58 protein-coding genes and 2 pseudogenes (1 of these 60 cut by a window edge) are annotated in these 53,695 nt (G+C 71.7%); 32 read left to right on the forward strand and 28 right to left on the reverse strand.

The window, feature by feature from the left end:
* Positions 1 to 72 precede the first annotated feature (72 nt).
* A protein-coding gene (locus tag CUT83_RS00380; RefSeq protein ID WP_101253822.1) for an IS3 family transposase occupies positions 73 to 1,265 on the forward strand; the annotation gives its coding sequence in 2 pieces (ribosomal slippage) (positions 73 to 337 and positions 337 to 1,265; 1,194 coding nt in all).
* 141 nt (positions 1,266 to 1,406) lie between these two features.
* Positions 1,407 to 1,664, forward strand: coding sequence for a hypothetical protein (locus CUT83_RS00385; protein ID WP_101253876.1), 258 nt, complete (start codon positions 1,407 to 1,409; stop codon positions 1,662 to 1,664).
* Between the two features lie 112 nt (positions 1,665 to 1,776).
* Here CUT83_RS00385 and CUT83_RS00390 read toward each other — a convergent pair whose 3' ends face one another.
* The 3 genes from CUT83_RS00390 to CUT83_RS29950 all read right to left on the reverse strand — a co-directional run bounded on the left by CUT83_RS00390 (position 1,777) and on the right by CUT83_RS29950 (position 3,927).
* Positions 1,777 to 2,943 carry an MFS transporter gene (locus CUT83_RS00390; RefSeq protein WP_101253877.1) on the reverse strand — a complete coding sequence of 389 codons (1,167 nt, stop codon included), beginning with the start codon at positions 2,941 to 2,943 and terminating at the stop codon, positions 1,777 to 1,779.
* Positions 2,944 to 3,104: 161 nt separating this feature from the next.
* Entirely contained in the window at positions 3,105 to 3,776 is a 672-nt protein-coding gene (locus CUT83_RS00395; protein WP_101253878.1) for an HD domain-containing protein, read from the reverse strand.
* Position 3,777: 1 nt separating this feature from the next.
* The gene (locus CUT83_RS29950; protein WP_158238945.1) at positions 3,778 to 3,927 is read right to left on the reverse strand and encodes a hypothetical protein; all 150 of its coding nucleotides are present in this window, start codon (positions 3,925 to 3,927) and stop codon (positions 3,778 to 3,780) included.
* 83 nt (positions 3,928 to 4,010) lie between these two features.
* Here CUT83_RS29950 and CUT83_RS00400 point away from each other — a divergent pair, with 83 nt between their 5' ends.
* The 3 genes from CUT83_RS00400 to CUT83_RS00410 all read left to right on the forward strand — a co-directional run bounded on the left by CUT83_RS00400 (position 4,011) and on the right by CUT83_RS00410 (position 5,567).
* Positions 4,011 to 4,352, forward strand: a complete 342-nt coding sequence (locus CUT83_RS00400) for a PadR family transcriptional regulator (RefSeq protein WP_101253879.1) — start codon at positions 4,011 to 4,013, stop codon at positions 4,350 to 4,352.
* On the forward strand, positions 4,349 to 5,029 hold the full coding sequence (locus CUT83_RS00405) for a permease prefix domain 1-containing protein (RefSeq protein WP_101253880.1): 681 nt from the start codon (positions 4,349 to 4,351) through the stop codon (positions 5,027 to 5,029). The genes CUT83_RS00400 and CUT83_RS00405 overlap by 4 nt, the downstream gene beginning before the upstream one ends.
* A gap of 172 nt (positions 5,030 to 5,201) precedes the next feature.
* The gene (locus CUT83_RS00410; RefSeq protein WP_143688450.1) at positions 5,202 to 5,567 is read left to right on the forward strand and encodes a hypothetical protein; all 366 of its coding nucleotides are present in this window, start codon (positions 5,202 to 5,204) and stop codon (positions 5,565 to 5,567) included.
* 79 nt (positions 5,568 to 5,646) lie between these two features.
* Here the strand turns inward: CUT83_RS00410 and CUT83_RS00415 are convergent, their stop codons facing one another.
* From CUT83_RS00415 to CUT83_RS00425, 4 genes are all read right to left on the reverse strand, one after another.
* Entirely contained in the window at positions 5,647 to 6,177 is a 531-nt protein-coding gene (locus tag CUT83_RS00415; protein WP_101253882.1) for a nucleoside deaminase, read from the reverse strand.
* Complete coding sequence (locus CUT83_RS00420; protein WP_241524756.1) at positions 6,174 to 6,980, reverse strand: radical SAM protein; 807 nt, start codon at positions 6,978 to 6,980, stop codon at positions 6,174 to 6,176. The genes CUT83_RS00415 and CUT83_RS00420 overlap by 4 nt, the downstream gene beginning before the upstream one ends.
* Entirely contained in the window at positions 6,952 to 7,776 is an 825-nt protein-coding gene (locus tag CUT83_RS29955) for a hypothetical protein (protein WP_158238947.1), read from the reverse strand. The genes CUT83_RS00420 and CUT83_RS29955 overlap by 29 nt, the downstream gene beginning before the upstream one ends.
* Before the next feature lie 176 nt (positions 7,777 to 7,952).
* A complete protein-coding gene (locus CUT83_RS00425) occupies positions 7,953 to 8,957 on the reverse strand; it encodes a GlxA family transcriptional regulator (RefSeq protein ID WP_101253884.1) in 1,005 nt (334 codons plus the stop codon).
* A gap of 71 nt (positions 8,958 to 9,028) precedes the next feature.
* On the opposite strand from CUT83_RS00425, the gene CUT83_RS00430 reads away from it, so the two are divergent.
* Positions 9,029 to 9,766: an MFS transporter gene (locus tag CUT83_RS00430; RefSeq protein WP_101253885.1), complete on the forward strand. Its 738-nt coding sequence runs from the start codon at positions 9,029 to 9,031 to the stop codon at positions 9,764 to 9,766.
* 92 nt (positions 9,767 to 9,858) lie between these two features.
* Here the strand turns inward: CUT83_RS00430 and CUT83_RS00435 are convergent, their stop codons facing one another.
* The 3 genes from CUT83_RS00435 to CUT83_RS00445 all read right to left on the reverse strand — a co-directional run bounded on the left by CUT83_RS00435 (position 9,859) and on the right by CUT83_RS00445 (position 11,763).
* Positions 9,859 to 10,461, reverse strand: coding sequence for a hypothetical protein (locus CUT83_RS00435; protein WP_101253886.1), 603 nt, complete (start codon positions 10,459 to 10,461; stop codon positions 9,859 to 9,861).
* Positions 10,462 to 10,637: 176 nt separating this feature from the next.
* Positions 10,638 to 11,219, reverse strand: a complete 582-nt coding sequence (locus tag CUT83_RS00440; RefSeq protein ID WP_101253887.1) for a hypothetical protein — start codon at positions 11,217 to 11,219, stop codon at positions 10,638 to 10,640.
* Positions 11,212 to 11,763 carry a SigE family RNA polymerase sigma factor gene (locus tag CUT83_RS00445; RefSeq protein ID WP_101253888.1) on the reverse strand — a complete coding sequence of 184 codons (552 nt, stop codon included), beginning with the start codon at positions 11,761 to 11,763 and terminating at the stop codon, positions 11,212 to 11,214. Before CUT83_RS00445 ends, CUT83_RS00440 begins: the two co-directional genes overlap by 8 nt.
* Positions 11,764 to 11,922: 159 nt before the next feature.
* Between CUT83_RS00445 and lepB the strand changes: the two genes are divergently transcribed.
* From lepB to CUT83_RS00460, 3 genes are all read left to right on the forward strand, one after another.
* The gene (gene lepB, locus CUT83_RS00450) at positions 11,923 to 12,597 is read left to right on the forward strand and encodes a signal peptidase I (RefSeq protein WP_240958114.1); all 675 of its coding nucleotides are present in this window, start codon (positions 11,923 to 11,925) and stop codon (positions 12,595 to 12,597) included.
* Positions 12,598 to 12,729: 132 nt separating this feature from the next.
* Positions 12,730 to 13,467 (forward strand): hypothetical protein, encoded by a 738-nt coding sequence (locus tag CUT83_RS00455; RefSeq protein WP_101253889.1) that lies wholly within the window; start codon positions 12,730 to 12,732, stop codon positions 13,465 to 13,467.
* A gap of 243 nt (positions 13,468 to 13,710) precedes the next feature.
* Positions 13,711 to 13,959, forward strand: a complete 249-nt coding sequence (locus CUT83_RS00460; RefSeq protein ID WP_240958113.1) for a hypothetical protein — start codon at positions 13,711 to 13,713, stop codon at positions 13,957 to 13,959.
* 287 nt (positions 13,960 to 14,246) lie between these two features.
* Here CUT83_RS00460 and CUT83_RS00465 read toward each other — a convergent pair whose 3' ends face one another.
* Both CUT83_RS00465 and CUT83_RS00470 read right to left on the reverse strand, forming a co-directional pair.
* Positions 14,247 to 14,510 carry a GlsB/YeaQ/YmgE family stress response membrane protein gene (locus tag CUT83_RS00465; protein ID WP_101253891.1) on the reverse strand — a complete coding sequence of 88 codons (264 nt, stop codon included), beginning with the start codon at positions 14,508 to 14,510 and terminating at the stop codon, positions 14,247 to 14,249.
* 150 nt (positions 14,511 to 14,660) lie between these two features.
* Entirely contained in the window at positions 14,661 to 16,748 is a 2,088-nt protein-coding gene (locus CUT83_RS00470; protein ID WP_101253892.1) for a PhoX family protein, read from the reverse strand.
* A gap of 305 nt (positions 16,749 to 17,053) precedes the next feature.
* On the opposite strand from CUT83_RS00470, the gene metG reads away from it, so the two are divergent.
* Positions 17,054 to 18,670: a methionine--tRNA ligase gene (gene metG, locus CUT83_RS00475; protein ID WP_101253893.1), complete on the forward strand. Its 1,617-nt coding sequence runs from the start codon at positions 17,054 to 17,056 to the stop codon at positions 18,668 to 18,670.
* A 102-nt stretch (positions 18,671 to 18,772) separates the two neighbouring features.
* On the opposite strand, the gene CUT83_RS00480 is transcribed toward metG, so the two are convergent.
* Genes CUT83_RS00480 through CUT83_RS00490 form a run of 3 tightly spaced genes read right to left on the reverse strand, consistent with a single transcriptional unit; the run spans position 18,773 to position 21,351 of the window.
* Positions 18,773 to 19,966: a methyltransferase domain-containing protein gene (locus tag CUT83_RS00480; protein WP_241524757.1), complete on the reverse strand. Its 1,194-nt coding sequence runs from the start codon at positions 19,964 to 19,966 to the stop codon at positions 18,773 to 18,775.
* Positions 19,963 to 21,003: an ATP-grasp ribosomal peptide maturase gene (tgmB, locus tag CUT83_RS00485; protein WP_101253894.1), complete on the reverse strand. Its 1,041-nt coding sequence runs from the start codon at positions 21,001 to 21,003 to the stop codon at positions 19,963 to 19,965. Before tgmB ends, CUT83_RS00480 begins: the two co-directional genes overlap by 4 nt.
* 6 nt (positions 21,004 to 21,009) lie before the next feature.
* Positions 21,010 to 21,351, reverse strand: coding sequence for a hypothetical protein (locus CUT83_RS00490; protein WP_240958109.1), 342 nt, complete (start codon positions 21,349 to 21,351; stop codon positions 21,010 to 21,012).
* 273 nt (positions 21,352 to 21,624) lie between these two features.
* Here CUT83_RS00490 and CUT83_RS00495 point away from each other — a divergent pair, with 273 nt between their 5' ends.
* The gene (locus CUT83_RS00495) at positions 21,625 to 22,548 is read left to right on the forward strand and encodes an MBL fold metallo-hydrolase (RefSeq protein ID WP_101253895.1); all 924 of its coding nucleotides are present in this window, start codon (positions 21,625 to 21,627) and stop codon (positions 22,546 to 22,548) included.
* Between the two features lie 75 nt (positions 22,549 to 22,623).
* Here CUT83_RS00495 and CUT83_RS00500 read toward each other — a convergent pair whose 3' ends face one another.
* A complete protein-coding gene (locus tag CUT83_RS00500) occupies positions 22,624 to 23,211 on the reverse strand; it encodes a TetR/AcrR family transcriptional regulator (RefSeq protein ID WP_101253896.1) in 588 nt (195 codons plus the stop codon).
* A gap of 91 nt (positions 23,212 to 23,302) precedes the next feature.
* Here CUT83_RS00500 and CUT83_RS00505 point away from each other — a divergent pair, with 91 nt between their 5' ends.
* Entirely contained in the window at positions 23,303 to 24,145 is an 843-nt protein-coding gene (locus tag CUT83_RS00505; RefSeq protein ID WP_101253897.1) for an alpha/beta fold hydrolase, read from the forward strand.
* 100 nt (positions 24,146 to 24,245) lie between these two features.
* Here the strand turns inward: CUT83_RS00505 and CUT83_RS00510 are convergent, their stop codons facing one another.
* On the reverse strand, positions 24,246 to 24,725 hold the full coding sequence (locus CUT83_RS00510) for a hypothetical protein (protein ID WP_143688451.1): 480 nt from the start codon (positions 24,723 to 24,725) through the stop codon (positions 24,246 to 24,248).
* Positions 24,722 to 25,153 carry an ATP-binding protein gene (locus CUT83_RS00515; protein WP_101253899.1) on the reverse strand — a complete coding sequence of 144 codons (432 nt, stop codon included), beginning with the start codon at positions 25,151 to 25,153 and terminating at the stop codon, positions 24,722 to 24,724. Before CUT83_RS00515 ends, CUT83_RS00510 begins: the two co-directional genes overlap by 4 nt.
* A 252-nt stretch (positions 25,154 to 25,405) precedes the next feature.
* Between CUT83_RS00515 and CUT83_RS00520 the strand changes: the two genes are divergently transcribed.
* From CUT83_RS00520 to CUT83_RS00530, 3 genes are read left to right on the forward strand one after another with little or no spacing between them, the layout of a single operon-like run.
* Entirely contained in the window at positions 25,406 to 26,260 is an 855-nt protein-coding gene (locus CUT83_RS00520; RefSeq protein ID WP_101253900.1) for a helix-turn-helix domain-containing protein, read from the forward strand.
* An 11-nt stretch (positions 26,261 to 26,271) separates the two neighbouring features.
* Positions 26,272 to 26,472 (forward strand): DUF397 domain-containing protein, encoded by a 201-nt coding sequence (locus CUT83_RS00525; RefSeq protein ID WP_101253901.1) that lies wholly within the window; start codon positions 26,272 to 26,274, stop codon positions 26,470 to 26,472.
* A 23-nt stretch (positions 26,473 to 26,495) separates the two neighbouring features.
* Entirely contained in the window at positions 26,496 to 26,696 is a 201-nt protein-coding gene (locus CUT83_RS00530; RefSeq protein WP_101253902.1) for a DUF397 domain-containing protein, read from the forward strand.
* Positions 26,697 to 26,928: 232 nt separating this feature from the next.
* On the opposite strand, the pseudogene CUT83_RS00535 reads toward CUT83_RS00530, so the two are convergent.
* Positions 26,929 to 27,474, reverse strand: a pseudogene (locus CUT83_RS00535) (IS3 family transposase); the annotation flags it as partial.
* A gap of 337 nt (positions 27,475 to 27,811) precedes the next feature.
* Between CUT83_RS00535 and CUT83_RS00540 the strand changes: the two are divergent.
* On the forward strand, positions 27,812 to 29,431 hold the full coding sequence (locus tag CUT83_RS00540; RefSeq protein ID WP_101253904.1) for an endonuclease NucS domain-containing protein: 1,620 nt from the start codon (positions 27,812 to 27,814) through the stop codon (positions 29,429 to 29,431).
* A 149-nt stretch (positions 29,432 to 29,580) separates the two neighbouring features.
* Positions 29,581 to 29,805 carry a DUF397 domain-containing protein gene (locus CUT83_RS00545; protein WP_101253905.1) on the forward strand — a complete coding sequence of 75 codons (225 nt, stop codon included), beginning with the start codon at positions 29,581 to 29,583 and terminating at the stop codon, positions 29,803 to 29,805.
* A gap of 72 nt (positions 29,806 to 29,877) precedes the next feature.
* Here CUT83_RS00545 and CUT83_RS00550 read toward each other — a convergent pair whose 3' ends face one another.
* Both CUT83_RS00550 and CUT83_RS00555 read right to left on the reverse strand, forming a co-directional pair.
* The gene (locus CUT83_RS00550; RefSeq protein WP_143688452.1) at positions 29,878 to 30,522 is read right to left on the reverse strand and encodes a hypothetical protein; all 645 of its coding nucleotides are present in this window, start codon (positions 30,520 to 30,522) and stop codon (positions 29,878 to 29,880) included.
* 166 nt (positions 30,523 to 30,688) lie between these two features.
* Entirely contained in the window at positions 30,689 to 31,069 is a 381-nt protein-coding gene (locus CUT83_RS00555; protein ID WP_101253907.1) for a winged helix-turn-helix transcriptional regulator, read from the reverse strand.
* Positions 31,070 to 31,190: 121 nt separating this feature from the next.
* Here CUT83_RS00555 and CUT83_RS00560 point away from each other — a divergent pair, with 121 nt between their 5' ends.
* Positions 31,191 to 31,598, forward strand: coding sequence for a RidA family protein (locus CUT83_RS00560; protein WP_101253908.1), 408 nt, complete (start codon positions 31,191 to 31,193; stop codon positions 31,596 to 31,598).
* Positions 31,599 to 31,704: 106 nt separating this feature from the next.
* Positions 31,705 to 32,169 (forward strand): macro domain-containing protein, encoded by a 465-nt coding sequence (locus CUT83_RS00565; RefSeq protein WP_206282654.1) that lies wholly within the window; start codon positions 31,705 to 31,707, stop codon positions 32,167 to 32,169.
* Positions 32,170 to 32,271: 102 nt separating this feature from the next.
* Here CUT83_RS00565 and CUT83_RS00570 read toward each other — a convergent pair whose 3' ends face one another.
* Positions 32,272 to 32,739: an NUDIX hydrolase gene (locus CUT83_RS00570; RefSeq protein ID WP_101253909.1), complete on the reverse strand. Its 468-nt coding sequence runs from the start codon at positions 32,737 to 32,739 to the stop codon at positions 32,272 to 32,274.
* Between the two features lie 149 nt (positions 32,740 to 32,888).
* Positions 32,889 to 33,461 carry a TetR/AcrR family transcriptional regulator gene (locus CUT83_RS00575; RefSeq protein WP_101253910.1) on the reverse strand — a complete coding sequence of 191 codons (573 nt, stop codon included), beginning with the start codon at positions 33,459 to 33,461 and terminating at the stop codon, positions 32,889 to 32,891.
* A 109-nt stretch (positions 33,462 to 33,570) separates the two neighbouring features.
* Here CUT83_RS00575 and CUT83_RS00580 point away from each other — a divergent pair, with 109 nt between their 5' ends.
* The 6 genes from CUT83_RS00580 to CUT83_RS00605 all read left to right on the forward strand — a co-directional run bounded on the left by CUT83_RS00580 (position 33,571) and on the right by CUT83_RS00605 (position 39,685).
* On the forward strand, positions 33,571 to 34,455 hold the full coding sequence (locus CUT83_RS00580) for an NAD(P)-dependent oxidoreductase (RefSeq protein ID WP_101253911.1): 885 nt from the start codon (positions 33,571 to 33,573) through the stop codon (positions 34,453 to 34,455).
* 227 nt (positions 34,456 to 34,682) lie between these two features.
* The gene (locus CUT83_RS00585) at positions 34,683 to 34,880 is read left to right on the forward strand and encodes a hypothetical protein (protein ID WP_101253912.1); all 198 of its coding nucleotides are present in this window, start codon (positions 34,683 to 34,685) and stop codon (positions 34,878 to 34,880) included.
* Entirely contained in the window at positions 34,850 to 35,632 is a 783-nt protein-coding gene (locus tag CUT83_RS00590) for a hypothetical protein (protein WP_240958105.1), read from the forward strand. Before CUT83_RS00585 ends, CUT83_RS00590 begins: the two co-directional genes overlap by 31 nt.
* Before the next feature lie 438 nt (positions 35,633 to 36,070).
* On the forward strand, positions 36,071 to 36,628 hold the full coding sequence (locus CUT83_RS00595) for a hypothetical protein (RefSeq protein ID WP_101253913.1): 558 nt from the start codon (positions 36,071 to 36,073) through the stop codon (positions 36,626 to 36,628).
* A gap of 122 nt (positions 36,629 to 36,750) precedes the next feature.
* Complete coding sequence (locus CUT83_RS00600; protein WP_101253914.1) at positions 36,751 to 37,350, forward strand: TetR/AcrR family transcriptional regulator; 600 nt, start codon at positions 36,751 to 36,753, stop codon at positions 37,348 to 37,350.
* Positions 37,351 to 37,429: 79 nt separating this feature from the next.
* The gene (locus CUT83_RS00605) at positions 37,430 to 39,685 is read left to right on the forward strand and encodes an MMPL family transporter (RefSeq protein ID WP_101253915.1); all 2,256 of its coding nucleotides are present in this window, start codon (positions 37,430 to 37,432) and stop codon (positions 39,683 to 39,685) included.
* Between the two features lie 219 nt (positions 39,686 to 39,904).
* Here the strand turns inward: CUT83_RS00605 and CUT83_RS29960 are convergent, their stop codons facing one another.
* Both CUT83_RS29960 and CUT83_RS00610 read right to left on the reverse strand, forming a co-directional pair.
* A complete protein-coding gene (locus tag CUT83_RS29960; protein ID WP_158238948.1) occupies positions 39,905 to 40,063 on the reverse strand; it encodes a hypothetical protein in 159 nt (52 codons plus the stop codon).
* A 76-nt stretch (positions 40,064 to 40,139) separates the two neighbouring features.
* Positions 40,140 to 40,382 (reverse strand): DUF6411 family protein, encoded by a 243-nt coding sequence (locus tag CUT83_RS00610; protein WP_101253916.1) that lies wholly within the window; start codon positions 40,380 to 40,382, stop codon positions 40,140 to 40,142.
* Positions 40,383 to 40,569: 187 nt separating this feature from the next.
* On the opposite strand from CUT83_RS00610, the gene CUT83_RS00615 reads away from it, so the two are divergent.
* The gene (locus CUT83_RS00615) at positions 40,570 to 41,748 is read left to right on the forward strand and encodes a phospholipase D-like domain-containing protein (protein WP_101253917.1); all 1,179 of its coding nucleotides are present in this window, start codon (positions 40,570 to 40,572) and stop codon (positions 41,746 to 41,748) included.
* A 96-nt stretch (positions 41,749 to 41,844) separates the two neighbouring features.
* Here the strand turns inward: CUT83_RS00615 and aspS are convergent, their stop codons facing one another.
* Entirely contained in the window at positions 41,845 to 43,620 is a 1,776-nt protein-coding gene (gene aspS, locus CUT83_RS00620) for an aspartate--tRNA ligase (RefSeq protein WP_101254060.1), read from the reverse strand.
* A 140-nt stretch (positions 43,621 to 43,760) separates the two neighbouring features.
* Between aspS and CUT83_RS00625 the strand changes: the two genes are divergently transcribed.
* Positions 43,761 to 46,025, forward strand: coding sequence for a SpoIIE family protein phosphatase (locus CUT83_RS00625; protein WP_101253918.1), 2,265 nt, complete (start codon positions 43,761 to 43,763; stop codon positions 46,023 to 46,025).
* An 81-nt stretch (positions 46,026 to 46,106) separates the two neighbouring features.
* Here CUT83_RS00625 and CUT83_RS00630 read toward each other — a convergent pair whose 3' ends face one another.
* Positions 46,107 to 47,060, reverse strand: coding sequence for a pirin family protein (locus CUT83_RS00630; RefSeq protein ID WP_101253919.1), 954 nt, complete (start codon positions 47,058 to 47,060; stop codon positions 46,107 to 46,109).
* Positions 47,061 to 47,221: 161 nt separating this feature from the next.
* Positions 47,222 to 47,785, reverse strand: a complete 564-nt coding sequence (locus tag CUT83_RS00635) for an SseB family protein (protein WP_101253920.1) — start codon at positions 47,783 to 47,785, stop codon at positions 47,222 to 47,224.
* A gap of 198 nt (positions 47,786 to 47,983) precedes the next feature.
* Between CUT83_RS00635 and CUT83_RS00640 the strand changes: the two genes are divergently transcribed.
* From CUT83_RS00640 to CUT83_RS00660, 5 genes and pseudogenes are all read left to right on the forward strand, one after another.
* Positions 47,984 to 49,810 carry an acyl-CoA dehydrogenase gene (locus CUT83_RS00640; RefSeq protein ID WP_101253921.1) on the forward strand — a complete coding sequence of 609 codons (1,827 nt, stop codon included), beginning with the start codon at positions 47,984 to 47,986 and terminating at the stop codon, positions 49,808 to 49,810.
* A 208-nt stretch (positions 49,811 to 50,018) separates the two neighbouring features.
* A complete protein-coding gene (locus CUT83_RS00645) occupies positions 50,019 to 51,308 on the forward strand; it encodes a M18 family aminopeptidase (protein ID WP_101253922.1) in 1,290 nt (429 codons plus the stop codon).
* 166 nt (positions 51,309 to 51,474) lie between these two features.
* On the forward strand, positions 51,475 to 51,705 hold the full coding sequence (locus CUT83_RS00650; RefSeq protein WP_093850961.1) for a DUF6458 family protein: 231 nt from the start codon (positions 51,475 to 51,477) through the stop codon (positions 51,703 to 51,705).
* Between the two features lie 157 nt (positions 51,706 to 51,862).
* A pseudogene (locus CUT83_RS00655) lies at positions 51,863 to 52,177 on the forward strand (SDR family NAD(P)-dependent oxidoreductase); the annotation flags it as partial.
* Between the two features lie 134 nt (positions 52,178 to 52,311).
* Positions 52,312 to 53,695 carry the 5' end (the start) of a Tn3 family transposase gene (locus tag CUT83_RS00660; protein ID WP_101253924.1) on the forward strand. Its footprint extends 1,757 nt past the window's final position, so the window shows 1,384 of its 3,141 coding nt (coding positions 1–1,384); the start codon lies at positions 52,312 to 52,314; its stop codon lies beyond the right edge, outside the window.

Here is a 53,695-nt window from a genome sequence, read left to right on the forward strand (position 1 = left end):
TGAGCTGTACTGATCTTCGTGGAGTCCCTCAAGCCTGGGTTACGCTTCCAGGCGTAAGGAGAACCACGAGCAATGCCAGCACCCCGTAAGTACCCCGATGAGCTGCGTGAGCGGGCGGTGCGCGAGGTCCGCGCGACCGGCCGCCCTGTGGCCCACGTCGCCCGCGACCTCGGCATCCACAAGGAAGCCCTGCGGTCCTGGGTCCGCCAGGCCGAGGCGGACGCCGGCGAGCGTGACGACCGGCTGACGACCGCCGAGCGCGACGAGTTGAAGGAACTCCGCAAGGAGAACGCCGAGTTGAGGCGGGCCAACGAGATCCTGAAGGCCGCCTCGGTGTTTTTTGCCCAGGAGATCGACCGTCCCCGGACGAGGCCGAGCAGGTGATCGACCACCTGCGCGACAAGGGCCTCGGGGTCGATCCCGTCTGCCGGGTGCTGGATGTGTCGCCGTCGACGTACTTCGCGCGCAAGACGCGGCCGAAGTCGGCCCGACGCCTGCGCGACGAAGAACTGATCCCGCTGGTCACAGCCGCGTGGGAGGACTCCGGGCGCACCTACGGCGCACGCCGCGTCACCCGCGCCCTGGTCCGCGCCGGACACACGGTGGCCCGCTGCACGGTCGAGCGGCTGATGGGCGAGCTCGGCATCGAGGGCGTCATCCGCGGGCAGCGCCGCCGCACCACGGTCCCCGAGCCGGCCGCGCCGCGCCCGCCGGACCTGGTCAACCGCCGTTTCACCGCCGAGCGGCCCAACCAGCTGTGGCTGGCGGACCTGACCTACATCCGCACCTGGTCGGGGTGGGTCTACGTCGCGTTCGTCCTGGACGCGTACTCACGCCGGATCGTGGGCTGGCAGGCCGCCACGCACCTGCGCACGGACCTGCCGCTGGACGCACTGGAGATGGCGCTGTGGCGGCAGAGGATCAAGAAGGACGCCGATCTCATCCATCACAGCGACCGCGGGTCGCAGTACGTATCCATTCGGTACACGGAACGTCTCGCCGAGGTCGGTGCCTCGGCGTCGGTCGGGTCCGTCGCGGACAGTTATGACAACGCGATGGCCGAGGCCCTCAACGGCACGTTCAAAGCCGAACTGATCGAACATCAGGGGCCATGGCGGGACTTCGACCAGGTCGAGCGGGCCGTCTTCCAGTGGGTCGCGTGGTACAACGGTGAACGACTCCACTCCGCCCTGGGCTACGTGCCGCCCGACGAGTACGAGCAGACGTACTGGGCGTACCTGGAGGAAGTCCCGCAGACCGCTTGATCACACGATCGCGGACTCTACGAAACTCGGGGCAGCTCACTGAGCTGGGGGATCGCGGACTGGATCGACGCCGCCGACTGCTCGGCGGGTGAACGGTACTGCGACACGGAACCGGGAAAGCGGGAGCACGACGGCAGGAACATGCTCCTGGTCTTCGGCGGGTTCCTGACCCTGTTCCCGGGCACCGTCCTGGTCGAACGCACGCAGGACTGGCGGCCCGCGCTCGGCCTGCCCGTGGGCGCGCTCGCCGGCAGCGCGATCGCCCTGTCCATCGACCGGGAGCCGGGCATCTGGATTCTGGTGTGCGTGCTTCTGGCCGTCTGCGCGGCCCTGCCGTTCGCACTTCGTACGCTGGTGGCCCCGCAGGCCGGGACCGGGCGTCCCTCCTCGCCCGGCTGACCTCGCCGCAGGAGCCGCTGCGGGACACGGCGGCGTGGGAACGGAGTCCGGCACCGCGGGCGGAACCTTCACGGTGCGGGGTGTGTGCGTCGACGGCGGCGTGGCTCCGCGGTCACCGTCCGGTTTCCGCGGCGGTTCCCCTGTCCGACGCCCCGTGCAGCATCAGCACCACCCCTCCGATCAGTGACACCGCCGCGGTGAGGACGAGCAGCGCCCCCAGTCCCAGGCCGGGGATCACCGCACCGGCGAGGGCCGGTGCCGCGACCGAGCTGACGGCCCCCACGACCAGGCAGCCGGTGAACGCCGCGCTCGCGCGGTCGGGCACCAGCTCGGCGGTCCAGACCGCCAGCACCGCCGACCCGGTCATGTACCCCGCGCCGAAGACGCACGCCGAGGCCGCCGTCGCGGCCGGGGAGTCGCCGGCCAGTCCGAGGAGCGCCAGCGCCACGGCCACCGTCACCAGACACAGCGCCGCGACCCTGGGGCTGCCCAGTCGCCGCGCGAAGGTCCCGGTCGCCACGCCCACCATGCCGGTGGTGCCGACGACCACGTAGAGCGCCGGGACGGCCGCCTCCGGGAAACCGCCGGAGAGGACGTCGGCGGCATAGGTGAAGTAGACGATGACGACCGCGAAGTAGACGGCGGAGTAGGCGGCCGGGATCTTCAGCGCCCTCGCGAGTGCGGGGAACCCCTGCCGTCCGTCCGGGCGTGGGACCGGCCCGGTCCGCGGCACCAGGCGCAGGTTCACCGCGGCGGCGGCCACGGCGGCGAGGGCGATGCCGCCCCAGACCAGGCGCCACGCCCCCAGCGCGGCGAGGGCGGCCAGACCGCCCAGCACCACCAGTCCGCCGCTGGTGCCGGTCGTGATGATCGCCAGCGCTCTGGGCCGCTGCCGCGGGGACACCGTGCGCGTCACGATGTCGGAGTAGGGCGCCCAGACCCAGCCGCCCGCGCTGCCGGCCAGGACTGCGCCGACGGCGAGCAGCCAGGAGGACTGAGCGAAGGTCACGGTCACCGCGCCCGCCGCGCCGCAGGCCCCGCCCACGGTCGTCGGCGCACGTGAGCCGCGGCGGGCGGCGAGCGGCCCCGCGAGCACCAGGCCGGCCAGGTAGCCGGCGAACGTGGCGCTGGCGACGAGGCCGAGTACGAGTTCGGAGAGTTCCAGGTCCTGCCGGATGTCGGGCAGCGTCAGACCGTAGGCGTACCGGGCCATGCCGAAGGCGACCCCGACCACCGCCGCTCCGGCCAGGCCGATCCGGTTGCCCGTGGAGAGCGTCAAGGCTGCCCCCTTCTCCTGTGGCCCTGCGGCGTGCACCGGAGCCGCTGCCCGACGCGGCGGAACTGATCGGAGGAGTTCCGTTCGTACCGTTCGCACCGGTTTGAGGTTACATCGGCGGCTCACCGGCGCTGAGGGCACAGGAACAGGCGGGCGGTCCGTGCTCAGCTCTCCGGCCGGTAGCCGTCGTAGTCGCTCCACCCGGCGGTCCGGTCCAGTTCCTCCCAGGTGGGCCAGGCCACGCCCGTCGCCTGTCGGACGAGTTCGCCGGGCAGGCTGAACGGCGGGGCCTTGTGCGGTTTGGCGAGGGCCTGGCCGACGATCGCGTCGTGGAGGGCGGCCGCCGCGTGCAGACGGGGCAGTGCGGCGTGGACGCGTTCGGCGTGGCCGGGCGGGAGGGTGTGCGGGTCGTCGATGCCGAGGTCCAGCGCGGCCCCCGCCGTCACCAGGGCGATCTCCGGGCGCTTGCGCATCGCGAGGTCGTGGTGGAGGTGGAGGGCGATCGCGTCCCAGACGATCTCGACCCGGTCGGCCGGCATCCCGCGCTCGGTGAGGAAGCGGGCGGCCAGGTCGGCGCCGTCGAGGTCGAAGGTCTGGTCGCCGTCGCCTTCCGGGGTGAGCCCGGCGTCGTGCAGGACGCAGCCCAGGAACAGCAGTTCGTCGTCGTAGTCGCGGCCGGGCAGCAGGCCGCGCCGCTCGCCGAAGGCGCGCCCGTGGAGGTAGGTCCTCAGGCTGTGGTTGAAGATCGCCGGGTGCTCGGTCCGCTTCGCGTGGTGAAGGGCCTCCAGCGCAAGCTCGGTGCGCGGCAGGGGCAGTTCCTCGTAGGGGTCCGTCATGTCATCCCTCCTGGATGCCGGATGTCGGGGGCGGGGCGGCGGCCGGAGCGGCGGCCTGCCGCGCGTGGTGCGGGAAGGGGGAGGCGGCGACGGTGATCGGCCCGATCACCACGATCCCCGCCGGGACGTGGACGGACAGCACCTTGGTCACCGCGGTCCCCTCACCCCGACAGCGGATATATTGGCTGCCAATACATAGCACGCCTATACCTATGTTGTGTAGGCTGCCTACTCATGAAGACCGACGCCGTACGCGGACATCTGGACGGACTGCTGCTGGCCGTGCTGGAGCCGGGACCGCTGCACGGGTACGCGATCATCACCGCCGTACAGCGGCGCAGCGCGGGCGCGCTCGAACTGCGCACCGGCACGGTCTACCCCGCACTCAACCGCCTGGAGCGCACCGGACTGCTGCGCAGCAGCTGGGACTCCACCGGCGAGCGGAAGCGGCGCCGCTACGAGCTCACCGACGCCGGGCGGCGCGCGCTGGCCGAGGAGCGGTCGGCCTGGCAGGCGTTCACGGCGGCGATCGGCTCCGTCCTGGACCCCGCCCCGCACCCCGGGCACGCCGGATGAGCGGCCCGGGACGGCGGACCGGCCCCACCGGGACGTACGCCGACGAGTACGCCGACGAGTACGCCGAGGTCCTGGCGTCCGCCCTGTGCGGCCCGGCCCGCGCAAGGGCCCGGCTGGTGGCGGAGGTGCGCGACGGCCTCGCCGAGACGGTGGCCGCGTACGCCGCCGAGGGGCTGCCCCGCGATCTCGCCGTCCGGCGGGCCGTGCGGGAGTTCGGCACCGTGGCGGAGGTGGCGCCGTCCTGCCAGCGGGAGCTGACCGTCGCCCAGGTCCGTCACACCGCCCGGACCGTCACCCTCGCCGCCCCGCTGCTGACCGTCTGCTGGTACCTGTTCCTGGCCACCGGGCACGGCGGTCAACTACCCATGGCCACCCGCCTGCTGGCGTTCCCCCTGGCCGGGTTCGCGGCCGTCGCCGCGCTGCTCGCGGCGACCGCGCTGGCCGCCACCGGCCCCCTCGTCCGGCGGCTGCCCACACCGCACCGGCTTCCCCGGGCGACCGCCTGGGCCGGCACGACGGCCGGCGTCTGCCTGGGCGTGTCCGCGCTCACCCTCGCCGCGTCCTCCCCCCTGTCGGGAAACTGGCCGGTGGTCGCGCTCGCGGGCGCCCTCGCCGCCGTGCTCCACACCGTGGTGGCGTCCTCCGCCCGCGCCTGCCGCGACTGCGCCCGCGCATAGCCGGCCCTCCGGCGGCGTCCGCAACTGCGTTCCCCCGATGCCCCTTTCGCATTGTTCGCCGCCAAAAGCGAGAAGTCGACACATCTCCTTCCCAGACTTGGAGGAGCGGGCCGCCCGGCCCGTGCGCACCACACCGACCGCAAGTGACCGCAAGCGACCGCAAGGGGGAAACATGACCAGGACGACCGGGACGACCGGGACGACGAGGAGAGTCGCACGTACGGCCGCCGTGCTCGGCGGCGCGATCCTGCTGGCCCTGACCACCGCCACATCCGCGTCGGCGACCGTGACGCGCTACCACGGCAGCGACGCCGCCCAGGCGACCGCCTACGCGATGCGCGCCTACGACGGCGAGCGCGACGGCAACGGCGTCTACGCCGACGCCTACCTGGCCAACGGCGCCCACGTCTCCCAGTGGGACGGCAACGGCGCGGACGGCAACTGGGGTCCGTGGGCGCGTTACAGCTCCCGCATCAAGCAGTTCCGGGTCTGCGAGGACCACAAGGGCTGCTCCAGCTGGTCCTACTGGCCGAGCTGACCGGCACACCCCGGCACCCGTGCACCACGGCCCGCCCCACCCGGGGCGGGCCGCTCCCATACGCCTGGGACCATCCGCCTCAGCGGCGCCCCGCCGCACCGCCCACCGGGGCCTGCCGGGCGGCGTTCCGGGCCGTGAGGGGGAAGAGTTCCAGGCATTCGTCCCGGCGGACCCCCTCACGCACCTCCAGCCGCGGGTGCCCGGCCCGGACCACGTCGCGGGCCCGGAGGTCGATCTGCCGCCAGGTGAACGTCTCGTCGGGGTGCTCGGAGGCCCAGCTCCGGGCGTCCTCCTGGGTGGCGCCGAAGGCGATGCCGCGCATCTTGGCCCAGATCGCGGCGGCGGTGCACATCGGGCACGGCTCCAGCGTCGTCAGCAGGAAGGCGCCGGCGAGGTAGCGGGAGCCGACCCGTTCGGCAGCCCGGCGGATGGCCTGCACCTCCGGGTGCGCGGTCGGGTCGTGGCCCTGGACGAGTCCACTGCCCGACTCCCCGAGGACGGCGCCGTCCCGGATCACCACCGCCCCCAGCCCGTAGTTCCCGGAGAGCGCCGCCTCATGGGCCAGCCGCAGGCACCTCAGCATCCCCGCGTCGAGCTCCCGGTCCGTCATCCCGCCTCCAGAGGGCGCGTGTTACAGGTGGACATCAAGGATTCCTTTCCGCAGATACGCACATCGGCGTCCTCGGTGGCTCGCTCGATCCACAGCGACCCGTCGTTCTCCACGATCCAGTAATCCCGGGATCTGATGTCGATGCAGCGAACATCCATACGCCCCTGGTACGTCTGCGCCAAATCCCGCACACGGCGGAGCACTTCGGACAGCTCCTCGGAACGGAACGAGAACTCCTGCTTTCCGTTGGCGCGCCCCCGGGACACCACGGGTATGAAACTTATCTTTCGCGCACCTCGCCCACAAGCGAAACCTGCCATTTCCTCCATGAGGTTCAGGCCACCCGGAACAACCACTGAATTAATCGATAATCCGATTTCTCTGCGCACCACCTCGGCGAGGTTTCTATCGATATCGTCGAAAGATTTACGGCGCAGCACCCGGTCGTTTTCTGCGGACGGCCGGTGGATACTGAACTTGAATTCATCCGCGTACTCCGCGCAGGCATCCAGGGTGCGGGCGGGCACGGCGAAGCCGTTGGTGGTGACCACGGGCCTGAGACCGGCGCCGGCGACCGCGGCGATGATCTCGGGCAGGTCCTCCCGAACCGTCGGCTCACCTCCCGCTAGTTTCGCCGACCGGGCGCCACCGGACGCGAAAAAGCGGGAGATCTCACCGATCTCCCGCACGGACAGTTCACTTCTGCTGGTGGGCGGCGCCTGGCAGAAAGCGCAGGCGACATTGCATCTGCGCGTCACCCGTAAGCAGACCGATCTAGGCAGCTCCTGCGGTATCCCCTTCACCGGCCATCTCCGATGCGGTAGAAAGCTCCAGCATGTTGAGAATGTGCGACATCTGTTCGGCGAACTGCTGTGTGTAGTCGAGGCTGGCCCGGACACGGTCGGCGACATCGGGGCCGGAGGGCACCTCGGTGCCGTAGAAGACGATGACGCCGTGCGGCGTCCGGCCGTGGACGTGGCTGTTGGTGGCCGCGTCGAGCCGGAGTACCGGACATGCCAGCACCCACCTCTGCTGCGGCTCGATCATTCGACTCACGTCCGGGTCGTACAGGTTGCTGTGATCCACCGGAAGCTCCTGGTAAAGCGGAACGCGCTCCCGGTACGCCTGGCCGCTCACGATATGAGGGGTGTCGACGTAGATGCGGGTGAACCCGTACTCACGTGGCATGCTGATGTTCAGCACCGCCAGATCGCGGTCCTGCCGGAGATAGCGGCGACCGTCCTCGTCCCGCTCGGCCACGAAGTAACGAGCGTTGCAGGTGACCTCCAGAGTTCTGGAGACGAGCTCGCACATGATCCGCAGGGTGCTTTCCAGGATTCTCCGCTGCCGCTGCCGCAGCAGCTCGTAGCGCTGCACGAAATCGTCCCGCTCCAGCATCCGCTGCCTCCGCACGAAGCCCTCACCGACCGCCAGGGAGGCAATCCCGAGGAACAGCGGGAAATTGCCCCACCCCAACCCTATCGACGCGGTCAAGTAGCCGTCCTCCGAGAGCTGGTCGGTGAAGAGATTCACCCACAGGCCGATCAGCACACCCGAGACGACGGACGTTCCCAACCGCACGGCCGTCATCAGGCGCATCGCTACCCCGCCTCCCCCCGGAAACCGACAGCCAGTGCAGCACATCGAGGAGTCGCCCTACGAGAGCGCCGGACGGAATCCCGCCAACATCACCGGGCGCGGAATGTCGAATTCCGCCCCTTGGCCTCGCAGATTCTCCTTGCGGTCATCCCGGAGGAAGCCGCCGACAAGTCCGGTCACACCCCGGCCGGGCGGGTGGCGGGGCCGCGGAAGGTGGCCCGGTAGCCGGTGGGGGTGACGCCGAGGGCGCGCTGCATGTGCTGGCGCAGCGAGGCGGCCGTGCCGAAGCCGGTGCCGGCGGCGACCCGGTCGACGGACAGGTCGGTCTCCTCCAGCAGTTGCCGGGCCCGCTCGATGCGCTGCCGGTTCAGCCACTGGACGGCGGTGACGCCCGCCTCCTCCCTGAAGCGGCGGGTGAAGGTTCGCACGCTCATCGACTCGCGCGCCGCCAGTTCGGCCAGCGTGATGGGCCGGTCCAGGTGCTCCAGCGCCCAGGCGCGGGCCGCGCCGGTGGAGGAGTGGCGCGGCTCGGCGACGGGCCGGGGGATGTACTGGGCCTGCCCGCCGTCGCGGTGCGGCGGTACGACCGTGCTGCGGGCCGCCCGGTTGGCGACGGCCGCGCCGTGGTCGCGGCGGATCATGTGCAGGCACAGGTCGATCCCGGCGGCCTCGCCGGCGGAGGTGAGCACGTCGCCCTCGTCGGTGTAGAGGACGTTGGGGTCGAGCCGTACGGCCGGGTGGAGCCGCCGGAAGTGCTCGGCGGACTTCCAGTGGGTGGTGGCCCGGCGGCCGTCGAGGAGCCCGGCGGCGGCCAGGACGAAGGCGCCGGTGCAGACCGAGGCGATCCGGGTGCCCGGCCGGATGCGGGCGAGGGCGCCGGTGAGCGGGGCGGGCAGCCGCCCGCCGGGGTACGTCCCGTCCTCCTCGTGGCTGGCCGGGACGATCACCGTCCCGGCCTCGGCCAGCGCCCGCGGGCCGTGCCCGACCAGGACGGGGAAGTCGGCGTCGGTGCGGACCGTGCCGGGCTCGGTCGCGCAGGTCACGACCTCGTACAGCGGTGCGCCGGTGGCCGACTCGGCGGCGCGGAACAGTTGGTGGACCAGGCCCAGTTCCATCGGCAGCACCCCGTGGCGGACCAGGACCGCCACCCGGTGCCGTTCCGGGTGCGTGAAGACCTCCATGGCCAGATCCTTTCAGATGCCGGCCATCGGGCCACTCGTTCGGCCTGAACGGCTCGAACAGCATCGGGGGCATGACGCACACGATCCGCACCACCGGCACCGAGGACGCCCGTACCGGCCGTACCGGCCAGGCCCCGCCCGCCGCCCATGGGCGGAAAGGCCGCGTGCACCGGGCCTGGTGGGTCGCCGCCGTGGCCGCGCCGGCCGTCATGGGCGCGGGCACCTTCGCCGTCTGCGGCGCGTCCACCAACGGGATCATGTGGAGCGGTTTCGTGCCCGCCGCCCACGACCACGGGATGCCGCCCACCGTCGCGGCCTCGCTGCTGGCGCTCATCGGGGTCTTCAACGTGGCGGGCACGGTCGTCTCCGGCTGGCTCACCGACCGCCACGACCCGCGCCTGCTGCTGGCGCTGTACTACGGGATGCGCGGGGTCTCACTGCTGCTCCTGCCCTCCCTCCTGGGGCCCGAGGCCCACTGGCCGCTGATCGTCTTCGTGGTCTTCTTCGGGCTGCTCGACGTGGCCACCGTCCCGCCGACGATCGCCCTGACGGCCGTCCGCGGGATCTACGGGGAGGGAGGCGGTGCGATCGTCTTCGGCTGGACGCTCGCCTTCCATCAACTCGGCGCCGGGGTGATGGCGTTCGCCGGCGGCGCCCTGCGCGACGCCCTGGGCTCCTACGACGCGGCCTGGATCGTCTCCGGCGCGCTGTGCGCGGTCGCCGCCGTGCTGGCCCCGGCGATCGGCGGGCCGGGGCGGGCTCCGCGTACGGGCCGGCGTACGGCCCGGCGCACGGGCCGGCGGCCGTGAGCGCCGGGACGGGCCGTACCCGCCGACGGTGCCGGCGTACGGGCCGGCGACCGGGCACGGGGTGCCGTCGCCGAGCGGGAGCGGCGCACCGGTCAGGAGTTGTACAGCGACTGCACCCTGGTCACCCGGCCCTCTCCGTCGAAACTCAGGTCATAGCCGAGCGGGCGGGTCCGGGACGGCTGGGCCTTCAGCCGGCTGACGAACTCGGCCTGCGAGTACGACGAGGCCTTCTTGCCGTCGCCGAGCGGTGCCGACAGCAGCACCCGGGCGTCCTCGGCCATGGGCACCGTGGTGTAGGGGCCCTCGCCCGGAACGACCACCCATGCCTCGTGCGGCTGCGTCATGGCCTTCTTCCGGGCCGGCCGCACCGACAGGTAGGTCCGTCCGTCGTCGGTCCAGGCGTCCTCGATCTGCACGAACTGCTTGGTGCCCGCCCAGGGGGCCGCCTCGGTCGGCACCGGAGTGCCGTCCGGGGCCGACCCCGCGCCCGGCCCGGTGGTCGGCCCGGTGGTCGAGGCCTCCTCCCCGGCCGGGGAGGACGGGGCGGCCGGGGCGGACGAGGCGGAGGGCATCGCCGACGGCTCGGCTGCGGACTTCCGCCCGTCGTCCGCGCCGCCGCAGCCGGTCAGGGCCGCGACGCCGAGCGCGAGGGCGGCGAGGCAGTGCACGGAGGTCCGGCGGTGTGAGAAACGCATGGTCAATTCCCCCTGGGGGCAGGTGTGGTCCGGATACACGACCTCTACGCGCCACCCCACCCGGAGGGTTGCGTCCGGATCCGTCTTTTCACCGGCGGCCCCTTCCGGAACCCCACCGGGGGACCGGGCTCCCCCGTCCGGGGCGGGCGCTTCCGGCACCGGACGGCCTGCCGCGCTCACCCGGTGAGCCAGAACGCCTCCCGCAGCGACTGCACCCGGCCCGCGCTGTCGTAGTCGATGACGAACACCCACCGGGGCCCGTCGGCCAGCGGTTCCACCAGCCTGCCCAGCTCCACGTCCGCGGGCTCACCACCGGTGAGCCGCCGTGCCTCCACCGGTGTTCTCCCCGGCAGGACCAGCGTGTGGACCACCCCGGTGGGCTCCACGGTCCCCCGGGTGGCCCGGAGCCGCTCGACGGTGACCCGCACCGTGCCGTCCCCCTCCGCCACCGCGCCGTACACGTAGCCCAGTTCGCCGGCGTACTCCTCGCCCGGCGCGGGCGTGGGCGGCACGAACGGCGAGGCGGTAGGCGTCGGGAGGCCGGCGGGCGCCGCCGGCTCCCGGGGGGCCGAGGCGAGCGACAGTCCTCCCAGGACCAGCGCCGCGCTCAGCAGCGCGCCGCCGGACACCGCGGCCGCCCGCCTGCGGCGCAGGCGCCGCTCACCGCGTGCCCGGATCCGCTCCGCGGCCAGCGGCGCCACGTACCGCCGGCCCGACTCGGCGAGGTCGGCGAGGTGGTCTTCCAACCGGTCAGCCATGTCGCACCTCCGAAAACCCGGTCGTCCGCGGATCCAGCTCGGTGTCGGCCAGCAACCGCGCCAGCGCCGTCCGTCCCCGGCTCAGCCGCGCCTTGACCGTGCCCACGGGGCATTCGGTCTCGGCGGCCACCTGGTCGACCGTCAGGTCGCACAGATGGTGGAGCACCACCGCACGCCGCTGCGCCTCGGGTATCCGCCGCAACGCCTGGACCAGCAGCACGTGGTGCGGATCCGGCGGCGGCACCGCGGCGGGCGGGCCCTGCCGACGGGCGAAGGCCAGCGCGGTGCGCATCCGCCGCCACCGGCTGACCGCCAGCCGCCAGGCCACCTTGCGCACCCACGCCTCGGGGGCACTGTCCATATCCAGCTCACTCCAGCGTTCCCAGGCCCGCACGAAGGCTTCCTGGACCACGTCCTGCGCCTCGGCGAGGTCGCCCGTCATGGCGTACAACTGGCCGATGAGCCGGCTGACGCTCGAAGCGTAGAAGGCGTCGAACGCGCGCTCCCGCGCGTCCCGGCCCTGTGGTTCGTCCGCTGGTCGCATACCCGCCCATCACGCTGGCCCGTGCCGCCCGGCTCCCTCACGACAGGACGCACCCTAGACGAGCGAGTCCGATGTCCCGGGCCGGTGGCCGGGCACGGGGGATTGGACCTGCTCGTCTAACCTCTACCGGTACCCCGGAGGACGACGGCGGGAGACGCGGTGCGGGACACGGACGGGCGGGGAGCCGGACGGGGAGCGAGGCGGTGGACGGCCGGGCGCGCCGCCCTGGTCCTGCTGGTCGTGGGGCTGGGCACGGTGGTGGCGGGCGCCGTCTGGCTCCGCGCCGGCTACATCGTCACCGTCCAGGCCGCCGACTCGATGTCGCCGACGTACCGGCAGGGCGAGCGGATAGCCGCCGAGCGGATCGACGGGGACGAGGTGCGCGCCGGGGATGTGGTCCTCTTCGCCGACCCGCGGTGGTTCCCGAACGGGGAACTCGCGATGAAGCGGGTCGTCGGCACCGGCGGCGACCGGGTGACGTGCTGCGCCGGGGACCGGGTGAGCGTCGACGGCGAGCCGCTGTCCGAGCCGTACGTCAAGGACGGCGACCCGGTCGGCGGGACGGGGCCGAGCTTCGACGTGACGGTGCCCGAGGGGCGGCTGTTCCTGCTCGGCGACCACCGCGCCAACTCGCACGACTCCCGCTTCCGCCTCTCCGACGGGCGGTCGGGCACGGTCTCCGCCGATGCCGTGCGCGGCAGGCTGCTGGACGGCGGAAGCGCCGCCGAGCCGCTGCTCCCGCTCGCCACCGCGCTGCTCGGGGCGGTGCTCACGCTGGTCGGAGGGGTCCTCGGCGCCGTCGCGCTGATCCGCCGCCGGCGGACCGCGGGGTAGGGCCGCCGCGTCTGTACGCGAGGCGAGGGGCGGACCCGGATTCCGGGCCGGCTGCGCCGAACGGGCCTCGCCTCCCGCCCCGGCGGGCGTGCCCGGCCGGCCCCGCGCGCGGGGCCGGTACACACTGCCCGCATGCCCGACGACCAGCACGGGGACGGTGCGCCGCCCTCCCCTCCCGAGCCGCTGCTGCGCATGGTCGACAACCTCGCGCGGTTCCACCGCGAGCACGAGGAGTTCTACGCGCAGGCGCCCCTGCGGCAGGCGGCCGGGCTCCAGGCGCACTCGCGGGTGCTGAAGGCGCTCGCCGACCGGTGGAGCACGGTCGGCGCCGGCGAGCCGGCGGAGGGCCTGGCGTTCACCGGCGCGGAGGACCTGAACGCCCCCGGGCTCGTCGCGGAGACGGGCGTCCTCTTCATGGAGGACGGGGAGGAGCCGACCGAGCTGAAGCGGCTCAGGCGCGACCTCGGCCTGCTCGCCGACGACAGCGAGCAGACCGGCGCCTGGCTGTCGGGCGCCATGGAGCGGTCGTGGGAGACGGCCGGGAGCCTGACCGCCCATCCGGCGCTCGCCGACCTGGCCGGGGAGCGGCACCGGATCATCGCCGACGACTGGCAGGCCGCCGGTCTGCTCTCCCTGATCGCGCGGCTGCTGCGCCGGGCCCTGGAGCTGCTGGCCCGCGTCGACTTCTCCCCGGCCGCCCTCCGCTCCGACCTGGCCGGCGGGCGTACGGCGCCCGCCTACCTCTACTCGGCCTCCGAACTGCTCGACCGCGCGGCGGATCTGCTGGCCGAGTCGGCGGCGCTCGTCCACGGCAACGAGCGCCGCTGGCGGACCTTCCGCGCCCGGGTCCGCGAACTCCTCCCCGAGTAGGCCCGTGCCCGGGGCCGGGCCGGCGACGAGCGCAGACCCGGCCTGGTACCGGATCATCCCCACCCCCACTCGGTCTCCGGCAGGTGCGGGCCGGGGCGGCCGGGACGGGCGCGGGCGCTCCCCGGGGCGCACGACGGGGCGCGCCGCGGGACGCCGTAGGACAGATCCACAATCCGTTCGTAACTTTTCCGCTCACCGGCAGATATGCACGGCGAACGGCGAACGGCGAACGGCCGTGAGCGGATGAGGGACGAGAGGAGAAGCACGGTGAGGCGGAGTCGGACGAGGCGCGGGCTCGGGGTGGCGGCGGGGGCGGCCGTGGTGGCGGTCGCGCTGCCGGGCAGTGCGGGGTCGGCGTGGGCCGACGAGACGCACCACGGATCGCACAACGGGCCGACCGTCGCGCTGATCTCCACCGGGCAGATCGACGACCCGATGGAGGACGTGCTGGAGCACGCCGCGCTCCTCCAGCGGGACCACCACACGGGCTGAGCCCGATCGGACACCGGCTCCGGGGTGAGGGAGCCGGCCTCGCCCGGCGGGTTCGGACGGAGCCGGGCGGGGCCGTCGCACCGGAGGCGGCGGAGGCCGGGGCACGCACCGCCCCCGGCCTCCCGGCTGTCCGCGAGACCGGGTGGGACCGGTCCAGGGCAGCCGAGAGCCCGGCGGAGGGCGGCTGTGGGGGCCGCCTCCCGCCGGGCCGGTGCGGCTCGGGGGCGCCCGGCGCGGGAGCCCGGCGCGGGAGCCCGGCGCGAGAGCCCGGCGGGCAGGAGGTCCGGTCAGGTGCGGACCTTGGCGCGTTCCACGGCGGCGACACCCGCCGCGGCCAGGCCGATCTGGATGAACAGCTCGATCCAGTCGACACCGCCGGTGTCCGCGACACCGATGCCGGCCGCGATGAACGTACCGATCAGGGCGGCGACGATACCGACCACGATCGTCCACAGGACGCCGATGCGCTGGCGGCCCGGCAGGACCAGCCGCCCCAGCACACCGACGACGACGCCGATGACGATCGCGGTGATGATGCCGGTTATCTCCATGACTTCACCCTTTCGGGTTGGTTTCCTCACCTCCTCCTTCCCCGCCCCGGCCCGCACACACAAGGACATGTCAAGTTGTCAAGAATCGGCGGTCCGGCCCGCCCCCCGCACCGGGAGGCCGGACCGGACCGCCGCACTACCGGATCGCGTTCAGGCGCCGATGCCGCGGCCGTCCTCGCGCCAGACGGCGACGACCGACGGCCGGACGACCTTCCCCGGCCCGTCGGGCCAGGCCGAGGCGGGCTGCTCGTAGCTGGCGCCGTCCACCTCGCCCGGGTGCTGCACCGCGACCAGCACCCGGCGGTCCTGGATGATCGGGCCGCAGGTCTCGGCTCCGGTCGGCACGGTGAGGAACTGCCGTACCTCGCCGCGCCGTCCGCCCGCCGTGGCCACGCCGAACAGGCCGTCGTTGGAACCCAGCGCGTTGCCGTCCGTGGACAGCCACAGGTTGCCGTAGGAGTCGAAGGCGATGTTGTCCGGGCAGGAGATCGGGCTGACCTGGTCCTTGGGGAAGCCGGCGTAGTAGGTGGCGGGGTCCTCCGGGTCGCCGCAGACCAGGAACAGGCGCCAGGCGAAGCCGTCGGCCGCCGGGTCGTCCCAGTGCTCGGCCAGTTCCAGCACCTGGCCGTGCTTGTTGGCGTTGCGCGGGTTGGCCTCGTCGGCGGCCGGGTTGGAGTCCACGCCGCGCCGGGAGTTGTTGGTCAGCGCCACGTAGACGCGGCCGGTGCGCGGGCTGGGTTCGACGTCCTCGGGGCGGTCCATCTTGGTGGCGCCCACCTTGTCGGCGGCCAGCCGGGTGTGGACGTAGACCTCCTCGGCGCTCATGCCGGGGACGTGGGAGGTGGTGCCGGTGGCCAGCGGGATCCACACGCCGGAGCCGTCGAACTCGCCGTCGGAGGGCAGCTTTCCGCTGCCGTCGATCTCGGCGGCCGGGCTGTCGCCGGTCAGCTTGGCGACGTAGAGGGTGCCCTCGTCCAGCAGCGTGAGGTTGTGCTCGCGGGCGGCGCGGCTGCCGCCCTTCATCATCCGCTTGGAGGAGACGAACTTGTAGAAGTAGTCGAAGCGCTCGTCGTCGCCCATGTAGACGACCGGGCGGCCGTCGGCGGTCAGGCGGGGCTGGGCGGCCTCGTGCTTGAAGCGGCCGAGCGCGGTGCGCTTGCGCGGGACGGAGTCGGGGTCGTACGGGTCCACCTCGACGACCCAGCCGAAGCGGTTGACCTCGTTGGGCTCCTTGGTGAGGTCGAAGCGGTCGTCGAACCGCTCCCACTTGCGCCCCGACGCGCCGCCGCTCATGCCGTACCGCCTGAGCCTGGCCTTCACCTCCGGGTCGGTGACGGAGGCGGCGCCTGCGAAGTACTGGTTGAAGTTCTCCTCGCCCGACAGCGCCGTGCCCCAGGGGGTGGTGCCGCCGGCGCAGTTGTTGAGGGTGCCCAGCACCTTGGTGCCGGTGGGGTCCGCGGAGGTCTTCAGCAGGTCGGACCCGGCGGCCGGGCCGGTGAGGCGGAACTCGCTGGTGGTGGTGAAGCGGCGGTTGAGGTGGTGGCGGGGGACGGCCGTGAGCTTCCCCGTGCGGCGGTCCTCCTCCACCACGACGACGGACAGGCCGTGCGCGGCCCAGGCGATCTCCACCTGCTCGCGCGTGGGGTTGTCGCCGTCGTAGCCGGGGAACATCAGTTCCTCGTCGGTGTACTCGTGGTTGGCGAAGAGCACCTGGCGCCCGCGCTCGCCCTTGAGCGGCAGCAGGGTGAGGAAGTCGTTGTTGTAGCCGAACTGGCCGGCCTGCGCCTTCGCGCTCTGCTTCTCCGGGTCGAAGGCGGGCGCGCCGCGCAGGATCGGGTCGCCCCAGCGGATGACGACGTTCTGCGCGTAGCCCTCGGGGACGGTCACCGCGTCGGCGGTGTTCGGCGCGACGGGCGCGAAGCGCAGGCCGCGCGCCGCACCGCGGATCTTGCCGCGCCCCTTCTCCCAGCCCTTGCCCGGTACGACGGGGGGCTTCGCGGAGGCCTCGGGCGCCTGGCCGATACCGACCGCCGCCCCGGCGGCGGCGGTGGCGCCGACGACGGCGCCGGCGCGCAGCACCGAGCGGCGGGAGAGGGCGGCGGCGATGACGTCGCCGGCGTACTCGTTGCCGCTGGTGTTGGGCACCTCGTGGAAGCAGGCGTCGCCGCAGCGGTAGCGGCAGGTCAGGGCGGCTCTCCCGCCGGGGTGCGAACCGATCAGCGGCAGCAGTTTGCGCATGGTCCCCTCCGGATGTTCCGTGTCTACGCGTGTCGGACGCTAGGCGCGCGGGCACGACGGGGGGCGACCGCGCGGTAAACGCAGGGTGAATGCGACCGGTGGAATCGGCAGGCCCGCCGGCGGCCGTCCGGCGGTCGCTCGACGGCCTGCCGGCGCGTCCGCCGTGGCCGGATCCGTACGGTCGCCGCACCGGCACACCCGGTGCCGGCAGCCCCCGCACCGCCCTTCCCCCGGCCCTCCCGGCGCCCCCGCGCGCGGCGATATCCGGACCGGCGGCACGGCCCCGGACCGTTAGGATTTCTCCCATGGCGGCCACTGGAAAAGAGCAGCAGGGGGCGAAGGCGTTCTACGTCACGACCCCCATCTACTACGTCAACGACGCTCCGCACCTGGGCCACGCCTACACGACCGTCGCAGGCGACGTGCTCACCCGCTGGCACCGCCAGCGCGGCGAGAAGGTGTGGTACCTCACCGGCACGGACGAGCACGGTCAGAAGATCATGCGCACCGCCGAGGCCAACGGGGTCACCCCGCAGGAGTGGTGCGACAAGCTCGTGGAGGAGGCGTGGAAGCCCCTCTGGGAGCACCTGGAGATCGCCAACGACGACTTCATCCGCACCACGCAGCAGCGGCACACCGCCCGCGTCCAGGAGTTCGTGCAGGACCTGTACGACAAGGGCGAGATCTACAAGGGCGAGTACGAGGGCCCGTACTGCGTGGGCTGCGAGGAGTACAAGTCCCCCGGCGACCTGCTGGACGGCGAGGGTGAGTGGGCGGGCGAGAAGCTCTGCCCGATCCACAAGAAGCCCGTGGAGATGCTCCAGGAGGAGAACTACTTCTTCAAGCTCTCCGAGTACGGGCCGAAGCTCCTGGAGCACTACGAGAGGCACCCGGAGTTCATCCAGCCCGAGTCGGCGCGCAACGAGGTCGTCAACATCGTCCGCCAGGGCCTGGAGGACCTGTCGATCTCCCGCTCCACCTTCGACTGGGGCGTGAAGATCCCCTGGGACGACAAGCACGTCATCTACGTGTGGATCGACGCCCTGATGAACTACGCCACCGCCGTCGGCTACGGCTCCGACCAGAGGAAGTTCGAGGAGACCTTCCCCGCCGACGTCCACCTGGTGGGCAAGGACATCCTCCGCTTCCACGCGGTGATCTGGCCCGCGATGCTGATGGCGCAGGGCCTGCCGCTGCCGGGGAAGGTCGCCGCCAACGGCTGGCTGATGGTCGGCGGCGAGAAGATGAGCAAGTCCAACCTGACGGGCATCTCGCCGCAGCAGCTCACCGAACACTTCGGCGTGGACGCCTACCGCTGGTACTTCCTGCGCGCCATCGCCTTCGGCCAGGACGGCTCCTTCTCCTGGGAGGACTTCACCCACCGCTACACCAGCGAGCTGGCCAACGACTACGGCAACCTCGCCTCGCGCGTGGCCGCCATGGTGAACAAGTACTTCGACGGACTGCTGCCCGAGTCCAAGGCCGACGGCGAGGCCGAGCAGGCGATCCGCGACGGCATGGCCAAGGCCGTGGCCGAGGCCGACCGCCGCATCGGCGAGGAGCTGGACTTCGCGGGCGGCATCGCGGCGGTCTTCGACTTCGTCAAGCAGGTCAACGGCTACCTCACCGAGCAGGAGCCGTGGAAGGTCGCCAAGGACACCTCGCCCAAGGCCCAGGAGCGGCTGGCGACGATCCTCTACACCGCCGCCGAGTCGCTGCGCGCCTGCGCCGTCCTGCTCAACCCGGTGATGCCGCGCACCTCCGGCCTGCTGTGGGACTCCCTCGGCGCGCAGGCCCCGCTGGGCGCCCTGGCCGACCAGCGCGTCCAGGACGCCGGCGCCTGGGGCCTGCTCCCGGCCGGCACCCGGGTCACCAAGGGCCCGGCGCTCTTCCCGCGCCTGGAGGAGCCCAAGGGCGCGTAAGGCCGCTCCCGGACGCCTCGCTCACCGGCCCCCGGCCGCCCCGCTCCTGCGGGGCGGCCGGGGGCCGCGGCGTGTCCGGCCCTCCGCCGGGGCGCCGGGCGCTCACAGCTCCCAGGTGTGGGTGCGGCCGGCGGGGGAGGTGTAGGACATGGTCTGGCCCCGGGGTGTGACGCGGACGGTGAACCACTCGCGGCGGGGCCGGTTCAGCTCCCGCCAGCGCCGGTGGGCGCGCTCGACCACCGCCCACAGGTCCCGGGGTCCGGCGGCGGCGACCGCCGCGCCGGCGCGCCCGTCCCCGTGGTCGCTCACCCGTGCGCGGGAGCCGTCGGCGGGGTCGTACAGGACGGTGGTGTGGGTGCCGTCGGCGGCGCGGTGGTGTTCGCGTTCGATGCCGGGCCCCAGGTGGAGCTGGGCGAAGAAGGAGAACGTCCAGTCGTCCAGCACGCTGCCGGACAGCGGCGTCTCCCGGCTGCGCCCGCCTTCCGCCCAGGACGGAGGCGGTGCCGGGCGGGGGCCGGACAGCAGCGGCATGAAGGCCGCCGGGGTGTGCAGGAGGTGTCCGGCGGCCGTGCCGTCCGCGAGCTTGGTCAGCCGGGCCAGTGCCCCTCCGGCCAGCGTCCCCTTGAGCGGGACCACCATGATCCCGCCCGTCGCGCACTGGTCGGTCCAGGCGGCGGGCACGCGCCGTACCGAGCAGGTGGCGATGATCCGGTCGAACGGCGCGTGCCCCGGGGCGCCCGCCGCGCCGTCGGCCGTCTCCACCACCGGCGACATCCCCAGGCCGCCCAGCCGCTCCCGCGCCGCGGCGGTGAGGCGTTCGGAGACGTCCACGGTCACCACGTTCTCCGTACCGGCCAGCCGGCACAGCAGCGCCGCGTTGTAGCCGGTCCCCGTGCCGACCTCCAGCACCCGCGCGCCCGGCTCGACGTCGAGCGCGTCGAGCATGTCGGCCATCAGGCTCGGCGCGGTCGAGGAGGAGGTGGGCACACCGGTGACGGCCCGCTCCCCCGCGTCCTCCGCGTGGAGCCCGTCCACCTCGGTGATCAGGGAGTCGTCCGCGTACACCCGCGCCGCCCACCCACCGGCGTCCCCGCCCCCGCGGCGGCAGGGCAGGAAGCGGTCGCCGTCCCGGCGGTAGAAGACCGGGACGAACCGGTGGCGCGGCACGTTCAGGAAGACCTCGGCCAGCCGCGAGGAGAGCACCACACCGCCCTCGTCCATCCGCCGCACCATGTCGACCCGCGCCTCGACGAGCTCCCCGCGTTCCCCGTGCTCGCCGCCCCCGTGCGCTCTCACGTCTCTTTCCCTTCCAGCCAGTCGGCGACGGCGGCCGTGATCGGCAGCCCGGTCGCCTGCTCCACGAAACCGAACTGCCCGCTCGGATTGATCTCCAGGAAGCACCATCGCCCCTCGGGGGTGACGACGAAGTCGAACGCGCCGTAGGGCAGGCCGAGGGTGTCCATCATCCGGCGCACTCCGGCCGCGACGGCGGGCGGCGGCTCGCACAACCGGTATCTGTGGCTGTCGTAGTCGCTGCGCCAGTCCACGTGTCCGGCCGGCGAGTCCGCGTGGATCTCGGCGGCGAACAGCCGCCCGCCGACGGCCGTCAGCCGCACCTCGTACGCCTTGGGCACCCATTCCTGGAACAGGTGCGCCGTGGTGGCGACGTCCGGGTGGCCGAGTTCCGCGGGGCCGACGATGCTGGTGTAGACGGCCGCCGACCTCCCGCCGACGGCGCCGCGCACGGGGGTGAAGGGCTTGAACACCACCCGGCCGCTGGCCTCCTCACCGAACTCCCTGGCCACGCCGGGGTCGTTGGTGATCAGCGTGCGCGGCACGGACAGCCCGGACTCGGCCGCGACGCGCAGTTGCAGCGGCTTGTACTCGGCGTCGGCCGCCCGGCCCGGGGGCGGCAGCCACCGCACCGGCAGCGCCGCCAGCAGCCCGCCGAAGCCCCGCCGGGCCTCCCGTTCGGCCACCCTGCGGGCGTCCGGCGACATCCCGTCGGGGAAGCGGGGGCGGGCGGGCCTGCGGTAGTAGACGCTGCGCACGTCCCGCAGGTCCAGCGTCCGGCGCCCGGTGCGCAGGGTGCCGCTCCACGCCTTCCCGGCCGCATGCCCGCCCTCTCCGGCCCGACCGGCCTCCTCGGTCCTCCCGCCGAGGCGCGCGGCCAGCGACAGCCTCAGCGGGAAGTCCGCGACATCGGTGCGGAAGACGGGCACGGCCCGCCGGTTCAGCTCCTCGACCACCAGGTCCGCGGTGGGGTCGAAGCGGCCCGTCAGCACCAGGACCGTCCCGGAGGCGGTCGTCCCGAGCCGTCCGTCGTCGGTCACCGGCCGTCAGTCGTCGCTCGGGCCGGGGTCGTCCGGCGCGTCCATCTCGCCGGTGGGCTCGGTGGGACCGAAGGTCTTTGGCGGGTTCCTGGTCATGAACACCCCCGGCGGAAGGCCCTGGTAGACGCCGGTCTGCGTCTCCTCGTCGTAGGCGATGTCCCGTGGCAGCACACCTCCCGAACCGGTGGTGGCGGTCAGGAACCGGAAGGCCAGCGGCGCCGGGCCCCGCAGAGCGGTCAGGTCCGGCAGGTCCGGGGCCGTCCCCCGGTCCAGCGGAAACCTGTCCTCGGGCCTGTCCAGGACCAGGCCCGTCCCGGTGCGCTCACCGGGCATAAATGTCATGGTCATGACTCCCCCTTCGCTTCGGAGGGACGGAAACCCCCCTTTGGGTTTTCTCCGCCCGACGGCGGCCGTAAGCCGGTTTTCCGGCCATAGCCCGGCCCGTACAGGCCAACGAACCGGCAGGCGTCCGGTTTCGCGCACCGTTCCCGCCGGATCCCGTGGAGGGCCGGACTGCGGCTGACCGTGCGGGACCTTTCGCCCCCTTCCCCCGGCCGCACGGCGTGGGATACCCCTGGGGCGGGCGTCCGGTGGGCGGGCGCGCCGGGGAGAGGAGCGGACATGGCCGGGGAGCGGTTAGCGGACGGCTGGCGGGTGGACGAGCGGTGCACGAACTGCGATGTGGCGAGGCAGCTCGCGCCCGGTCTGATCGGCGAGGAGGGCGGCCGCTCGGTCGTGCTGCGCGAGCCGTGCGACCGGGCCGAGGCGGAGCGGCTCCACGCCGCCGCGCACGCCTGCCACACCCGGTCCGTCCATCCTCCGGGCGGGCGGCTGGAGGAGGTGCCCGACCCGTTCCCGATGCCGCTGGACGCCGGGGACGGCACGGACGGCCCGGACGACCCGGGCGGCGCCGTGTACCTGTGCGGGCACAACTCCCGGCAGACGGCCGGCGCCAACTCCTATCTGCTGCGCCGCCCCGACGGCACCGTGATGATGGTGGACACCCCGCGCTGGAGCCCGTCGCTGGCCAGGCGCTACGAGAAGCTGGGCCCCGTCACCGACGTGCTGCTCACCCACCGCGACCACGCCGCGCACGGCCGCCAGTACGCCGACGGCTTCGGCGCGCGGCTGTGGATCCACGAGGGCGACCTCGACTCCGCCCCCGACGCCGACCGCGTACTGCGCGGCACCGACCCGGTGGAGATCGCCGACGGCGTGGTCGCCCACCCCCTGCCCGGGCACACCGAGGGCAGCGTGCTCTATCTGGCGGACGACCGGTACTGCTTCACCGGCGACAGCTTCCACTGGTCGCGCACCACGGGCGACATCGAGGTGTTCGACACCGTCACCTGGTACTCCGTCGAGGAGCTGGCCGCCTCCCTGGAGCGGGTGGCGGGACGGATCAGCTTCGAGTGGCTGCTGCCCGGCCATGGCGACCGGCGGCACCTGCCCGCCGGTGAGATGGCGGAGCGGCTGCGGCGACTCGCCGTCCGCACGGGGGAGTTGAGGCAGCGGTCGGTCGACTTCAGGGCGATCCGCTGGTGACGGTCCCCCGGCGGGCGTACAGCACGGGCGGCCCCGGCGGCCGGTGACGCACGCCCGCCGGGGCACGCACGGCGCTCACGCCGTCGCGGCCGGCTCCCCGGCTCCGTCCAGTGCGCACCGGATGAGGGTGTCGGCGGCGGCGCGGGCGTGGCCCGCCATGTCCGGGTCCTGCGAGATGGCGGCCGTGGTCTGGGCGCCCTCGGCGAGCAGTACGAGCTGGGGGGCGAGGTGGTCCGGGCCGCCCGCGGCGCGGACCAGTCCGGCCACCTCGCGCCGGAAGGACTCCTTCTGCTCGCGCACCGCCTCGGCGACCCGGTCGCTGCCGCCGCCCAGTTCGCCGAACACGTTGATGAAGGCGCAGCCGCGGAAGTCGTCCTCGCGGAACCAGTCGGCCAGGAAGTCGAAGACCGCCAGCAGCCTCTCGCGCGGCGTCCCGGCCCCGTCGACCGCGCCGGCGATGCCCGCGTTCCAGCGCTCCGTGCGGTGCCGCAGCACGGCGATGATCAGCTCCTCCTTGGAGGGGAACAGCGCGTAGATGCGCTTGAGCGAGACGCCCGACTCGCCGCGGACGGCGTCCATCCCGACGGCCTGCACCCCCCGGGCGTAGAACAGCCGGTCGGCGGCGGACACCACCCGTTCGCGCGCTGTCTGCTCATCGATCACGAGAACTCCCCTTGCCAAGAGAACCAACGTTCTCTACTGTAGTCGACAGAGCCGGAGAACGAACGTTCTCCGCAGCGGAGAGGATGCTCCCATGGGCTACGTCAAGGTCGGCAGCGAGAACACCACCGACATCGAGCTGTACTACGAGGACCAGGGATCGGGTCAGCCGGTCGTCCTCATCCACGGCTACCCGCTCAGCGGCCACAGCTGGGAGCTCCAGACCAGGGAGCTGCTGGCGGCCGGGTACCGCGTCATCACCTACGACCGCCGCGGCTTCGGGCAGTCCAGCAAGGTCGGCGAGGGATACGACTACGACACCTTCGCCGCCGACCTGAACACCCTGCTGGAGACGCTGGACCTGCGCGACGTCATCCTGGTCGGCTTCTCCATGGGCACCGGCGAACTGGCCCGCTACGTCAAGAACCACGGCCACGAGCGGGTCGCCAAGCTGGCCTTCCTGGCCTCGCTGGAGCCGTTCCTGGTGCAGACCGACGACAACCCCGGCGGGGTGCCGCGCTCGGTGTTCGAGGGCATCGAGGAGGCCGCCCGCGCCGACCGCTACGCCTGGTACACCCAGTTCTTCAAGGACTTCTACAACCTGGACGAGAACCTCGGCAGCCGGATCAGCCAGGAGGTCGTCACCGCCAACTGGAACACCGCCACCTCCTCCGCGCCCGTCGCCGCCTACGCGGTGGTCCCCGCCTGGATCGAGGACTTCCGCGAGGACGTGGCCGCCGTCCGCGCCGCCGGCAAGCCCTCGCTGATCCTGCACGGCACCGGCGACAACATCCTGCCCGTCGACTCCACCGGACGCCCCTTCCACAAGGCCTTCCCGGAGGCGGAGTACGTCGAGGTGGACGGCGCGCCGCACGGCCTGCTGTGGACGCACGCCGCCGAGGTCAACGAGGCGCTGCTGGCCTTCGTCGGCAAGTGACCGCCCGGCGAACGGTTCGGGTGCGGGGTCCAGGGGCCGGGCTCGCCGCGAGGCGGGCCCGGCCTCCGGGCGTCGGGGCCTCCGGCACCCGGGTGGGGCATCAGCGCAGGGCGCGGGCGGAGAGCCGGTAGCGCAGGCCGTCCCCGTCCGGCGCGGTGAGGACGTGGAGGCCGCCGTCCTCCAGGACCCGCAGGGCCTCGCGGTCCGCGACCCCGTCCAGCGGCCGGCGCCGCAGGACGGCGGCGGGGTCCGGCCCGCCCGGGTCGTACGGCCGGCCGGGCTCGCATGGGCGGACCGTGCCGGGCGCGGCCCAGGGCACGTCCGGAGGCGGGTCGATACGGTCGGCCAGGCGCGGGGCCTGGGCCCGTATCCAGCGCAGGGCCTGGCGGGGGCTACGGGCCCGGTGGCAGTCGAGCAGCCACTCGCGGTGGGTGTCCGCGTCCAGGACGGTGACCTCGCACCACACACCGCCGACGCCACCGGAGTTGCGGGCTGCGGCCACGGCGAATCCGGTCAGCGCCGCGCTGACGGTCATGATCAGCGCGCCCAGGCACAGGGCGGTGAAGTCCATCGCGCTCACGTCCCCTCGCGCGAGGCGCGCAGCTCGAACCAGACCCGTTTCCCGGCCGGTTCCGCCCCGCCGGTCCAGCTCACACCCCAGGCGTGGCTGAGTGTCTCCACCAGGAACAGCCCGCGCCCGCCGGTCTCGTCCCCGGCCGCCTGACGCGGGCGGGGCACGCCGCTCTGGTCGCCGTCCCACACGGAGACGACCGCGCCCAGCCGCGTGACGGCGGCCCCGACCCACAGGTGCGGTACGCGGGTGTGCACGACGACGTTCGTCACCACGTCGCTGACCAGCGTGCGGGCGGTGTCCAGCAGCCCGTGGTGTCCGGCGGCGCACAGCCACGCCGCGACCGCGTCGCGGGCGACTCTCGGGGTGGTGGGCAGGGCGGGCGCGGTCAGCCGGTAGACGGCGGTGGCGGGTCTGCCGGGTGCGGTCACGGTCATCTGCGTCTTCTCCCAACGCGGTTCGTCTGCGGTTCGCTGCGGAGCACGCGCGCCCACCACCGTGGCTCGGCCGCCCTCCCCCGCCCGCGCCGGTACGCGGACAGGGGAGGCCAACTGCACTGCGGGTTCACTGGTGTTCACGCTGCGCTACCGAGGACCATAGGGCACTCGGGATAAACATGACTACCGATTCACGAGGATCCATGTGGATCCCCTTGGACCACTTCACTCGTAAGAGGGCAGACTGTCGCCATGCCACCGAGGACAGTGACGACCGCCCGGCAACGGCGACTTGGCACCGAGCTGCGCAAGATGAGGGAGGCGGCCGGGTACAACGCCCGCGAGGCCGCCGCGATCCTCGGCATCGACCACACGAAGATCAGCCAGGTCGAGACCGCCCGCTTCGGCGTCAGCGCGGACCGGGTGCGGTTCCTGGCCAGCGCCTACGGCTGCGAAGACCAGGCATACGTTGAGTCGCTCGTCTCGATGGCCAAGGACCGCACCAAAGGCTGGTGGGAGAAGTACCGGGGCACCTTGTCGCCAGGATTCCTGGACGTTGCGGAACTGGAGCACCATTCCGCATACCTGCACACGTACCAGATCGCGCACGTGCCAGGAATCGCCCAGACGGAGGAGTACGCGCAGGCGGTATTCGACTTCGGATCCCCATACAGGCTTTCGAAGGAACAGAAGGAAGCACGGGTCGAGCATCGAATCCAACGCGCAAATATCTTGGACCGAGAAGAACCTTTCGAATACAAAGCCTTGGTGCACGAAGCCGCCCTGCACATGCGTTTCGGCGGCAGAGAGGTGACTCGTTCACAGCTTGACCACCTGGTGGACATGTCCGAGCACCCCAGGTTCTCGGTGCGCGTGATTCCGTTCGAAGCAGATGGCTTCGCCGGATCGGGGCAAGCCGTGCTGTACGCGGGCGGCCCGGTCGAGCAACTCGACACCGTCCACTTGGACTCAACGCTCGGCCCGGTTTTCCTTGATGCGGACACCCATCTAAAGGCTTACCGAAGCATGTTCTCCAGGATGGAGAAAAGAGCCTTGAGCGCCAGGAAGTCACGAGACTTCATCAGAGAAGTCATCCAGCAGCTTTGAGAGGCGGAGGAATGCTTGAGCAGGCGTGGCAGAAGTCTTCTTTCTGCGGCGGAGAAGGCGGGAACAACTGCGTGGAGCTTCGCTCCGACGCCGGAGCGGTCCGGCTCCGCGAGAGTGAGCGGCCCGGACAGACCATCGCCGCCACGCCCGCCGCGCTGCGGGCGCTGATACTCAGCGCCAAGGCGGGCGACCTAGACCACCTCACACACTGACTCCCCGGGAGGGCGAGCCGGACATGTCCGCACCCATCGAGTGGCACAAGGCGACCTTCTCCGAAGGCGAAGGCCCCAACTGCATCGAGATCGCCCGGGACGGCGATCGCGTCCTCATGCGCGAGAGCAGCAAGCCCGACGAGATCGTCGTCACCACGCCCGCCAAGCTCGACGCCTTCCTCAAGGGCATCAAGGCCGGCGAGTTCGACCACTTCGTCGACTGAGCCCCGAACCGGGCTGACGCGGGACCCGCCCGCGTCAGCCCCGCCCACACCCCTCACGGACAAGCGGCGGGCGGGACCTCACTGTGGCAAGACCCAGCGGGGACCATCCGGATCCCGAGCCAGACATACTGGGACTCGGCGGTCACGGTGATGCCGGCGGCTTGCCGCTGGCTGCCCACCTCTGTCACCCGACACCCCCTGTGACTGAACCGTTCCGGGTTCGGTAGAGACCTCAGATGTTGGTTGTGAGCTGGGGTTTCGTGGTTGTCAGGTAGTGGTTGGCTTCGTATTCAGCGGGCGGGATGTGCCCTATCTCACCGTGGAGCCGGGTGTGGTTGTACCAGTCGGTCCATTCGGCGGTGGCCAGCTCGACCTGGGCGAGGGATCGCCAGGGCCGCTGCGGCTTGATCACCTCGGTCTTGAAGAGGCCGATCGTGGACTCCATCAGCGCGTTGTCGTACGCGTCGCCGACCGATCCGATCGAGGCGGCGATGCCGGCCTTCTCCAAGTGTTCGGCCAGCGCGAAGGACGTATATTGCGATCCCGCGTCCGAGTGATGCACCAACTCGCCAGATCGGGGCGGGTGTTGGTCGCGGTCGCGTTGCCACAGCCCCATGTCCAGGGCGTCCAGGACGAGCCGGGTCTGCTTCGTGGTCGAGGCGGACCAGCCGACGATCCGGCGGGAGAAGGTGTCCACGACGAAGGCGACGTAGACGACGCCGGAGAACGTGGCGACATGGGTGAAGTCGACGACCCAGCAGCGTCTCGGTCGTGCCGATGCCGAGCTTCGCGGCGACCGCTTTCATCGCGGCCCACTCGGTGTTGTAGTCGGGCCGCACCTCGGCGACCATCCGCACCGCACGACGGCGCAGCTCAAGCGGGTAGGGGGAAGGACGTGCCATGACTCGGTCCTCTCAAACGATCGAGTCCCTACCGAACCCGGAACGGTTCAAACCTCGATCTTTCGTGAGGGTCCGCTATCTCGACACCCACTGGTTCATGAACTACCGGGAAAGCGACTGAACCCGCCGCCCCCTCTCTGTCATCGTCGTGTGAGACGTCCCGGAACGTCCCACCCCAAGGCCCTTGTCAGCCCTACAGTTTAGTCTTCGATCATGCGACCACCTCTCGAGAACATTCTCCGCAATGCCCTCGTGCAGAACCTGGAGCTGATCGAGCCAGGGCTCCGGCCGGTTCAGTTCGAGGAGTACCCGCTACCCAACGCACATGGCACCAGGGGCAGCATCGACATCTTGGCCCGTGATCGCCATCAGATGTGGGTGGTCATCGAGCTCAAGCGGTCCCGGTCCAGCGCGCGGCAAGCCCTGCACGAGGTCAACAAGTACACCGAACTTCTCTGCCGGGAGAAGAACCTTGCGCCTGATCGCATCCGTGCGGTGATCGTCGCCATGCCGGATGACTGGGAGGAGCTCCTGATCGCCGTCAGTCATGCCGCGCGCGACTGGAGTCATGATCTTCGCGGGTACCGACTGCTCTTGGACAGCGAAGGCACCCCCATCGGGACCGAGCGGGTGGAGCTCCTGCCCAGGGCGTTCGAACCCCGCATCACCCCCATCCACAACCTGTTCTTCTTCGCCACGGAAGAACAGCGTGAGCAGGGCTGGAGGATCATAAGTAAGGTCGCGGACGAGTTGGGAGCACTCGACCTGCTGGCAGCGGATTTGGACAGGGTAGCGGAGAAGCACTACATCCCCGCTCCCTTCGGCCTGTACCTGGCGGTGGGCCGGGTGGACGAGGAGCTCGCCGCTGCGGATCTCCTGGGTGGTTACGACGGGCCGGAGCCGTTTGCCGACGAGCACCAGGCGGAGTACCTGGCCCTTTGTGAAATCTGTAACCGTCTTGCGCGCAGCAAGCTGCGTGGAATGAACATGAAGTCCGCACGGCCAGGGCTGTTGAAGAATCTCCGCGACGACCCCAACTGGGCTATCCAAGGCTTCCGAGGCACCGGTGCCTACGACGAAACAGCCGCCTTCGAACAGCAGGACCTGTTTCGCTTCCTTACCGGGGACGAACGAGGAGACAGTCAGATCCTCTACACGGGTACCGCCAGCCCGCAGGTAGCCAACCGCTGGAAGGCTTTCCGGCAGGAGACTCGGCAGAGCCTGGCCGGCAACCACGAGTGGGAGTCACTCGTGGACGGCTGGCTCGACGAAGTGGGCCCGAAGGTCGGTGAGGGAGACGTCGGATTGCACGTCTACAACCCCTGTGACCTCCTACAAGCAATAATCCATGGGTGGCCGGACCGCATGGAGAATCTCCTGCCCATGGTCATGGGCGAAGCCGTACCCCGCCAAGGGCTACGGCACTCGGTACGTGGCGCCCTGTGCTGGAACGGCCGGGGCATGTCGTTGCCCGATGCGGTACGGCTCGTGTACCGAGACCCGCTGTTCCTGGTGAGCAATATGTACGCGGGAACAGTATGGGAACACGACCGAGAGCTCTTGGATCTCCTGGGGCTGCACTACGTGCTCCTGGAGAAGATCGGACCCGTTGAGTCCGAGGCGACGGTGGCCGACGAGCACCGCATCTGGATACATCAAGATCAAGGAGCTCGCGTCTACTCCTCGGACACGGACCCTCGCGGGTACGCGCAGGCGTACGCAAGCATTGCGGCTGATGGGGAGATCGTCTCGATCGGACAGTACCTCAACAGGCATTCCCACGAGGTGGAGCTGATCGTCCGGGAGCACCGCTCCTTCGTTCATGGCGTCTAACCTCGATATTTCGTGAGGGTCCGCCGACGGAGTCGGCGGACCCTCACGAAATATCGAGGTTAAGAGACCGTTGTACTCCAACATTGCGTCGTGGGCCTGTGACGCAACGCCCGCGATCCCCGATGGCCCCTCGCACTCCTTGGTCTCGGATGATCACAAACCGGACGCAACACGACTACGCCGAGGCCCTGATCGAGTGGTACGCCGCATCCTGCGGCGGCGGCAACAACTGCATCGAGATCGCCCGGGACGGCGATCGCGTCCTCATGCGCGAGAGCAGCAAGCCCGACGAGATCGTCGTCACCACGCCCGCCAAGCTCGACGCCTTCCTCAAGGGCATCAAGGCCGGCGAGTTCGACCACTTCGTCAACTGATCGCCGCGCGGGGCTCCGGGAGGAGCCCCGCCGCTTCCCCGTCCCGCCCCGGCGGACCGGCCCACCGGGCCGTCAGCGCGCCGGGCCCTCCACCACGGGCTTCAGCACCTGCGACGCCTCCCGGTCCGATATCTGCGCGTACACCTTGTCCGGTGTTCCCGAACCGCCCTGCCGGTAGCCGATCTTCGACGGGCACTGCGGTTGCGGGGTCCTCGTGATGGTGTCCACGACACGTCCGGTGCGCAGCTCGTAGACGGTGTAGGTGAACGTCTGGGAGTACATCGGGTAGCTCTCCCGCGGATCCAGCCGGCCGGACTCCGCGTACTCGCAGTCGCGCTCCCGCTCCTCGCCCCGTTCCCCCTTGCCGCAGGCCAGCAGTTCGATCTCCGAGACCGGGGTGGTCTTCGACAGGTCCGGCAACCCGTCGAAACTCACGTGCTCCTGCAGCACCGTGCCGGTCATCACGTCCTTGTCGGTCCGGTATCCGGAGCGGAAGACGGCCGTGCGATGTGGTCCGTCACCCGAGTACCTCGCCGCCCCGGGGTGCCCGTCCCCGATCTCCGAGCACAGTTCGGAGAGCTGGACCACGGTCCTGATCCTCTCGGTCCCCGGCTCCGGGGAGGAGGCGTCGGTCTTCCCTCCGGAGTCCCCCGAGCAGGCGGCCAGTGCGGCCAGCAGCCCGCAGGCGGCGAGTGGAGCGGTTACGCGTCGTGCCATCGGCATGAGACCTCCCAGTCCCCGTCGCGCCCACGGCACGCGCCCGTGAGCCCCCGTCAGGGGGGCCGCCCTGCCGTGGGCGGATTCCGCGGCCAACCTGTCCGCACGCGAGCGTAGCGAACGCCCCACAGGCAGATGAGTGATCCCAAATCCCTTATCAGGGAAGTCAGTTGTCGAAGCGGCTGCGGGCCGCCTCGATGTGGTCGAGGTAGCGGTGGGTCCAGTCGCACATCACGTCCACCGCCTCGCGCAGGGCCCGGCCCGGCTCGGTGAGGGTGTACTCGACGCGCGGCGGCACGGTGGGGTGCACCGTCCGCTCGACCATGCCGTTGCGCTCCAGCATGCGCAGGTTCTGGGTGAGCATCTTGTGACTGACGCCCTCGACCTCGTCCCGCAGCTCGCTGAACCGCAGGGTGCGCTCCCCGAGGGCCTCGATGATCAGCAGGGCCCACTTGTTGGCGATGTCAGAGAAGATCTCCCGCGCCAGGGTGTCCGCGCGCCGCAGGTCCGCTTCCTCGGGGGAGTCCCCGAACTGCTTGGTCACCATGAGGTTCCCCAGTCACTTATAAGTGCGTTCTTCCAGGTCAGCGCAGACTCTCCTACGGTTTCCGGGTAACCGCAAGTGACCACGGGTGCCCATGGGCGCCCGGACGAGGAGACGGACCGACATGGCCATCACTCTGGTGAACCCCGACGGACTGCCCGCCATCGACGTCTACCGGCAGGTGTCGGTCGCGTCTGGCTCGAAGCTGGTCTTCGTCGCCGGGCAGGTCGCCTGGGACGCCGAGGGGAACACGGTCGGCGCGGGCGACCTGGCCGCCCAGGTCGAGCAGTGCTACCTCAATGTCGCCACCGCCCTGGCCGGGGTCGGCGGGACCTTCGACGACGTGGCGAAGCTGAACGTCCACGTCGTCGACTGGACCCCCGACAGGATGCCCCAGCTCCTGGAGGGGATCTCCCGGGCCGCCGCGAAGCTGGGGACCACCCCGGTCCCGCCGGCCACGCTGCTGGGCGTGGCGGCGCTGGACGTACCCGAGCACCTGGTCGAGGTCGAGGCCACCGCCGTCCTGGACTGAGCGCCCGCCCCGTCGCCTGCCGGACGGCCGTGTCAGACCCGGCTGGTACTCCTGGAAGCGCACGGTCGGACGCGGCATCATCGGCACCAGCGGGGGACTCAGGACAGTGATCACCGAATCCGGCGGCGACCTGCTGCACGACGACGCTCAGGCCCTGGTCAACCCGGTCAACACGGTCGGAGTCATGGGCAAGGGTCTGGCCCTTCAGTTCAAGCGCGCCTTCCCCGAGGTGTTCGACGCCTATGCGAAGGCGTGCGCGGTGGGGGAGGTGAAGCCGGGCCGGGTGTTCCCGGTCTCTCTGGGCGAGGGCCGGTGGGTGGTCAACTTCCCCACCAAGCGGCACTGGCGGGGGAAGTCGCGGCTTCAGGACATCGAGACCGGCCTCGACGACCTCGTGCGCCTGGCCGGGGAACTGGAGTTGACGAGCATCGCCGTTCCCCCGCTGGGCTGCGGCCACGGAGGGCTCCCCTGGCCGCAGGTGCGTTCGTTGATCACCGAGAAGCTGGGCGGCCTCCCCGTAGAGGTGAGGCTGTACGTCCCGCGGAGCACCGCAGAGGGCACGACCGCGTGAAAGCCCCCGCGAGCGGGGGCCGTTCGGCGACCTCGGCGACCCGCTGAGAGGCGCCGTTCACAGCCGCCGGGCAGGCGGGACGGGCGGGGGGCCGGCGGCGTCTCAGTGCTGGATCAGGCCGCCGACCGGGACGGGGGCGACGTGGCCGGTCGGCGGAAGGTCCCGGGCCAGGGCGAGGCCGACGTCGACCAGCGAGGACCGGTGCAGGCCGGTGACCTCGGGGACCGGGGTCCAGACCGACTCGACGATGGCGCCGTCCGGTTCGGGCCGGAGCCGGCCGCCGGTGATGCGGACCCGGTAGAAGACGCCGACGTTCTGGTGCACGACCCCCTTACGCGCGGCGGTCGCGGGAATCACCCGCGAGTCCACGCCCAGCAGGCGGTCCACCACCGCCGAGCAGCCGGTCTCCTCCGCGACCTCCCGGATCACCGCGTCGAACGGGTCCTCCGCATGCTCGACCCCGCCGCCCGGGAGGGTCCAGTTGCTCCCGCCGTCCGGCAGTAGGTGACGGGCGAGCAGCACCCGCCCGTCCTCGATGCACACGGCGTACGCCGCCAGCCGGAAACTCATCCCCACTCCCCCCGCCGGACCTTGTCCGGCTTCCATGGTTCGCACGTCACCACACGGAACGGAACCAGACGAGCGCGAGTGCCGCCAGACCGCACCGTGCCGCACCGGGGACGGGTCACGCGGCGGGCGGCCTCCGCGGCAGCCGGTTCCTAGACCTCGTACGAGCGCACGAGGCGGGCCAGTTGCCGCCCCACCGTCAGCAGCGGCTCCTCGCTGCGGGTGACCTGGGCGGTTACCTCGGCGCCTTCCAGGGCGCCGATGACGGTGGTCGCCAGCTCCCGGGCGTCCTGGGAGGAGAAGCCGCAGCGCAGCAGCTTGTCGGAGACCAACCGCTCCCAGCCGCGCAGAGCTTCGGCGCACACCTGCTGGATCTCCGAGTCGGTTCCGAGTGTCTCCAGGGCGGCGGCCGTGACGGGGCAGCCGTCGATCCAGCCCGACTCGCGCAGATCGCCGGCCAGTCGCCGGGCGCAGGACGTCACCGCCTGCGCCGGGTCGTCCTCGCCGTCCAGTGCCTGCCGCAGGAGCGCCGCGAACTCCTCGCCGCTGTGCCTGATCGCGGCCACGGCGACGGCCTCCTTGCCGCCCGGGAAGAAGTGGTAGACGGAGCCGAGGGTGGCCTGCGCCTCCCGGGCGATCTGCTTGATCCCCGTGCCGACGTAGCCCTGGCGCTGCAGGAGGCGCGCTGCCGCGACGACGATCCGGTCCCGTGTGCTGGTCTGCATGCGGCCACCGTATCGGCCGACTGAGTAGAGCGTTCGTTCCACAGTCGTGGTACCTTGCCGCCACGCTCTGAATAGAGCGTTCGTTTTAGCGAGGGATGGAGATCTCTTCATGAGCAGCACCGAGCAGCAGTCGGTCACCGTCATCGGGCTCGGCCCCATGGGGCAGGCCATGGCCGCGGCCTTCCTGGACCGCGGGTACGCGGTCACCCTGTGGAACCGCACCGCGTCCCGCGCGGACGCCTTAACGGCCCGTGGCGCGGTCCTGGCGCCGAGCGTCGAGGACGCCCTGGCCGCGAACGAGGTGGTGATCCTCAGCCTCACGGACTACGCCGCGGTGTACGACGTGCTGGAGCCCGCCGCGACGGCGCTGTCCGGCCGGGTCCTGGTCAACCTCAGCTCCGACACCCCCGAGCGGGCCCGGGCCGCCGCCCGCTGGGCGGCCGGACGAGGCGCCGTGCAGCTCACCGGAGGGGTCACGGTGCCGCCCTCCGGCATCGGGCAGCCCTCCTCGTCGACCTTCTACAGCGGTCCCCGGGAGGTGTTCGACAAGCACCGGCCGGTGCTCGAAGTCGTGACCGGCCGGACCGAGTACCGGGGTGAGGACCCGGGGTTCGCCGCGCTCTTCTACCAGATCGGCATGGTCATGTTCTGGACCTCCATGCTGAGCTACTGGCAGGCGATCGCCCTCGCCCACGCGAACGGCCTGACAGCGGCCGACATCCTGCCGCACGCCACCGACACCGCGAACTCGCTTCCCGCCTTCTTCGCCTTCTACGCCGAACGCATCGACGCCGGCCGACACCTCGGCGACGTGGACCGCCTGGCCATGGGGACGGCCAGCGCCGAGCACGTCCTGCACACCAACGCCGACGCGGGTGTCGACACCACCCTCCCGGCCGCGGTCGTCGAACTCTTCCGGCGCGGCATGGACGCCGGCCACGCCGGGGACAGCTTCTCCGCCCTGGTGGAGTCGATGAAGAAGGCCGAGGCGTAAGCGCTCTTCTCCGCCCCCTCCGCACGGCACCACCACGGCCCTTCTCCGGCCCTCCCCCGACCCGCTCGACCTCTTCCGCACCCGGTGCGCCGACACCTTGCGGCTCCACAGCCTCTTGAGGCTTTCCGAACCTCGATCGAGTGGTGGACGGGCACCCTGCCCGAAAAGTCTCACAGGGAAGTTCAATGAAACAATTCAATGCAGGCATCACGACAAGGAGGTCCGACGTGAAGTTCCGCCTTGAGGTCGACATGGACGACGCGGCGTCCGCCGAGGAGTCCGCCCGCGAGCTGGGCCGGATCCTGCGGTACTGGGGAGGGAACCTGCATCACTACGCCCTGCGGCCCGGCGACGGCTCGGCCGTCCACGACTCCGGCTACCGCGAGGTCGGCCGATGGAGCATCATCTCCACCGACGGGTCCTGAACCACGCCCGCTCCCCGCCCCGGCCACGTCGAAGAGGAGCCTGTGCCGAAGAACTCCGAGGCAGTGCCCGCCGCCGCGCCGAGGCGGCGGCGCCCGCCCGCCCGCCCGCCCGCAAGCGGGCCGGAATCGGACTCCTGCTGGCGAGTGCCACGGCCCTGTACCCCGCCGTCAGCGGAGACTGGCACCGGACGGCCGCCCGGTTCGAGCACACCAGCGGCCGGGGGCCGCTGCACTCGCACACCGCGCAGGGCGCCACCTCCGTCCACTCTCCCGGGCACACACCGTGGAACGCGACCTTCGGCAGCTACGTGCTGTGCTCGGCGGGCGGTGCGGACGTCGAGATCGAGGACATCCGGTACAGCGCGCCGGTCGGGCCGCAGGACGTGACGTTCGCGCTGCGCACCGTCTCCGCGAAGGACCGGGCCTCCTCCCCGGCCGTCACCCCGGTCGGCGCGGCGCTGGGAAGGCCTCCGAACCTGCACAGCGGCCCCCTCCCCGGCCGCCTCGCCGACGCAGGCGCGGGCAGTCGCGTCACCCAGAGCTGCGCCGACGAGGACGAGGAGGGAGCGGGGTTCACCGAGCTGCTGTTCGTCCTCCGGGTCGGCGAGTCGGGCGGATGGATCGACCGGGCCTGGATCGACTACCGCGTCCACGGCCGTCCGTACACGCTGAGGCTCGACTGGCAGATGATCGCCTGCGGAGACGACGTTCCTCCCGTGAACGGGGACGAGACCTGCGCCGGGGCGGCATAGCCGTCCCCGCACGGGCCGCCCTGTGCGCGCCCCGCCTCTTCGCACCCCTCGTCCTCCCGGCCGCATCCGGCCCCGGCGCGGCCGCCGTACGCCGGGGGCCGGGCCCGTCGTACCGACAGGGGCGGGCAATTCGTTCGACGCCCGGCGGGACCGTGCGGCAGGCTCCCGTCTTGACAGCCGGGGCTGTTCGGGGTGTGAGGGGTGCCTGAGCGGGGTGTGCCGACGACCGGGGCAAGGCTCCCACGCCCTCTGCTGCCACGCCGCGCCGACGGGCCACGGCGGGCGTACTCTGACAGCACAAGGCAGCGCGCCGTACCGGTCGCGGACGCGCGCCCCGGCCCTCTCCCGGGTCCGGAGCCGTCCACGGCGGACACCGCTTCGGGCTCCGTACGCCCCGGCCGTCCCGGCGCATCGCACAGTTCCGTCACTGGGGGCGCCATGCGTACCCGACTCGCCGCGGCGACCGCTGCGGCACTGCTGCTGACCGCCTGTGGAGGCGGTGGGACCGAGGCCCCCTCCACGAACGAGACCGTCACCGCAGAGCAGGAGACGCCGACACCGGAGGGAGGCGGGGACGGAAGCACGGAGGGGAGTGGGGACACCCCGCAGGACGAGGCCGTAGGGCTCTCCGAAACCGTCGAGTACGACAGCGGTGTGGAAGTGCGTCTGACGAACTTCGTCCGGAGCGTGTCGAGCGATGTCGCCTCGCCGTCGGACACCCCGTACCTCAGGTTCACCGTGGTCGTCGTCAACAGCGGCTCGGAGACGATGGATCTGAGCGAGATGCTCATCGGCTGCATGTACGGGGAGACCGGCCGTGAGGGCGAGCAGATCTTCGACGAGGGTCTCGACTTCCCGACGACCCACCTGCGGCCCGGACGGTCGGCCAATGTGACGGCCGGCTGTGAGCTGCCGGAGGAGGAGACGTACGCGCAGATCGAGGTGGCGCCCGACTTCGAGTCGGACACGGCGATCTTCGCCGGACACGTCGAGTAGTCCGGCCCAAAGGCCGGACGCGGCACGGGGAAACGGAACCGTTTCGATACTTTTGCGTTTCGCCCGACCGGCTCATACACTCCTGGTGTACGAAACCGTTTCGTTTGCGTTGGAGAGCCAGGATGACCGACCAGCCGGCCACAGTGACCGGCCGACGCACCCGGCTGACCCCCGAGCGGGAGCTGGAGCTGTTCACGGCCGTGGTCGACCTGGTGCGCGAGCACGGCTACGAGGCGCTGACGATGGACGCGGTCGCGACGCGCACCAAGTCCAGCAAGGCCACCCTCTACCGGCAGTGGGAGAGCAAGCCCAAGCTGGTCGCCACCGCCCTGCGCCATCTGGGCAAGAGTCACCCGGAGGACATCGACACCGGCTCCCTGGCCGGCGACCTCCGGCAGATGGTGAGCGACTTCATCTCCCACGCCAGCGAGGACACCGCCCTGCTGAACGGCCTGGCGCACGCCGTCTCCAAGGACCCCGAGCTGTGGCAGGCGCTGTACGAGCTGCACATCCGGCCCGGTCTGGACGCGCTCGACTCCGTGGTGCGCAGGGCCGCCGAGCGCGGGGAGCTGGATCCGGACAACCCGGCGATCGAGTTCGTCCCGCACCTGGTCATCGGGGCGCTGAGCACCCGCAAGCTGATCGAGAACCGGGACTCGGACGCCGACTACATGGAGCGCTATCTGCGGGCGGTGGTCTTCCCGGCGCTCGGCATCTCCTGACCGGCCCCGTCCCACGGGCACTTCCGAGACCCACCAACCCCTTCCGACCACTTCCTCCGACTCAGGAGTCCTCACTCTCATGGCCACGTTCCTGTACCGGCTCGGCCGCTTCGCCTTCCGGCGGCGCGGGCTGGTCGCCCTGTTGTGGGTGGTGGTGCTGGCGGTCGCGGGCGGCTTCGCCGCCTCCGCGTCCTCGGCGGCCTCCAGCAACATCACCATTCCCGGCACCGAGGCGCAGAAGGCGTTCGAGTTGCTGGAGGATCGTTTCCCCGGCAGCAGTCCCGACGGCGCCACCGCGCGGGTCGTCTTCAAGGCGCCCGACGGCGAGAAGATCACCGACCCGGAGAACTCGGCCGCCGTCGGCGAGGTCGTCGCCGAGCTGGCGAAGGGCGACCAGGTCCAGCAGGCCGTCGACCCCTTCCAGGCCCAGGCCGTGAGCCCGGACCAGACCGTCGCCTACTCCCAGGTCACCTACGAGGTCTCCGGCTTCGAGCTGACCGAGGAGTCGCGCGGCGAACTCAAGGCCGCCGCCGAGGACGGCCGGGAGGCCGGTCTGACGGTGGAGACCGGCGGTGACGCGATGGCGGCAATCCCGCAGACCGGCGCCGCCGAGGTGATCGGTGTGGCCATCGCCGCGATCGTGCTGCTGATCACCTTCGGCTCCCTGGTCGCCGCCGGGCTGCCGCTGCTCACCGCCCTGGTCGGCGTCGGCGTCACCGTCGCGGTCATCACCGCCGTGACCGTGCCGTTCGACCTCAACACCACCACCCCGATCCTGGCGACGATGATCGGCCTGGCCGTCGGCATCGACTACGCGCTGTTCATCGTCTCCCGCTACCGCGCCGAACTCGCCGAGGGCCGCGAGCCCCTGGAGGCGGTCGGCCGCGCCACGGGAACGGCCGGCTCGGCGGTGGTCTTCGCCGGTCTGACCGTCGTCATCGCCCTGGTCGGCCTGTCGGTGGTCAACATCCCGATCCTGACCAAGATGGGTCTGGCCGCCGGTGGCTCGGTCGTCCTGGCCGTGCTGGTCGCCCTGACGCTGATCCCCGCCCTGCTCGGCTTCGCCGGGAACAAGGTCCTGCCGCGCAAGCAGCGCGCGAAGGCCGCCTCGGAGAACGCCTCGGAGAACGGCTCGGAGAACGGCGGGACCGCCCCGGCGGCCGTCGGGGTCAAGGACGGCGCGGGCACCCGCTGGGCCCGCTTCGTGCTGCGCCGCCCGGTCGCGGTCCTGCTGGTCAGCGTCGTCGGACTCGGCCTGCTGGCCGTCCCCGCCAAGGACCTCCAGCTCAACCTGCCCGACGACGGCTCCCAGCCCACCAGCACCACCCAGCGCCGCGCCTACGACCTGATCGCCGAGGGCTTCGGCCCCGGCACCAACGGCCCGCTGATCGTGACCGTGGACGCCGAGGACAGCGACGACCCCAAGGCCGCCGCCGGCGCCACCGCCGAGAAGCTCCAGGGCATGGACGGAGTCGCCGCCGCGATGCCGCCCACGTTCAACAAGGCCGGCGACACCGCGATGATCACGGTCATCCCGAAGTCCGCGCCCAGCAGCGCCGCGACCGAGGACCTGGTCCACGACATCCGCGCCGAGGCCGGCGGCATCGCCGAGACCACCGGCGCCGACGTCCTGGTCACCGGGCAGACCGCCATGGCCATCGACGTCTCGCAGAAGATGGACGACGCCCTGGCGCCCTACCTGATCCTCGTGGTCGGCCTGGCGTTCCTGCTGCTGATCGTGGTGTTCCGCTCGATCCTGGTCCCGCTCAAGGCGGCGCTCGGCTTCCTGCTCTCGGTGGTCGCCGCGCTCGGCTCGGTCGTGGCGGTCTTCCAGTGGGGCTGGCTGGCCGACGTCTTCGGCGTGGAGCAGACCGGCCCGGTCATGAGCCTGATGCCGATCCTCATGGTCGGCCTGGTCTTCGGCCTGGCCATGGACTACGAGGTCTTCCTCGTGACCCGGATGCGCGAGGCCCACGTCCACGGCGAGACCCCGCACGAGTCGGTCGTCACCGGCTTCAAGCTGGGGGCGCGCGTGGTGACCGCGGCCGCGCTGATCATGATCAGCGTCTTCGCCGGGTTCATCGGCTCCTCCGAGTCGATGATCAAGATGATCGGCTTCGGTCTGGCCGTCGCCGTCCTCTTCGACGCCTTCGTGATCCGCATGGCCGTCGTCCCGGCCGTCCTGGCCCTGCTGGGCAAGTCCGCCTGGTGGCTGCCGCGCTGGCTGGACAAGGTCGTGCCCAACGTCGACGTCGAGGGCGAGAAGCTCCAGCGCGAGCTGAACGGCCCCGCCGAGAAGGCCGGCGAGCGCGAGCCGGTCGCCGCGCGCGACTGAGCGGTGCCCGGGCCCGGGGCCGCCGACGCGCGAGCGGAAAGCGCGGCGGCCCCGGCCGCACCGGCCCGTGGGGACGGGGAACGGTGCGGCATCCGGGGCCCGGCAGCGGTCCTCCCGTGAGGGGGGCGCCGCTGCCGGGCCCCGGTCGCGTACGGGGGTGGGGCCGCCCGCCGGGCGGCCCCACGCCCCGTCTCCCCGTGCGCGACGGCGTCCCCCGCGCTACCGCTGCGCGCTGCGCTTGACCAGATAGGCGGCGGTCAGGCAGGCGGCCGCGATGGCGAGGAACACCAGGGCGACGGTCAGTCCGCCGGGGAGGCTCGCCCCCTCGGCGAGGAACGCGGGCTCGCCGCCCTGCGCGGCGTCTGTGTACCAACTCACTTCGGTCTCCCTTCCGGAGGAATCCACACCGAAGGCTGCGGTGGCCGCCGGGCGCGTACGTGCCCGGGAGGAGGAGTCAGAACGGCAGCCGGCCGCGGGCGCGGCGGCCCGCGGAACCGCTGCGGCCCACCGCACGGGAACTCTTGTGGAACGGCTTGCTCAGCCAGCGCCCCACGGGGCCGGGGGCCTTGCCTCCCGCCCGGGCGCCCAGCCCCAGGGAGCGCTGTGTGCCGCGCTCGGGATGGCGGGACAGGCGCGGTACCACGAAGGCCAAAACGGCCAGGACCACGCACCCGGCTATCACACCGGCGACCATCATGGTCACTCCTCACGTCGGTTCTCGTCCGGTCGTACCGCTCCGTGTCGTCTCGACCACCGAAGCCGTGTGTTCGGTCCGTCTGCCCCGGCTCGTGCCGGGCATCCCTGAGAACCGGATCGGTGGGCATAAGCGGACCGAGGGGATTTTCGATTCAGACGGAAGTCCGGCAGGCCGGGAGGAAGAGGCCATGGGCGTCGTGAACGACGAGACGGACAGGCGCAAGCGGCGGCTGCGACGGCGGCTGGAGCGGCTGATCGGGATCGCCGCGACCGAGGGGAACGAGCTGACCGCGCTGCGCAACGGGGACGAGATCTTCCCCGCGATGCTGGAGAGCATCCGGGCCGCCGAGCACACCGTCGACATGATGACGTTCGTGTACTGGCGCGGCGAGATCGCCCGCGAGTTCGCCCAGGTCATGGCCGACCGCGCCCGCGCCGGGGTGCGGGTGCGGCTGCTGCTGGACGGCTTCGGCAGCCGGCTGATCGAGGACGACCTGCTGGAGATGATGGACGAGGCCGGGGTGCAGGTGGCCTGGTTCCGCAAGCCGCTGTGGCTCTCCCCGCTGAAGCAGAACCACCGCTGCCACCGCAAGGTGCTGGTGGTGGACGAGCGGACGGCCTTCACCGGCGGGGTGGGGATCGCCGAGGAGTGGTGCGGCGACGCCCGGAACGAGAACGAGTGGCGCGACACCCATGTGCGGGTGCGCGGCCCGGCCGTGGACGGCATCGCCGCCGCGTTCGCGCAGAACTGGGCGGAGTGTGCGGAAGTGCTGTTCGACGAGCGGGACCGCTTCGTCGAACACGAGCCGCAGGGCGAATCCGTGGTGCAGGTGGTGCGCGGTTCGGCCAGTTTCGGCTGGCAGGACATGCAGACGCTGCTGCGGGTGGTGCTGGAGACGGCGCAGGAGCGCGTGCGGCTGGCCACGGCGTACTTCGCGCCCGACCCGTACTTCGTCGAGATGCTGTGCGCCACCGCGCGCCGCGGGGTGGAGGTGGAGCTGCTGCTGCCCGGCCCGCACACCGACCAGCGGGCGTCCCAGCTGTCCGGGCAGGGCCACTACGAGGAGCTGCTGGCGTGCGGGGTGCGGATCTGGCACTTCCAGCCGACGATGATGCACGCCAAGATCGTCACGGTGGACAAGGTCGCCTCGCTGGTGGGATCCACCAACCTCAACCGGCGCTCGATGGACCACGACGAGGAGGTCATGCTCGTCGTCCTGGACGAGGACTTCACCGCGGGGCTGGACCGGGACTACGAAGCGGACCTGCGCCGGAGCGTGCGGATCGTGGGCGCCCGCTGGCGCGGGCGGCCGGTGGTGCAGCGGGTGCGGGAGGCTGCCGTGGCGCCGATCCGCCGGTTCCTGTGAGACGCCGCCTCCGGTCGGGTACCGCCTCCGGCGGGACGCCGACGGGCCGGGACCGCGGTGCGGTCCCGGCCCGTCGGCGTGTGGCCCGTGTGCCCGTCAGTCGGCCTTCTTGACCTGCGGCGGCTTGCGCACCGACAGGTGAAGCTCCTTCAGCCGGGCCTCGTCGACCTCGCTCGGGGCGCCCATCAGCAGGTCCTGGGCGTTGCCGTTGAGGGGGAAGGCGATGGTCTCGCGGATGTTGGGCTCGTCCGCCAGCAGCATCACGATGCGGTCGATGCCCGGGGCGATGCCGCCGTGCGGCGGGGCGCCGAAGTGGAAGGCGCGCAGCATGCCGCCGAACTCGCGCTCGACCTCCTCGTGGCTGTAGCCGGCGATCTCGAAGGCCCTGTACATGATCTCCGGCTCGTGGTTCCGGATCGCGCCGGAGGACAGCTCGACGCCGTTGCAGACGATGTCGTACTGCCACGCCAGGATGTCCAGCGGGTCCTTGGTCTCCAGCGCCTCCAGGCCGCCCTGCGGCATGGAGAACGGGTTGTGGGAGAACTCGATCTGCCCGGTGTCCTCGTTCCTCTCGAACATCGGGAAGTCGACGATCCAGCAGAAGCGGAAGACGTTCTCCTCGAAGTGGCCGGTGCGGCGCCCGGCCTCGACGCGGACCGCGCCCATGATCTTCGAGACCTCGTCGAACTCGCCCGCGCCGAAGAAGACGGCCGTGCCCGGCCCGGCGTCCAGGCGGGACAGCAGGGCGGAGACGTTCTCCTCGGTCAGGAACTTGGCGATCGGGCCGGTCAGCTTCCCGTCCTCGCCCACGCGCACCCAGGCCAGGCCCTTGGCGCCCTGTTCGACGGCGAACTCGCCCATCTGGTCGAAGAACTTGCGCGGCTGGCCGGCGGTGCCGGGCACGGCCAGGGCGCGCACGTGCCTGCCCGCGAACGCCTTGAACTCCGAGCCGGCGAAGACGTCGGAGACGTCGGTCAGCTCCAGTCCCACGCGCAGGTCCGGCTTGTCGCTGCCGTACTTGAGCATCGCCTCGCGGAAGGGGATGCGCGGGAAGGGCGAGGTGACGTGGCGCCCGTTGCCGAACTTCTCGAAGAGGTCGGTCATGACCTTCTCGATGACGCCGAAGACGTCCTCCTGCTCGACGAAGCTCATCTCCATGTCGAGCTGGTAGAACTCGCCCGGCGAGCGGTCGGCGCGGGCGTCCTCGTCGCGGAAGCAGGGCGCGATCTGGAAGTAGCGGTCGAAGCCCGCGATCATCAGCAGCTGCTTGAACTGCTGCGGGGCCTGCGGCAGCGCGTAGAACCTGCCCGCGTGCAGCCGGGAGGGCACCAGGAAGTCGCGCGCGCCCTCGGGGGAGGTGGCCGACAGGATCGGGGTGGCCAGCTCGTTGAAGCCGAGTGCCGTCATCTCCTGCCGGATGGTGGAGATGACCGCCGAGCGCAGCATGATGTTGCGGTGCATGCGCTCCTTGCGCAGGTCGAGGAAGCGGTACTCCAGGCGCCGCTCCTCGTTGACGCCGTCCTCGGTGTTGATGGTGAACGGCAGCGGGTCGGCGGCGCCCAGCACCTCGACCCCGGCGACCTCGACCTCGATCTCGCCGGTGGGCAGCTCGGGGTTGACGTTCTCCTCGCCGCGGGCGACGACCCGGCCGTCGACGCGGACGACGGACTCCTTGGAGATCGAGCTCAGCGCCTCGTAGGGGGCGGTGTCGGGGCGGACGACGAGCTGGACGATCCCGTGGTGGTCGCGGAGATCGATGAAGAGGATGCCGCCCAGGTTCCGCCGATTGTGCAGCCAGCCGGAGAGGCGGACATCCGTGTCGATGTCCGCGGCACGGAGCTCGCCGCAGGTGTGGGACCGGTACCGATGCATCATTCGTCCAAGTCGTCAGGTTGTCGGTTGGTGTCGGGCCGCCGGCCGCTCGTCGGCGAGGGGGCGCACACGCCCCACAGACTACCGTCCGGGCCGTCTTCCGCCGGGTGCCCCCGGGAACGACCACATATGGTGGAAAAGTGCACACCGAGGACATTCTCGCGGCCACCGGGGTCGGCCTGTGGCGCTGGGACAACACGGCCGGCGTCATCACGCTGGACGCCACCGCCGCCCGGCTGCTGGGCCTGCCGCCCGAGGAGACCGTCCTGACCGAGGGCGCCCTGCGCTCCCGCTTCCACGCGCTCGACTACGCGGAACTGGCCAACGTCGCCGCCCTCGCCATCGCCGAGGGCACGATCGCGGAGGCGCTGCAGCGGGTGGTGGCGCCGGACGGCACCGTCCTGCGGATCGTGCGCAACCGGCTGGCCCTGGCCGGGCAGACCCTGATGGGGCCGGAGCCGGGCCAGTCCTTCGTGCTGTACGGCCTGCTGACCGAGGCCCCCTGGCCGAACCGCCCCGCCGAGGCCGACGGGGCGGTCTCGGAGATGCCCCAGGAGACGTATCCGGTGGAGATCACCGCCGAGCGGCCCCCGGGCGCGTCCGTCCCCACGGTGCAGTCACCGGTCGCCCAGGCCCCGGCCGTCGCCGAGTGGCGGCACTCGCGCGAGGCGTTCCTGCTGGACGTGGGAAAGGCGCTGGCCGAGGCGCAGACCACACAGGAGGTGCTGCGGGTGGCGGGCCAGATGTCGCTGCCCGGCCTCATCCCCTCCTCCCTGGTCATCTACGGCGTCAGGGGAGACCGGCTGACACCGATCGGCTACTACGGACCGGACGCGGACCGGCGGCCGGCCTTCGGCGAGACGACGCTGGAGAGCGACTACCCCGGCAGCGCGGCCGTCCGCACCGGCCGGGCCGTCTACCTGGCCTCCCCCGAGGAGTACCGGCGCCGCTTCCCCGCCGTCTGGCCCCTGGTCTCGGGCTACGGGCGCCGGGCCTGGGCCTATCTGCCGCTGATCGTGGGCGGCCGGACGATCGGCGCCTGGCTGCTCGCCTTCGACGCCCCCGCCGCCTTCACCCCCGACGAGCGCCAACTGCTGGTGGCGGTGGCGCGGATGCTGGCACAGGCCCTGTCGCGGGTGTACATCCAGGAGTCCAAGCGGGAGCTGGCCGACAGCCTCCAGCGCACCATGCGGCCCGCCCAGCGCACCGCCGTCCCGGGCATGACGGTGGTCAGCCGGTACCTGCCGGTCGGCGGCGGCCTCCAGGTCGGGGGTGACTGGTACGACGTGATCCCGCTGCCGTCCGGCCGCACCGCTCTGGTGATCGGCGACGTGCAGGGGCACGACGTACGCGCCGCGGGGGTCATGACGCAGCTGCGGATCGCGCTGCGCGCCTACGCCGCGGAGGGGCACCGGCCCGACGCGGTGCTCGCCCGCGCCAACCGCTTCCTGGCCGGGATGGAGACCGGCGACCTGCCCGAGCCCGGCAGCGCCGCCTGGCGGGCGGACGCGGGCCCGGCCGACGACCACCGCTTCGCCACCTGCCTGTACGTGGAGGCCGACCCGGACGGCGCGCTCGACATCGCCCGCGCCGGCCACCCGGAACCGGTGGTCCGCCTGGCCGACGGCGCGGTGCTGACCTGCTCGGTGGCGCCCGGACCGCCGCTGGGGATCGTCGGGGACGCCGACTACCCCGTCACCCGTGTGGTGCTGGGCCGGGGCGAGACGCTGCTGATGTGCACCGACGGTCTCGTCGAGGCCGGCGGCCTGGACTACGACGCCGGGTGGGCGCGGCTGCGCAAGGTCCTGGGGGAGCAGGGGGGATCGCCGGAGAACCTCGCCGACACGCTGATCCACGCGATGCACGGCGCCCCGACCCGCCATGTGACCGGCACCGGGCACGGCATGGAACCGCGCACGGGCGGGCGCGAGGACGACATCGCGCTGATGCTGCTGAGCCGCGAGGGCGGCGCGCCCGAGGTGCGCCCGCGCCCCCTGGTGCGCCGTCTGGTGATGTCGGTGGCCCAGTCCGAGCAGGCCCGGATCGCCGACGCCCGCCACCAGCTGCGCGAGCTGCTGTTCGACTGGGCGGTGGAGGACCAGGTGGAGGGCGCCGTCCTGCTGCTGTCGGAGCTGCTGACCAACGCCCTGGTCCACACCGAGTGGGACGCCACGCTCGCCGCCGAGCTGGAGGGCGAGCCGGGCTCGCGGCGGCTGCACGTGGAGGTCGCGGACTCCAGCGAAGAACTGCCCCACCGGCGCCACCCCGGCGAGCTGGCCTCCCGCGGACGCGGTCTGCTGCTGCTGGAGATGCTGGCGCACGCGTGGGGGGTGGAGCCCAGGGGCGCGGGCAAGAGCATCTGGTTCGAGCTCCACGAGGCCGAGGAGGGGCCGGACTGGGGCTGAACCGCGGGCCCCGCGTCAGGCCCCGCGTCAGGCCCCGCGTCAGGCCTCGCCAGACCGCACCAGGGCCGCACCAGGGCCGCGTCAGTGGGCTCCGGCCGGGACCGAGCCCAGCCGTCCCGCCTTGAAGTCCTCGAACGCCTGGACCAGTTCGGCGTGGCTGTTCATCACGAACGGGCCGTAGTGGGCCATCGGCTCGCGGATCGGCAGACCGCCGAGCAGGACCACCTCGAAGTTCTCGCTGCGGGAGTCCTGCTCCTCGGCGGCGCGGACGGTGAGCGCGCCGCCGTCGCCGAAGACGACCGTTCGGCCCGTGCCGAAGGGCCTCCTCTCCGCGCCCGCGAAACCGTGGCCGGCCAGGCCGTACGCGAGGGCGTTGAAGTCCGGCCGCCAGGGGAGCGTGACCTCGGCGCCGGGGCTCACCGAGGCGTGGACCATCGTGATCGGCGTGTGCGTGACGCCCGGGCCCTCGTGGCCGTCCAGCTCCCCCGCGATGACGCGCAGGAGCGCGCCGCCGTCGCCCGAGGTCAGCAGCCGGACGCTGCCGCCGCGGATGTCCTGGTAGCGGGGGTCGGTCATCTTGTCCCTGGCCGGCAGGTTGACCCACAGCTGCAGGCCGTGGAAGAGGCCGCCGGAGACGACCAGCTCCTCGGGCGGGGTCTCGATGTGCAGCAGGCCGGAGCCCGCGGTCATCCACTGGGTGTCGCCGTCGGAGATGGTGCCCCCGCCGCCGTGGGAGTCCCGGTGGACGAAGGTGCCGTCGATGATGTAGGTGACGGTCTCGAAGCCCCGGTGCGGGTGCCAGGGGGTCCCCTTGGGCTCGCCGGCCTCGTAGTCCACCTCACCCATCTGGTCCATCATGATGAACGGGTCCAGGTACCTGTGGTCGATCCCGGCGAACGCGCGGCGCACCGGGAAGCCCTCGCCCTCGAAGCCGGAGGGAGCCGTGGCCGTGTGCAGGACGCGGCGCGGGCGGGCGTCGGCCGGGGCGGTGACGCGGGGGAGTACGAGCGGGTTCTCGGCGGTGATCGCCGGCATCTGGACCTCCTCGGGAAGCCTGGAGGCACCAGGGTATTTCAACGTTCAACGGAAAGCCAGGAGCGCACGGCGCGGGCGGCGTGCACGGTGCCGGCAGTGCACACGGTGCGGGTGGTGCGACCCTCCGCTCCCCGAGCGCCCCGGGCGGGACCGGCAGCGGGTCAGCCGTACATCCGGCGCATCGCGAAGTCGACCATCTCCTCGACCGCCTTGGCGTCGAAGACGATCCGGTGCTCGCCCTCCATGTCCAGCACGAAGCCGTAGCCCGACGGCAGCAGGTCGAGCACCTCCGCACCGGTGATCACGAAGTACTTCGACTCCTTGCCCGCGTACGCGCGCAGCTCCTTGAGCGTGGTGAACATCGGGATCACCGGCTGCTGGGTGTTGTGCAGCGCCAGGAAGCCGGGGGTGTCGCCGCGCGGGCAGTACACCTTCGACGTGGCGAAGATGGCCTGGAAGTCCTCGGGGGACATCACCCCGGTGGTGAAGGCCCGTACGGCCTCGGCCAGCGACGGCGGCGAGGGCTCCGGGTAGAGCGGCTGCTGCTGCCCGTAGCCGGGCGGCGGCGGCTGCTGTCCGTAGTGCTGGCCGCCGTGGCCGGCGTGCTGTCCGGCGTGTGCGCCGTGCCCGGGGTGGCCGGTGTGCCCCGGGTGGCCGGTGTGGCCGCCGTGACCGGCGTGCTGCCCCGCGTGCCCCGCGTTTCCGGTCTGGTCGTAGCCGTACATGGGCGTAAGCGTATCGACTTCGGGCCCCCTCCCGCCCCGCCGCGGGAGCGGTCCGCCGTCAAGGCGCCCCCCGGGGAGTTCTGTCACAGTCGCGCGGATCGGGTTGCTTCTTATTACCGGCGGGTAGCATGATGAGAGCTACTTTCTGGTACGCGTAGGGAGGAGTCTCCTCCCCCTATCCACTACGGAGCCGTCGCCATGGGGCACTACAAGTCGAATCTCCGCGACATCGAGTTCAACCTCTTCGAGGTACTCGGCCGCGACACGGTGTACGGCACCGGCCCGTTCGCGGAGATGGACGTCGAGACCGCCAAGAGCGTGCTGGCCGAGGTCGCCCGCCTGTCGGAGAACGAACTGGCCGCCTCCTACGAGGACGCCGACCGCAACCCGCCGGTGTTCGACCCCGAGACCAACACCGCTCCGGTCCCGGAGTCCTTCAAGAAGAGCTACCAGGCGTACATGGACGCCGAGTGGTGGCGGCTGGGCATCCCGGAGGAGATCGGCGGCACCACCGTCCCGCGGTCCCTGCTGTGGGCCTTCGCCGAGACCATCCTCGGCTCCAACCCGGCCGTGTGGATGTACGCGTCCGGCCCCGCCTTCGCCGGCGTCCTCCACGAGGAGGGCACCGAGGAGCAGAAGAAGATAGCCAAGCTCATGGCGGACCGGCAGTGGGGCTCCACCATGGTCCTCACCGAGCCCGACGCGGGCTCCGACGTGGGCGCCGGCCGCACCAAGGCGATCAAGCAGGACGACGGCTCCTGGCACATCGAGGGCGTCAAGCGCTTCATCACCTCCGGTGAGCACGACATGTCCGAGAACATCGTGCACTTCGTCCTCGCGCGCCCCGAGGGCCACGGCCCGGGCACCAAGGGCCTGTCCCTGTTCATCGTCCCCAAGTACGACTTCGACTGGGAAACCGGTGAGCTCGGCGGGCGCAACGGCGTCTACGCCACCAACGTCGAGCACAAGATGGGCCTGAAGGCCTCCAACACCTGCGAGATGACCTTCGGCGCCAACGCCCCCGCCAAGGGCTGGCTGATGGGCGAGAAGCACGACGGCATCCGCCAGATGTTCAAGATCATCGAGTTCGCGCGGATGATGGTCGGCACGAAGGCCATCGCCACCCTGTCCACCGGCTACCTCAACGCGCTGGAGTACGCCAAGGAGCGCGTCCAGGGCGCCGACCTGGCCCAGTTCACGGACAAGACCGCCCCGCGCGTCACCATCACCCACCACCCCGACGTGCGCCGCTCGCTGATGACGCAGAAGGCGTACGCCGAGGGCATGCGCTCGCTGGTGCTCTACACCGCCACCGTCCAGGACGAGGTCCTGGCCAAGGAGGCCGCCGGCGAGGACGCCTCCGCCGCCAAGCGCCTGAACGACCTGCTGCTGCCGATCGTCAAGGGCTACGGCTCGGAGAAGTCCTACGAGCAGCTCGCCCAGTCGCTGCAGACCTTCGGCGGCTCCGGCTACCTGCAGGAGTACCCGGTCGAGCAGTACATCCGGGACGCCAAGATCGACACCCTCTACGAGGGCACCACCGCGATCCAGGGCCAGGACTACTTCTTCCGCAAGATCGTCCGCGACCAGGGCCAGGCGATGACCGCCCTGTCCGAGGAGATCAAGAAGTTCCTGGCCGAGGCCGCCGGCGGCGAGGACCTGGCCGGCGCCCGCGAGCAGCTCGCCAAGGCCGCGGGCGACCTGGAGGCCATCGTCGGCACCATGCTGACCGACCTGGCCGCCACCGAGAAGGACGTCAAGTCCATCTACAAGGTCGGCCTGAACACCACCCGCCTGCTGATGGCCTCCGGCGACGTCGTCATCGCCTACCTGCTCCTCAGGGGCGCCGCCGTGGCAGCCGACAAGCTGCCGGGCGCCGCCGCCAAGGACAGGGCGTTCTACGAGGGCAAGATCGCCGCCGCGAAGTTCTTCGCCGCGAACATCCTGCCGGGCGTCGGCGTCGAGCGGCAGATCGCCGAGGCCACCGACCTGTCGGTGATGGAGCTGGACGAGGCCGCCTTCTGAGCCTCCTCCTCCCGGGCCGCCCTACGAGCAGGCTTCCGGGCCGGTTCCGGCCGGAGCTCTGAGCGGAGCCCGGCCGGGACGGCCGGGCTCCGGCTCCGCGGGACACCCGCGTCCGCCCGTCCTCGGGGGCGGGCGGACGCCGGGCCGGCGGGGGCCCCGTTCCCAGGTCAGGGGGGAACGGGGCCCCCGCCGTTCGTATGCTGGGCACATGAGCACTTCCAGCCGCTTCGACCGTGGCCACACCGACGATCTGGCCTCCTTCCTCACCGCCTCGCCCACCCCGTACCACGCGGTCGCGACCACCGCCGAGCGGCTGGAGAGGGCGGGCTTCCGGCGGCTGGAGGAGACCGACGCCTGGGACGGCGACGGCGGCGGCCGGTACGTGCTGCGCGGCGGCGCGATCATCGCCTGGTACGTGCCCGAGGGCGCCACGCCCGCCACCCCCTTCCGGATCGTCGGCGCCCACACCGACTCCCCCAACCTGCGCGTCAAGCCCGTGCCGGACACCGGCGCGGCCGGCTGGCGGCAGATCGCCGTCGAGATCTACGGCGGCACCCTGCTCAACACCTGGCTCGACCGCGACCTGGGCCTGGCCGGACGGCTGGCCCTGCGCGACGGCTCCACCCGCCTGGTGAACGCGGACCGGCCGCTGCTGCGCGTCCCCCAGCTCGCCATCCACCTCGACCGGGAGGCCAACAGCGGCCTGAAACTGGACCGCCAGCGCCACATGACGCCGATCTGGGGCCTGGGCGAGCCCCGTGAGGGCGATCTGGTGGACTTCCTCGCCGCCGAGGCCGGCCTGGACGCCGCCGACATCGCCGGCTGGGACCTGATGGTCCACAGCGTCGAGCCGCCCGCCTACCTCGGCCGCGACCGCGAACTGCTCGCCGGGCCCCGTATGGACAACCTGCTCTCCGTCCACGCCGGCACCGCCGCCCTGATCGCGGCCGCCGAGGCCGGTGACCTGCCGTACGTCCCGGTGCTGGCCGCCTTCGACCACGAGGAGAACGGCAGCCAGTCCGACACCGGCGCGGACGGCCCGCTGCTGGGCAACGTGCTGGAGCGCTCCGTACTCGCCCGGGGCGGCGGCCCCGAGGACCGCGCGCGGGCGTACGCGGGCACCGTCTGCCTGTCCTCGGACACCGGCCACGCCGTGCACCCCAACTACCCCGAGCGCCACGAGCCGGGCCACCACCCGATGCCGAACGGCGGCCCGATCCTCAAGGTCAACGTCAACCAGCGCTACGCCACCGACGGCACCGGCCGCGCCGTCTTCGCCGCCGCCTGCGAGCGGGCCGGGGTGCCGTGGCAGTCGTTCGTCTCCAACAACGCCGTCCCCTGCGGCACGACGATCGGCCCCATCACCGCCGCACGGCACGGCATCGCCACCGTGGACATCGGTGTGGCGATCCTGTCGATGCACTCCGCCCGCGAACTGTGCGGCGCGGACGACCCGTTCCTGCTGGCGAACGCCCTGACGGCCTTTCTGGAGGCCTGACGGAGCGGCCCGGCCCGGGGATCCGCGGCGTTCGGCGACAGAACGTCGGGGGCGCCCGGACGGGCCGGATCGCAGGGGTCCGTGCGGCGCCCGGAATGCAAGTCCCGCCCAGGGGTACCCGGTTGGTTGAACGAGCCCTCAACCAGCCGGACGGAGGCGGTTCTTCATGGGCATGGCACTGACCATCGTACTGATCGCGGTGGGCGCGATCCTGACCTTCGGGGTGAACTGGGATATCTCCGGGGTCAACCTCGATGTGATCGGCCTGATCCTCATGGCGGTCGGCTTCATCGGGCTGGCGTCCTACGTGGCCATCTTCAAGCGCCGCCGCGTGCAGCCGCCGAGCCCGGCGGCCCCGGTCGTCGAGGAGAACCACCGCCACCAGTGGCGCGCCTGACCGGCCGCGGTGCCCGGCCGGCCGTACGGCTGGAACCCGGGCCCCGGGACCGCGTGACGGTCCCGGGGCCCATCCGGGGCGGTTCCTCGCCACCGCACGGTGCCCGAGGCCCGTTAGCGTCTCTCTCCCGCCCCGTCCGCGCGGGAACAATGCGGCCATGGGCAACGGACTTCTCATCGACAAGACAGTCATCATCACCGGAGCGAGCAGCGGAATCGGTGCCGCGGCCGCGAACGTCTTCAGCCGGGAGGGCGCGGCCGTGGTCCTGGTCGCGCGCCGGGAGAGACGGTTGGCGGCCACCGTGGCCGAACTCCGGGACCAGGGAGCCGAGGCTTCCTACGTGGTGGGCGACATGACGCTCGCCGCGGACGCGGCACGGGCGGTGGACTTCGCCGTGACCGAGTACGGACGGCTGGACGCGGCCTTCAACAACGCCGGGATCGGTGGCGACCGCACCCCGTTACACCTGATACGGCCTCGGGGAACAATGGAACAGCCGTTGGCGCTAAGGAACGATCTTGTGCGCCTAGCACAGTGATCCACTCTGCGGCTGGGGTTCGGTGAAAGATCGTATGAGCGGTGTGGCGTGGGGCTACCGTCCGCCGCGTGCCGGTGGAATTTCTGACTGATGAGCAGGCCGCAGCGTACGGACGGTTCGTGGAGGAGCCGACCCGTCCGGAGCTGGAGCGGTTCTTCTACCTCGACGACGTGGACCGGGAGCTGATCGGGAAACGGCGGGGTGACCACAACCGTCTGGGGTTCGCACTCCAGATGTGCACGGTCCGCTACCTGGGGCTGTTCCTGGAGGACCCGCTGGATGTGCCGTGGCCGGTGGTGGAGTACCTGGCCGAGCACCTGGGCGTGGAGGACGCCTCGTGCGTGAAGCGGTACACCGAGCGGTTGAAGACGGCGTACGAGCACGCGTGGGAGATCCGGGACGCCTACGGCTACCACCAGTTCGAGGATCGCGAGTGGGGGCGGAAGTTCCGTACGTTTCTGCACGGGCGGGCGTGGACGGCCGCCGAGGGGCCGGTGGCGCTGTTCAACCAGGCGGTGGGCTGGCTGCGGCGCAACCGTGTGCTGCTGCCCGGGGTGAGCGTGCTGGCCCGGCAGGTGGCCGAGGTGCGGGGCACGGCCGAGCAGCGGCTGTACGCCACGGTGGCGGGGGCCGCGCGCCGCGCGGACGGCGCACTGCCGGCGGACCTGGTGGCGCTGCTGGATGTTCCGGAGGGCCGTCGGGTGTCGGAGCTGGAGCGGCTGCGCCGGCCGCCGACGCGGACGACAGGCACGAGCATGGCGAAGGCGCTGGAGCGGGTCGATGAGATCGCCGCGTTCCGTCTGGGCCGGGTGCGGATCGACAAGGTCCCGCCGAACCGGCTGGCGTCCCTGGCCCGTACGGGGCTGGGGTCGAAGGCGCCGAACCTGGAGCGCACCCCGGAGCCGAAGCGCACCGCGCTGCTGACCTCGGTGGTCCGTCACCTGGAAGCATCCGCAATCGATGACGCGCTGGATCTGTTCGCGCTGCTGATGCAGGTGAAGCTCATCAGCGCCGCGCGGCGGGCGACAGACCGGGAGTGGGTGGCGGGCCGGGCCCGGGTGGTGAAGGCGTTCCGCATGGTCGACGGGGTGTTCCGGCTGTGGAGCGAGCAACTGGATCTGATCGCCGAGAGCGCCACGGACTTCGATCCGGGCGCGATGTGGCGGGCACTGGAGACGGAGATCGGCCCCCGCGCGGAGATCGAGGCCGCGTCCAAGCTGGCGGCGGAGATGATCGGGCCGGGAGACGACGAGGCCGAGGCGGAGATGCGGCGCCTGCTGGCCACCCGCTACAACACCGTCCGCCCGTTCCTGTCGCTGCTCGGGGAGTCGCCCGCGCTGGGCGCAGCCTCCGCCGGCAAGCGCATCCTGGAGGCGGTACGGCGGCTGCCCGCGCTCGCACGGCGGAAGGTCAAGGTCAAGCCGCTGCTGCCGCGTGAGATCGACGCCAAGC

The sequence above is a fragment of the Streptomyces barkulensis genome, assembly GCF_002843305.1.
Lineage (GTDB): Bacteria > Actinomycetota > Actinomycetes > Streptomycetales > Streptomycetaceae > Streptomyces > Streptomyces barkulensis.

Excerpts from the sequence above, each read along its gene's own strand:
- CUT83_RS00545 (WP_101253905.1), top strand. The coding sequence starts at position 29,581 with ATGATCACAAACCGGACGCAACACGACTACGCCGAGGCCCTGATCGAG.
- CUT83_RS00580 (WP_101253911.1), top strand. The coding sequence starts at position 33,571 with ATGAGCAGCACCGAGCAGCAGTCGGTCACCGTCATCGGGCTCGGCCCC.
- CUT83_RS00440 (WP_101253887.1), bottom strand. The coding sequence starts at position 11,219 with ATGGCTGACCGGTTGGAAGACCACCTCGCCGACCTCGCCGAGTCGGGC.
- CUT83_RS29955 (WP_158238947.1), bottom strand. The coding sequence starts at position 7,776 with ATGCGCCTGATGACGGCCGTGCGGTTGGGAACGTCCGTCGTCTCGGGT.
- CUT83_RS00575 (WP_101253910.1), bottom strand. The coding sequence starts at position 33,461 with ATGCAGACCAGCACACGGGACCGGATCGTCGTCGCGGCAGCGCGCCTC.
- CUT83_RS00445 (WP_101253888.1), bottom strand. The coding sequence starts at position 11,763 with ATGCGACCAGCGGACGAACCACAGGGCCGGGACGCGCGGGAGCGCGCG.
- CUT83_RS00650 (WP_093850961.1), top strand. The coding sequence starts at position 51,475 with ATGGGCATGGCACTGACCATCGTACTGATCGCGGTGGGCGCGATCCTG.
- CUT83_RS00630 (WP_101253919.1), bottom strand. The coding sequence starts at position 47,060 with ATGCCGGCGATCACCGCCGAGAACCCGCTCGTACTCCCCCGCGTCACC.
- CUT83_RS00415 (WP_101253882.1), bottom strand. The coding sequence starts at position 6,177 with ATGACGGACCGGGAGCTCGACGCGGGGATGCTGAGGTGCCTGCGGCTG.
- CUT83_RS00615 (WP_101253917.1), top strand. The coding sequence starts at position 40,570 with ATGGGCGTCGTGAACGACGAGACGGACAGGCGCAAGCGGCGGCTGCGA.
- CUT83_RS00395 (WP_101253878.1), bottom strand. The coding sequence starts at position 3,776 with ATGACGGACCCCTACGAGGAACTGCCCCTGCCGCGCACCGAGCTTGCG.
- CUT83_RS00530 (WP_101253902.1), top strand. The coding sequence starts at position 26,496 with ATGTCCGCACCCATCGAGTGGCACAAGGCGACCTTCTCCGAAGGCGAA.
- CUT83_RS00540 (WP_101253904.1), top strand. The coding sequence starts at position 27,812 with ATGCGACCACCTCTCGAGAACATTCTCCGCAATGCCCTCGTGCAGAAC.
- CUT83_RS00435 (WP_101253886.1), bottom strand. The coding sequence starts at position 10,461 with ATGCGTTTCTCACACCGCCGGACCTCCGTGCACTGCCTCGCCGCCCTC.
- metG (WP_101253893.1), top strand. The coding sequence starts at position 17,054 with ATGGCGGCCACTGGAAAAGAGCAGCAGGGGGCGAAGGCGTTCTACGTC.
- CUT83_RS00455 (WP_101253889.1), top strand. The coding sequence starts at position 12,730 with ATGCCCGACGACCAGCACGGGGACGGTGCGCCGCCCTCCCCTCCCGAG.
- CUT83_RS00490 (WP_240958109.1), bottom strand. The coding sequence starts at position 21,351 with ATGACCATGACATTTATGCCCGGTGAGCGCACCGGGACGGGCCTGGTC.
- CUT83_RS00495 (WP_101253895.1), top strand. The coding sequence starts at position 21,625 with ATGGCCGGGGAGCGGTTAGCGGACGGCTGGCGGGTGGACGAGCGGTGC.
- CUT83_RS00600 (WP_101253914.1), top strand. The coding sequence starts at position 36,751 with ATGACCGACCAGCCGGCCACAGTGACCGGCCGACGCACCCGGCTGACC.
- CUT83_RS00560 (WP_101253908.1), top strand. The coding sequence starts at position 31,191 with ATGGCCATCACTCTGGTGAACCCCGACGGACTGCCCGCCATCGACGTC.
- CUT83_RS00405 (WP_101253880.1), top strand. The coding sequence starts at position 4,349 with ATGAGCGGCCCGGGACGGCGGACCGGCCCCACCGGGACGTACGCCGAC.
- CUT83_RS00645 (WP_101253922.1), top strand. The coding sequence starts at position 50,019 with ATGAGCACTTCCAGCCGCTTCGACCGTGGCCACACCGACGATCTGGCC.
- CUT83_RS00525 (WP_101253901.1), top strand. The coding sequence starts at position 26,272 with ATGCTTGAGCAGGCGTGGCAGAAGTCTTCTTTCTGCGGCGGAGAAGGC.
- CUT83_RS00430 (WP_101253885.1), top strand. The coding sequence starts at position 9,029 with ATGACGCACACGATCCGCACCACCGGCACCGAGGACGCCCGTACCGGC.
- CUT83_RS00465 (WP_101253891.1), bottom strand. The coding sequence starts at position 14,510 with ATGGAGATAACCGGCATCATCACCGCGATCGTCATCGGCGTCGTCGTC.
- CUT83_RS00400 (WP_101253879.1), top strand. The coding sequence starts at position 4,011 with ATGAAGACCGACGCCGTACGCGGACATCTGGACGGACTGCTGCTGGCC.
- CUT83_RS00640 (WP_101253921.1), top strand. The coding sequence starts at position 47,984 with ATGGGGCACTACAAGTCGAATCTCCGCGACATCGAGTTCAACCTCTTC.
- CUT83_RS00520 (WP_101253900.1), top strand. The coding sequence starts at position 25,406 with ATGCCACCGAGGACAGTGACGACCGCCCGGCAACGGCGACTTGGCACC.
- CUT83_RS00515 (WP_101253899.1), bottom strand. The coding sequence starts at position 25,153 with ATGACCGTGACCGCACCCGGCAGACCCGCCACCGCCGTCTACCGGCTG.
- CUT83_RS00505 (WP_101253897.1), top strand. The coding sequence starts at position 23,303 with ATGGGCTACGTCAAGGTCGGCAGCGAGAACACCACCGACATCGAGCTG.
- aspS (WP_101254060.1), bottom strand. The coding sequence starts at position 43,620 with ATGCATCGGTACCGGTCCCACACCTGCGGCGAGCTCCGTGCCGCGGAC.
- CUT83_RS00470 (WP_101253892.1), bottom strand. The coding sequence starts at position 16,748 with ATGCGCAAACTGCTGCCGCTGATCGGTTCGCACCCCGGCGGGAGAGCC.
- CUT83_RS00550 (WP_143688452.1), bottom strand. The coding sequence starts at position 30,522 with ATGGCACGACGCGTAACCGCTCCACTCGCCGCCTGCGGGCTGCTGGCC.
- CUT83_RS00610 (WP_101253916.1), bottom strand. The coding sequence starts at position 40,382 with ATGATGGTCGCCGGTGTGATAGCCGGGTGCGTGGTCCTGGCCGTTTTG.
- CUT83_RS00410 (WP_143688450.1), top strand. The coding sequence starts at position 5,202 with ATGACCAGGACGACCGGGACGACCGGGACGACGAGGAGAGTCGCACGT.
- CUT83_RS00460 (WP_240958113.1), top strand. The coding sequence starts at position 13,711 with ATGAGGGACGAGAGGAGAAGCACGGTGAGGCGGAGTCGGACGAGGCGC.
- CUT83_RS00385 (WP_101253876.1), top strand. The coding sequence starts at position 1,407 with ATGCTCCTGGTCTTCGGCGGGTTCCTGACCCTGTTCCCGGGCACCGTC.
- CUT83_RS00595 (WP_101253913.1), top strand. The coding sequence starts at position 36,071 with ATGCGTACCCGACTCGCCGCGGCGACCGCTGCGGCACTGCTGCTGACC.
- CUT83_RS00590 (WP_240958105.1), top strand. The coding sequence starts at position 34,850 with ATGGAGCATCATCTCCACCGACGGGTCCTGAACCACGCCCGCTCCCCG.
- CUT83_RS00425 (WP_101253884.1), bottom strand. The coding sequence starts at position 8,957 with ATGGAGGTCTTCACGCACCCGGAACGGCACCGGGTGGCGGTCCTGGTC.
- CUT83_RS00555 (WP_101253907.1), bottom strand. The coding sequence starts at position 31,069 with ATGGTGACCAAGCAGTTCGGGGACTCCCCCGAGGAAGCGGACCTGCGG.
- CUT83_RS00635 (WP_101253920.1), bottom strand. The coding sequence starts at position 47,785 with ATGTACGGCTACGACCAGACCGGAAACGCGGGGCACGCGGGGCAGCAC.
- CUT83_RS00570 (WP_101253909.1), bottom strand. The coding sequence starts at position 32,739 with ATGAGTTTCCGGCTGGCGGCGTACGCCGTGTGCATCGAGGACGGGCGG.
- CUT83_RS00605 (WP_101253915.1), top strand. The coding sequence starts at position 37,430 with ATGGCCACGTTCCTGTACCGGCTCGGCCGCTTCGCCTTCCGGCGGCGC.